The organism is Nonomuraea rubra (assembly GCF_014207985.1).
Lineage (GTDB): Bacteria > Actinomycetota > Actinomycetes > Streptosporangiales > Streptosporangiaceae > Nonomuraea > Nonomuraea rubra.
Genome location: NZ_JACHMI010000001.1, coordinates 7,337,458 through 7,394,452, shown reverse-complemented (window position 1 = coordinate 7,394,452; position 56,995 = coordinate 7,337,458). Strand labels below are relative to the sequence as shown.

At 72.5% G+C, this 56,995-nt stretch carries 53 protein-coding genes and 1 riboswitch (2 of these 54 running past the window's edge); of the genes, 35 read left to right on the top strand and 18 right to left on the bottom strand.

Going from position 1 to position 56,995, the window contains the following annotated elements; genetic code table 11:
- The 13 genes from HD593_RS62145 to HD593_RS62135 all read left to right on the top strand — a co-directional run.
- Positions 1-16 carry the 3' end of a hypothetical protein gene (locus HD593_RS62145; protein ID WP_246549838.1) on the top strand. Its footprint begins 302 nt before the window's first position, so 16 of the gene's 318 nt are visible here — the last part of the coding sequence; its start codon lies off the left edge, out of view; it ends in the stop codon at positions 14-16.
- Positions 13-1,011, top strand: coding sequence for an extracellular solute-binding protein (locus HD593_RS33695; protein WP_341850707.1), 999 nt, complete (start codon positions 13-15; stop codon positions 1,009-1,011). Before HD593_RS62145 ends, HD593_RS33695 begins: the two co-directional genes overlap by 4 nt.
- The gene (locus HD593_RS33690) at positions 1,008-1,922 is read left to right on the top strand and encodes a carbohydrate ABC transporter permease (protein WP_185105981.1); all 915 of its coding nucleotides are present in this window, start codon (positions 1,008-1,010) and stop codon (positions 1,920-1,922) included. The genes HD593_RS33695 and HD593_RS33690 overlap by 4 nt, the downstream gene beginning before the upstream one ends.
- A complete protein-coding gene (locus tag HD593_RS33685; RefSeq protein ID WP_185105980.1) occupies positions 1,919-2,770 on the top strand; it encodes a carbohydrate ABC transporter permease in 852 nt (283 codons plus the stop codon). The genes HD593_RS33690 and HD593_RS33685 overlap by 4 nt, the downstream gene beginning before the upstream one ends.
- A gap of 257 nt (positions 2,771-3,027) precedes the next feature.
- A complete protein-coding gene (locus tag HD593_RS33680; protein ID WP_185105979.1) occupies positions 3,028-4,176 on the top strand; it encodes an inositol-3-phosphate synthase in 1,149 nt (382 codons plus the stop codon).
- A gap of 244 nt (positions 4,177-4,420) precedes the next feature.
- Positions 4,421-5,374 carry an SCO3242 family prenyltransferase gene (locus HD593_RS33675; RefSeq protein WP_185105978.1) on the top strand — a complete coding sequence of 318 codons (954 nt, stop codon included), beginning with the start codon at positions 4,421-4,423 and terminating at the stop codon, positions 5,372-5,374.
- Positions 5,371-6,285, top strand: coding sequence for a sugar phosphate isomerase/epimerase family protein (locus tag HD593_RS33670; protein ID WP_185105977.1), 915 nt, complete (start codon positions 5,371-5,373; stop codon positions 6,283-6,285). The genes HD593_RS33675 and HD593_RS33670 overlap by 4 nt, the downstream gene beginning before the upstream one ends.
- Positions 6,285-6,899 carry an EboA domain-containing protein gene (locus HD593_RS33665; protein WP_185112286.1) on the top strand — a complete coding sequence of 205 codons (615 nt, stop codon included), beginning with the start codon at positions 6,285-6,287 and terminating at the stop codon, positions 6,897-6,899. The genes HD593_RS33670 and HD593_RS33665 overlap by 1 nt, the downstream gene beginning before the upstream one ends.
- Positions 6,899-7,753, top strand: coding sequence for a TatD family hydrolase (locus tag HD593_RS33660; RefSeq protein ID WP_185105976.1), 855 nt, complete (start codon positions 6,899-6,901; stop codon positions 7,751-7,753). The genes HD593_RS33665 and HD593_RS33660 overlap by 1 nt, the downstream gene beginning before the upstream one ends.
- A complete protein-coding gene (gene eboE / locus HD593_RS33655) occupies positions 7,753-8,880 on the top strand; it encodes a metabolite traffic protein EboE (protein WP_185105975.1) in 1,128 nt (375 codons plus the stop codon). Before HD593_RS33660 ends, eboE begins: the two co-directional genes overlap by 1 nt.
- Positions 8,877-10,259, top strand: coding sequence for an alkaline phosphatase family protein (locus tag HD593_RS33650; protein WP_185105974.1), 1,383 nt, complete (start codon positions 8,877-8,879; stop codon positions 10,257-10,259). The genes eboE and HD593_RS33650 overlap by 4 nt, the downstream gene beginning before the upstream one ends.
- A gap of 259 nt (positions 10,260-10,518) precedes the next feature.
- Positions 10,519-10,980: a hypothetical protein gene (locus tag HD593_RS62140; RefSeq protein ID WP_185105973.1), complete on the top strand. Its 462-nt coding sequence runs from the start codon at positions 10,519-10,521 to the stop codon at positions 10,978-10,980.
- On the top strand, positions 10,977-11,573 hold the full coding sequence (locus HD593_RS62135) for a TetR/AcrR family transcriptional regulator (protein ID WP_185105972.1): 597 nt from the start codon (positions 10,977-10,979) through the stop codon (positions 11,571-11,573). Before HD593_RS62140 ends, HD593_RS62135 begins: the two co-directional genes overlap by 4 nt.
- Before the next feature lie 20 nt (positions 11,574-11,593).
- On the opposite strand, the gene HD593_RS33635 is transcribed toward HD593_RS62135, so the two are convergent.
- The 3 genes from HD593_RS33635 to HD593_RS33625 form a co-directional block, all read right to left on the bottom strand.
- Positions 11,594-12,589, bottom strand: a complete 996-nt coding sequence (locus HD593_RS33635) for a phosphotransferase family protein (RefSeq protein WP_312903888.1) — start codon at positions 12,587-12,589, stop codon at positions 11,594-11,596.
- 72 nt (positions 12,590-12,661) lie between these two features.
- Positions 12,662-13,852 carry an acyl-CoA dehydrogenase family protein gene (locus tag HD593_RS33630; protein ID WP_185105971.1) on the bottom strand — a complete coding sequence of 397 codons (1,191 nt, stop codon included), beginning with the start codon at positions 13,850-13,852 and terminating at the stop codon, positions 12,662-12,664.
- A 40-nt stretch (positions 13,853-13,892) separates the two neighbouring features.
- On the bottom strand, positions 13,893-14,675 hold the full coding sequence (locus tag HD593_RS33625) for a CPBP family intramembrane glutamic endopeptidase (protein WP_185105970.1): 783 nt from the start codon (positions 14,673-14,675) through the stop codon (positions 13,893-13,895).
- 106 nt (positions 14,676-14,781) lie between these two features.
- Between HD593_RS33625 and HD593_RS33620 the strand changes: the two genes are divergently transcribed.
- The gene (locus tag HD593_RS33620) at positions 14,782-15,126 is read left to right on the top strand and encodes a DUF6285 domain-containing protein (protein WP_185105969.1); all 345 of its coding nucleotides are present in this window, start codon (positions 14,782-14,784) and stop codon (positions 15,124-15,126) included.
- Between the two features lie 51 nt (positions 15,127-15,177).
- Here HD593_RS33620 and mctP read toward each other — a convergent pair whose 3' ends face one another.
- The 4 genes from mctP to HD593_RS33600 all read right to left on the bottom strand — a co-directional run bounded on the left by mctP (position 15,178) and on the right by HD593_RS33600 (position 18,399).
- A complete protein-coding gene (gene mctP / locus HD593_RS33615) occupies positions 15,178-16,785 on the bottom strand; it encodes a monocarboxylate uptake permease MctP (protein WP_312903886.1) in 1,608 nt (535 codons plus the stop codon).
- The gene (locus HD593_RS33610) at positions 16,782-16,991 is read right to left on the bottom strand and encodes a DUF3311 domain-containing protein (RefSeq protein ID WP_185105968.1); all 210 of its coding nucleotides are present in this window, start codon (positions 16,989-16,991) and stop codon (positions 16,782-16,784) included. The genes mctP and HD593_RS33610 overlap by 4 nt, the downstream gene beginning before the upstream one ends.
- A gap of 230 nt (positions 16,992-17,221) precedes the next feature.
- On the bottom strand, positions 17,222-17,851 hold the full coding sequence (locus tag HD593_RS33605) for a carboxymuconolactone decarboxylase family protein (protein WP_185105967.1): 630 nt from the start codon (positions 17,849-17,851) through the stop codon (positions 17,222-17,224).
- On the bottom strand, positions 17,851-18,399 hold the full coding sequence (locus tag HD593_RS33600; protein ID WP_185105966.1) for a VOC family protein: 549 nt from the start codon (positions 18,397-18,399) through the stop codon (positions 17,851-17,853). Before HD593_RS33600 ends, HD593_RS33605 begins: the two co-directional genes overlap by 1 nt.
- A gap of 78 nt (positions 18,400-18,477) precedes the next feature.
- Between HD593_RS33600 and HD593_RS33595 the strand changes: the two genes are divergently transcribed.
- The gene (locus HD593_RS33595; RefSeq protein WP_185105965.1) at positions 18,478-19,368 is read left to right on the top strand and encodes an SDR family oxidoreductase; all 891 of its coding nucleotides are present in this window, start codon (positions 18,478-18,480) and stop codon (positions 19,366-19,368) included.
- A gap of 25 nt (positions 19,369-19,393) precedes the next feature.
- Here the strand turns inward: HD593_RS33595 and HD593_RS33590 are convergent, their stop codons facing one another.
- From HD593_RS33590 to HD593_RS33565, 6 genes are all read right to left on the bottom strand, one after another.
- Positions 19,394-20,335, bottom strand: coding sequence for a helix-turn-helix transcriptional regulator (locus HD593_RS33590; RefSeq protein ID WP_185105964.1), 942 nt, complete (start codon positions 20,333-20,335; stop codon positions 19,394-19,396).
- Positions 20,317-21,912: a CocE/NonD family hydrolase gene (locus HD593_RS33585; protein ID WP_185105963.1), complete on the bottom strand. Its 1,596-nt coding sequence runs from the start codon at positions 21,910-21,912 to the stop codon at positions 20,317-20,319. Before HD593_RS33585 ends, HD593_RS33590 begins: the two co-directional genes overlap by 19 nt.
- A gap of 60 nt (positions 21,913-21,972) precedes the next feature.
- Positions 21,973-22,836 (bottom strand): DUF4394 domain-containing protein, encoded by an 864-nt coding sequence (locus HD593_RS33580; RefSeq protein WP_185105962.1) that lies wholly within the window; start codon positions 22,834-22,836, stop codon positions 21,973-21,975.
- A gap of 181 nt (positions 22,837-23,017) precedes the next feature.
- Complete coding sequence (locus tag HD593_RS33575) at positions 23,018-26,536, bottom strand: S8 family serine peptidase (RefSeq protein WP_185105961.1); 3,519 nt, start codon at positions 26,534-26,536, stop codon at positions 23,018-23,020.
- Positions 26,537-26,672: 136 nt separating this feature from the next.
- On the bottom strand, positions 26,673-27,308 hold the full coding sequence (locus HD593_RS33570) for a TetR/AcrR family transcriptional regulator (RefSeq protein WP_221525124.1): 636 nt from the start codon (positions 27,306-27,308) through the stop codon (positions 26,673-26,675).
- 94 nt (positions 27,309-27,402) lie between these two features.
- On the bottom strand, positions 27,403-28,596 hold the full coding sequence (locus tag HD593_RS33565; RefSeq protein WP_185105960.1) for a cytochrome P450: 1,194 nt from the start codon (positions 28,594-28,596) through the stop codon (positions 27,403-27,405).
- A gap of 261 nt (positions 28,597-28,857) precedes the next feature.
- Between HD593_RS33565 and HD593_RS33560 the strand changes: the two genes are divergently transcribed.
- The 4 genes from HD593_RS33560 (at position 28,858) to thyX (ending at position 35,877) form a co-directional block, all read left to right on the top strand.
- Positions 28,858-30,987, top strand: coding sequence for an anthranilate synthase component I (locus tag HD593_RS33560; RefSeq protein WP_185105959.1), 2,130 nt, complete (start codon positions 28,858-28,860; stop codon positions 30,985-30,987).
- Positions 30,988-31,028: 41 nt separating this feature from the next.
- Positions 31,029-32,195, top strand: coding sequence for an amidohydrolase family protein (locus HD593_RS33555; protein WP_185105958.1), 1,167 nt, complete (start codon positions 31,029-31,031; stop codon positions 32,193-32,195).
- A 127-nt stretch (positions 32,196-32,322) separates the two neighbouring features.
- The gene (locus HD593_RS33550) at positions 32,323-34,956 is read left to right on the top strand and encodes a M4 family metallopeptidase (protein WP_185105957.1); all 2,634 of its coding nucleotides are present in this window, start codon (positions 32,323-32,325) and stop codon (positions 34,954-34,956) included.
- A gap of 138 nt (positions 34,957-35,094) precedes the next feature.
- Positions 35,095-35,877: an FAD-dependent thymidylate synthase gene (gene thyX, locus HD593_RS33545; protein WP_185105956.1), complete on the top strand. Its 783-nt coding sequence runs from the start codon at positions 35,095-35,097 to the stop codon at positions 35,875-35,877.
- A gap of 18 nt (positions 35,878-35,895) precedes the next feature.
- Here the strand turns inward: thyX and HD593_RS33540 are convergent, their stop codons facing one another.
- The gene (locus HD593_RS33540; protein WP_185105955.1) at positions 35,896-36,207 is read right to left on the bottom strand and encodes a ubiquitin family protein; all 312 of its coding nucleotides are present in this window, start codon (positions 36,205-36,207) and stop codon (positions 35,896-35,898) included.
- A 3-nt stretch (positions 36,208-36,210) separates the two neighbouring features.
- Positions 36,211-37,290, bottom strand: coding sequence for a WD40/YVTN/BNR-like repeat-containing protein (locus tag HD593_RS33535; RefSeq protein ID WP_185105954.1), 1,080 nt, complete (start codon positions 37,288-37,290; stop codon positions 36,211-36,213).
- 164 nt (positions 37,291-37,454) lie between these two features.
- Between HD593_RS33535 and HD593_RS33530 the strand changes: the two genes are divergently transcribed.
- A complete protein-coding gene (locus tag HD593_RS33530) occupies positions 37,455-38,261 on the top strand; it encodes a helix-turn-helix domain-containing protein (RefSeq protein WP_185105953.1) in 807 nt (268 codons plus the stop codon).
- Positions 38,262-38,326: 65 nt separating this feature from the next.
- Here HD593_RS33530 and HD593_RS33525 read toward each other — a convergent pair whose 3' ends face one another.
- On the bottom strand, positions 38,327-39,787 hold the full coding sequence (locus tag HD593_RS33525) for a sialidase family protein (RefSeq protein ID WP_185105952.1): 1,461 nt from the start codon (positions 39,785-39,787) through the stop codon (positions 38,327-38,329).
- Positions 39,788-39,863: 76 nt separating this feature from the next.
- A complete protein-coding gene (locus tag HD593_RS33520; protein ID WP_185105951.1) occupies positions 39,864-40,982 on the bottom strand; it encodes a globin domain-containing protein in 1,119 nt (372 codons plus the stop codon).
- Positions 40,983-41,474: 492 nt separating this feature from the next.
- Here HD593_RS33520 and HD593_RS33515 point away from each other — a divergent pair, with 492 nt between their 5' ends.
- The 3 genes from HD593_RS33515 to HD593_RS33505 are packed head-to-tail and all read left to right on the top strand — an operon-like array spanning position 41,475 to position 43,867.
- On the top strand, positions 41,475-42,161 hold the full coding sequence (locus HD593_RS33515) for a gamma-glutamyl-gamma-aminobutyrate hydrolase family protein (RefSeq protein ID WP_185105950.1): 687 nt from the start codon (positions 41,475-41,477) through the stop codon (positions 42,159-42,161).
- A gap of 9 nt (positions 42,162-42,170) precedes the next feature.
- Positions 42,171-43,085 (top strand): alpha/beta hydrolase, encoded by a 915-nt coding sequence (locus tag HD593_RS33510; RefSeq protein ID WP_185105949.1) that lies wholly within the window; start codon positions 42,171-42,173, stop codon positions 43,083-43,085.
- The gene (locus HD593_RS33505; protein WP_185105948.1) at positions 43,085-43,867 is read left to right on the top strand and encodes an enoyl-CoA hydratase/isomerase family protein; all 783 of its coding nucleotides are present in this window, start codon (positions 43,085-43,087) and stop codon (positions 43,865-43,867) included. Before HD593_RS33510 ends, HD593_RS33505 begins: the two co-directional genes overlap by 1 nt.
- Before the next feature lie 247 nt (positions 43,868-44,114).
- Here HD593_RS33505 and HD593_RS33500 read toward each other — a convergent pair whose 3' ends face one another.
- Positions 44,115-44,702, bottom strand: a complete 588-nt coding sequence (locus tag HD593_RS33500; RefSeq protein ID WP_185105947.1) for a class I SAM-dependent methyltransferase — start codon at positions 44,700-44,702, stop codon at positions 44,115-44,117.
- 128 nt (positions 44,703-44,830) lie between these two features.
- Between HD593_RS33500 and HD593_RS33495 the strand changes: the two genes are divergently transcribed.
- The 12 genes from HD593_RS33495 to gcvP all read left to right on the top strand — a co-directional run.
- Positions 44,831-46,441, top strand: a complete 1,611-nt coding sequence (locus tag HD593_RS33495; protein WP_246546838.1) for a sensor histidine kinase — start codon at positions 44,831-44,833, stop codon at positions 46,439-46,441.
- On the top strand, positions 46,438-47,115 hold the full coding sequence (locus HD593_RS33490; RefSeq protein WP_080040284.1) for a response regulator: 678 nt from the start codon (positions 46,438-46,440) through the stop codon (positions 47,113-47,115). The genes HD593_RS33495 and HD593_RS33490 overlap by 4 nt, the downstream gene beginning before the upstream one ends.
- 176 nt (positions 47,116-47,291) lie before the next feature.
- Complete coding sequence (locus tag HD593_RS33485; protein ID WP_246546836.1) at positions 47,292-47,705, top strand: hypothetical protein; 414 nt, start codon at positions 47,292-47,294, stop codon at positions 47,703-47,705.
- A gap of 10 nt (positions 47,706-47,715) precedes the next feature.
- Positions 47,716-48,303, top strand: coding sequence for a phosphoribosylanthranilate isomerase (locus HD593_RS33480; RefSeq protein WP_185105946.1), 588 nt, complete (start codon positions 47,716-47,718; stop codon positions 48,301-48,303).
- On the top strand, positions 48,296-49,198 hold the full coding sequence (locus HD593_RS64595) for a GNAT family N-acetyltransferase (RefSeq protein ID WP_185105945.1): 903 nt from the start codon (positions 48,296-48,298) through the stop codon (positions 49,196-49,198). The genes HD593_RS33480 and HD593_RS64595 overlap by 8 nt, the downstream gene beginning before the upstream one ends.
- A 192-nt stretch (positions 49,199-49,390) precedes the next feature.
- Positions 49,391-49,972, top strand: coding sequence for a cardiolipin synthase ClsA (gene clsA / locus HD593_RS33470; RefSeq protein WP_185105944.1), 582 nt, complete (start codon positions 49,391-49,393; stop codon positions 49,970-49,972).
- Positions 49,973-49,976: 4 nt separating this feature from the next.
- Positions 49,977-52,493, top strand: coding sequence for a mannose-1-phosphate guanyltransferase (locus HD593_RS33465; protein ID WP_185105943.1), 2,517 nt, complete (start codon positions 49,977-49,979; stop codon positions 52,491-52,493).
- A 268-nt stretch (positions 52,494-52,761) separates the two neighbouring features.
- Positions 52,762-53,274: an FHA domain-containing protein gene (locus tag HD593_RS33460; RefSeq protein WP_185105942.1), complete on the top strand. Its 513-nt coding sequence runs from the start codon at positions 52,762-52,764 to the stop codon at positions 53,272-53,274.
- A 52-nt stretch (positions 53,275-53,326) separates the two neighbouring features.
- Complete coding sequence (gene ftsR, locus HD593_RS33455) at positions 53,327-53,980, top strand: transcriptional regulator FtsR (protein WP_221525123.1); 654 nt, start codon at positions 53,327-53,329, stop codon at positions 53,978-53,980.
- Between the two features lie 132 nt (positions 53,981-54,112).
- Entirely contained in the window at positions 54,113-54,583 is a 471-nt protein-coding gene (locus HD593_RS33450) for a bifunctional nuclease family protein (RefSeq protein ID WP_185105941.1), read from the top strand.
- 147 nt (positions 54,584-54,730) lie between these two features.
- On the top strand, positions 54,731-55,351 hold the full coding sequence (locus HD593_RS33445) for a MerR family transcriptional regulator (RefSeq protein ID WP_148432158.1): 621 nt from the start codon (positions 54,731-54,733) through the stop codon (positions 55,349-55,351).
- 80 nt (positions 55,352-55,431) lie between these two features.
- A riboswitch (glycine riboswitch) is annotated at positions 55,432-55,529 on the top strand.
- Between the two features lie 182 nt (positions 55,530-55,711).
- Positions 55,712-56,995: the start of an aminomethyl-transferring glycine dehydrogenase gene (gene gcvP, locus HD593_RS33440; protein WP_185105940.1), read on the top strand. The gene runs 1,545 nt beyond the window's last position; 1,284 of the gene's 2,829 nt are visible here — the first part of the coding sequence; the start codon lies at positions 55,712-55,714; its stop codon lies beyond the right edge, outside the window.

Below are 56,995 nucleotides of genomic sequence, written 5' to 3'. Positions count from 1 at the left end.
ACCATCCCCGCCATGATCGTCGCTGGGGCGCTGGCCGACATCTCCGCCCACACCGCCGACATCAAGGACGCCTTCACGCCCGAGGTGTGGTCGCTGACCAGCTTCGACGGCGCCGTCTACGGCGTGCCGCAGGACGTCGGGCCGATGGTCATGGTCTACAACAGGAAACGCTTCGACGAGCTGAAGATCCCCGTGCCGAAGACCTGGCAGGAGTTCGCCACGGTGGCGGCCGACGTCCGCAAGAAGGACCCCGACGCGTACCTGGCCACGTTCGCCCCCGAGGAGTTCGGCAACTTCGCCGGGCTCGCCCAGCAGGCCGGCGCCACCTGGTGGAAGGTCCAGGACCAGACCTGGACCGTGGGCATCGCCGACCCCGCCTCCACCGAGGTGGCCGCCTACTGGCAGGGCCTCGTCGACAAGGACCTGGTCAAGGCCGAGCCGCTGCTCACCCCCGAATGGAACAACCAGCTCAACAAGGGCGACATCCTGAGCTGGCCGAGCGCCCTGTGGGCCCCCGGCGTGCTGTACGGCATCGCCGAGAAGCAGGCCGGCGACTGGGCCATCGCGCCGCTGCCGCAGTGGACCGAGGGCGACGACCGGGTGGCCTTCCAGGGCGGCAGCGCCATCGCCGTCACCAAGAACTCCAAGCACGCCCAGGCCGCGGCCACGTTCGCCAAGTGGATGAACACCGACAAGACCGCCTACGACATCCAGATCGCCGCCGGCGAGTACCCGGCGTCGCTGGCCGGGCAGCAGGCCACCGCCTCCAGCGACCCGCCCAAGCTGGTGGCGAACCAGAAGGACTACTGGGAGGTCGCCACCAAGGCCGCGCAGCGCACGATCCCGCACATCAGCTGGGGCCCGAACGTCGGCACCGCGCAGAGCGCCTTCCAGGACGCCATGGCCGCCGCCATCCGCGACAGGACGCCCCTCGTCCAGGCGCTGCAGAAGACCCAGCAGGTCGTGGTGGACGACATGAAGGCCACCGGCTTCAAGGTCGCCGGCCCGTGACCGACGGCAACGGCGCCCGCCGCGGGACGCGGGCGCCGTACGTGTTCATCGCCCCCGCGGTGCTGCTGTTCGTGGCCTTCCTGGCGGTTCCCATCGGGTACGCCGTCTACCTCAGCGCCCGCGGCCTGCGGCTGACCGGCAAGGGCATCTTCGGCACCCGCCAGGAGGTCTTCGTCGGGCTCGACAACTACGCCAGGATCCTCACCGACCCCGAGTTCTGGGCCGGCTTCGGCAGGCTCGCGCTCTACGGGCTGATCAGCGTGCCGCTCACGCTCGGCCTGGCGCTGCTGTTCGCGCTGCTGCTCGACTACGCGGGCGCGCGCGGCCGCCGGTTCGCGCGCACGGCGATCTTCCTGCCGTACGCCATCCCCGGCGTGACGGCCTCGCTCCTGTGGGGCTTCATGTACCTGCCCTCCACCAGCCCCTTCAGCTACCTCACCAGGGAACTGGGGCTGGGCGGGATCCCGTTCCTCAGCGGCGACGGCATCTACCCGTCGCTGGCCAACATCGCGGTGTGGGGCGGCGTCGGCTTCAACATGATCATCATCTTCACGTCGCTGCGCGGCATCCCGGCCGAGCTGTCGGACGCCGCCCGCATCGACGGCGCCTCCGAGTGGCGCATCGCCTGGCACGTCAAGATCCCGCTGGTGGCGCCCGCGCTCGTGCTCACCGGCCTGTTCGCGCTCATCGGCACCCTCCAGGTGTACGGCGAGCCGACCACGCTCGCCCCGATGACCACCGAGATCTCCCAGACCTGGGTCCCGCTGATGCACATCTACCGCGACGCCTTCATCCGCGACGACCTCCCCCTCGCCTCGGCCGCCTCCGTCATCCTGGCCGCCGGCACCCTCGTCGTCTCGGTCGTGCTCCTGAAGCTCACCCAGAAGCGCGCCTCCGGAGGCCTGTCATGACCACGCGCCCGCTCCCGCACCAGCGCGCCAGGCTCCTGCCCACCCTTGTCCTCCTCGTCGGGGCCCTCTACTGCCTGGTGCCGGTCGCCTGGGTGGCCGTCGCCGCCACCAAGGCGAGCGGCGAGCTCTTCTCCACCTTCACCTTCGCCCCCGGCACCGGCCTCCTGGACAACCTGCGCGACCTGTTCTCCTACGGCGACGGCCGCTACCTCCTCTGGGCGGCCAACAGCGCCCTGTACGCGGTCGTCGGCTCCGCCGCCTCGACCCTCATCTCCACCCTGGCCGGCTACGCCATGGCCAAGTACGACTTCCGCGGCCGCACCGTGCTGTTCTACGCCATCCTGGCCGGCGTGCTCGTGCCCGGCATGACGCTGGCCATCCCGCAGTACCTCATCATGTCCGAGACGAACCTCGTCGGCAGCTACTGGTCCGTCCTGCTGCCCGGCCTCATCTCGCCGTTCGGCATCTACCTGGCCCGCGTGTACGCCCTGTCCTCCGTCCCGGACGCCACGCTGGAGGCGGCCAGGATCGACGGGGCGAGCGAGTACCGCATCCTCGGCGCCATCGGGCTGCCCATGATGCTCCCCGGCATGGTGACGATCTTCATGCTGCAGTTCGTGGGGACGTGGAACAACTTCCTGCTGCCGTACATCATGCTGTCGGACGAGTCGAGGTTCCCCATCACCGTCGGCCTCTACACCCTGCTGGCCAAGGGCTCCTCGGAGCCGGCGCTCTACGGCATCGCCATCGTGGGCGCGGCCGTGTCGGTGATCCCGCTCATCGCGCTGCTGCTGTTCCTGCAGCGCTTCTGGCGCCTGGACCTGCTCAGCGGCGGCCTCAAGGGCTGACCCCGGCACCGGGTTTCGACCCCCAGCACCAGAACGCGCCCTGATCCGGCTTGAACGGCGGGGCTTTCGAGCGGATCCTGGTCACAATGTCCGATCATGACGTGTGCGGCTCCCGGCAGCCGCCCGACCACCATGGAGGACGCGTGACACAGGCCGATCACGCGGTTCACCGGCCGGCGGGCCATCCCGCCCTCCTCGGCCTTCGACGCTGAACACCCCCCGGGGCGGGGACCCGTCCCGGCCGCGAAGGAGACCACATGAGAACGGGAACCTGGCTGATCGGCGCACGCGGATCCGTCGCCGTCACGAGCGTGATCGGCGCCCTCGCCATCCGCGCGGGCCTGACCGCCCCGACCGGCTGCGTCCTGGAAACACCCGCCCTGCGCGAACGCATCCGCCCCGGCATCGGCGACCTCGTCTTCGGCGGGCACGACCTCACCTCGGTCCCGCTGGAGAAGAAGGCCGCCGAGCTGGCGGGCTCGGGGGTGGTGCCGGCCGCGCTCGCCCAGGCCGTCAAGGACGACCTGGCCGCCGTCGAGCAGCAGGTGCGCCCGCTGCCCGCCGCCGCCACCCAGGCCGGGACGGCCAGCGCCATCGCCGCCGACCTCGACCGCTTCCGCCGCCACCACGACCTGGACCGCGTCGTCGTCATCAACGTCTCGACCACCGAACCCGTCCCGCCCCCGCACCCCGCCCACGCCTCGCTCGCCGAGCTCCGCACCGCCCTGTCCGACGCCGAACCGGTGCTGCCGCCCAGCTCGCTGGCCGCCTACGCCGCCCTGTCCGCCGGCTGCCCGTACGTGGACTTCACCCCCTCGACGGGCGCCCGCCTGCCCGCGCTCGACGAGCTCGCCCGTGAGCAGGGCCTGCCGTACGGCGGGCACGACGGCAAGACGGGGGAGACGCTGGTCAAGTCCGTGCTCGCGCCCATGTTCGCCCAGCGCAACCTCAAGGTGCGCACCTGGTCGGGCATCAACCTGCTGGGCGGCGGCGACGGCGCCAACCTCGCCCAGCCGGGCGCGAACGCCGCCAAGTCCGCCAGCAAGCAGCGCGTGCTGCCCGAGACGCTCGGCTACCTGCCGCAGGGCGAGACCCGCATCGACTACCTGGAGGACCTGGGGGACTTCAAGACCGCGTGGGACCTGGTCACGTTCGAGGGGTTCCTGGGGACCGGCATGCGGATGGAGTTCACCTGGCACGGCTGCGACTCCGCGCTCGCGGCGCCCCTCGTCCTGGACCTCGCCCGGCTCACGGCCGCCGCCCACCGCGCCGGGCGTGCGGGGCCGCTGCCGGAGCTGGCGTTCTTCTTCAAGGATCCGCTGGGCGAGGTGCCGCACGGGCTGGCCGGCCAGTGGCGCACGCTCTGCGACCTCGTCACCGCCCTCGCCCCGGAGCCCACCCCGTGACCCCGCCCCCCGCCTTACCCCCTCGGCCCGCCCCGCGCCCGGGTCGCGCCACCGCCTCGCTCCCTCCGGCGAGGAGCGCGACAGGGCGGCGCGTCTCACGGCCTTCCGCCGTGCCGCGCTCAAGGGCCCTGGGATGGGCTCCCACCTGGGATCGCGCGGGCGCGACACGGCTGCGTGCGAGGGACGTCGTGAACGGTGCGCGGTATAGTGCCGCTTGCCGATCCGGGGTGAGAGAGGCACGCCGATGACCGCGCTGCGGGACCTGCTGGAGCTCGTCCGGGCGCCGGCCGCACTGTCCGTCCCCGGCGACGTGGCCGCGGGCGCCGCCGCCGGGCGCGCGCTGGGCCCCCGGACGCTCGGCCTGGCCTGCTCCTCCGTCTGCCTGTACTGGGCCGGCATGGCCGCCAACGACTGGGCCGACCGCCACCTCGACGCCACCGAACGCCCCGAACGCCCGATCCCCTCCGGCCGGGTGAGCCCGGGCACGGCCCTGGCCGTGACGGCCGGCCTCACCGCCGCGGGCCTCACCACCGCCGCCCTCACCGGCGGCCGCCGGGCCCTGGCGGTCGCGGTGCCGCTGGCGGGGGCGATCTGGGCGTACGACCTGGTCGCCAAGAACACGCGCGCCGGCCCCCTGGTGATGGCGGCCTGCCGCGGCCTCGACGTACTGCTCGGCGCGACCCCGGCCACTCCGCCCAGCGTCCCCGGCACGCTGCTGGGGACCACCTCGGGACCTCCGCCCAGGGGTGCCGGGCCCGGGCTGGCGGGTCTCGGCAGGTCGCTGGCCGCCGCGCTGCCCGCCGCCCTCACCGTCGCCGCCCACACCTACCTCCTGACCGACCTCTCCCGGGGCGAGACCACCGGCACCACCCGCCACCGCCCCGCCGCCACCCTGGCGGGCACCGTCGCCCTGGCCGCCACCACCGCCTGCCAGCCCTCCGGCAGAGACCCCGAGGCGGCCGCCGCGCGGGCCGTGCTCGCGAGCTGGTACGCCTCCCAGTTCGGCACCCCCCAGGCCCGAGCCGTCACGGACCCGTCACCGCAGCGGGTGCGGGACGCCGTCACGGCCGGCATCGTCAGCCTGCCCGCCCTCCAGGGCGCCCTGGTCGCGCGGGCGGGCGCGCCCCGCGTCGGCCTGGCGCTGGCCGCGGTGGTCCCGCTGGCCCGGCGACTGGCCAGAAAGTTGTCCCCGACATGATCAGATTCGGTTACGGCACCAACGGCTTCGCGAACCACCGCCTCCCCGACGCCCTCGACCTCATCGCCGGCCTCGGCTACACCGGCGTGGCGCTCACCCTCGACCACCACCACCTCGACCCGTACGCCGACGGGCTCGCGCTGCGCGTGGCCAAGGTCGCCGACCGCCTGCGGACGCTCGGCCTCGGGGTGGTCGTCGAGACGGGCGCCCGCTACCTGCTGGACCCGCGCCGCAAGCACGCCCCCACGCTGCTGGACGACGACCGCGACAAGCGCGTGGACTTCCTGCGCAGGGCCGTGGCCATCGGCGCCGACCTGGGGGCGGAGGCGGTGTCGTTCTGGTCGGGGGTCCGGCCGGCGCACGTGCCGCCGGACCTGGCCTGGGACCGGCTGGTGGACGGGTGCGCGCGGGTGCTGGAGCAGGCCGGCGGGGTGCCGCTGGGGTTCGAGCCGGAGCCGGGGATGCTCGTCGACACGATCGCCGGCTGGCACGCGCTGCGGCGGGCCCTCGGCGCGCCTGACGGCTTCGGCCTCACCCTGGACATCGGCCACTGCCGCTGCAACGAGCCCGGCCCGGTGCCCGACTGCGTGACGGCGGCAGGCCCGTACCTGGTCAACGTCCAGATCGACGACATGCGCCGGGGCACGCACGAGCACCTGGAGTTCGGCGAGGGGGAGATCGACTTCCCGCCGGTGCTGCGCGCGCTCGCCGCCTCCGGCTACCGCGGCCTGGTCGCCGTCGAGCTGCCCCGCCACTCGCACGCCGCCCCCGACGTCGCCGCCCGCTCCCTCACCTTCCTCCGCCAGGCCGAACAAGCGTCCGCACGCCCGCACGGGCAATCGTCCGCACGCCCGCACGATCAAGCGTCCGCACGCCCGCACGGGCAGGAACCCGAAGGAGGCAGAACGTGATGCCACCCGAGCGGCTGCACGCCGCACTCCGCGACACCCCGGGCGCCGCCTGGCTGGACGAGGCCCTGGCCAGCCCCGGCACGTTCCCCCGCTCGTTCGCCGCCGCGGGAAGGCGCACCGGCCGGGCCCCGCTGCCGGGCGCGCCGGGCTGGACGGCAGACGAGGCCGCCAGGGCCCTGCTGCTGGCGGCGCTGCCACCCGCCCGCGTCGCCGCCGAGGCCGCCGACCTCTACCACCACGGCGACGCCGACGAGAAACGCGCCGTGCTCAAGGCCCTCCCCCTGCTCCCCGTCGGCACCGGCGCGGTCCCCCTCCTGCGCGACGCCATCCGCACGAACGACGCCCGCCTGCTGGCCGCCGCCCTCGGCCCGTACGCCGCCCACCTCGACCAGGCCGCCTGGCGGCAGGCGGTGCTCAAGTGCGTGTTCATGGGAGTCCCGCTGGCCGAGGTGGACCGGCTGGACGAGCGGGCCGACGCCGAGCTGGCCGCCATGCTGGCCGCGTTCGCCGAGGAGCGGGAGGCGGCCGGCCGCCCCATGCCCGGCGACGCCGCCGCCCTGCTCGGCCGCCTCACCAGTCGTCTCACCGGCCGTCTCACCATCGAGGAGACCTGATGCGCATCTTCGACCCGCACATCCACATGACCTCGCGCACCACCGACGACTACGCGCGCATGGCGGCCGCCGGGGTCGTAGCCGTCGTGGAGCCGTCCTTCTGGCTGGGCCAGCCGCGCACCGGCCCCGGCTCGTTCGCCGACTACTTCGACTCGCTCCTCGGCTGGGAGCCGTACCGGGCGGCCCAGTTCGGCGTCGTCCACCACGCCACGATCGCGCTCAACCCCAAGGAGGCGAACGACCCGCGCTGCCGCCCCGTCCTCGACCTGCTGCCCCGCTACCTGGACAAGGATCGCGTGGTCGCCGTCGGCGAGATCGGCTACGACTCCATGACCCCCGAGGAGGACGACGCCTTCGAACGCCAGCTCGCCCTGGCCGTCGAGCACGAGCTGCCCGCCCTGGTGCACACCCCGCACCGCGACAAGGCCGCCGGCACCCGCCGCACGCTCGACCTGGTCAAGGCCTCAGGCATCGAGCCCGGCCGCGTCGCCGTCGACCACCTCAACGAGGTCACCATCGAGCTCGTGCACGGCACCGGCTGCTGGATGGGCTTCTCCATCTACCCCGAGACCAAGATGTCGCCGCCGCGCATGGTCGAGCTGCTGCGCAAGTACGGCACCGAGCGCGTGCTGGTCAACTCGGCCGCCGACTGGGGCGTCTCCGACCCGCTGCTCACCCTGGCGACCGCCGAGGCGATGCTGGCCGCCGGGTTCGGCGAGGACGATGTGGACCGGGTCATGTGGCGCAACCCCGTCGAGTTCTACAGCCAGTCGGGCCGCCTCGACCTGACCGGCGTCACCGGAGCGGCCGAGCCCACGTTCGCCGGCAGCTCCATCAAGCGCGGCGGCGAGTGATGCGGCTGCGGCATCGCTCGGGCACGACGCTGCACCTCGGCTACTGCACGAACGTGCACCCGGCCGAGGACCTCGACGGCATCATCGCCCAGTTCGACACGTACGCCGTCCCGATCAGGGAGCGGCTCGGCAGCGACGTGCTGGGGCTGGGGCTGTGGCTGGCCGCGCCCGTCGCCGAGGTCCTGGCCGCCGACCCCGGCCTGCGCGCCAAGCTGCGCAGGGAGCTGACCGCGCGGGGGCTGGAGGTCGTGACGCTGAACGGGTTCCCGTACCGGTCCTTCCACGACCCGGTGGTCAAGCACGCCGTCTACCGTCCCGACTGGACGACGAGGGAGCGGCTGTCCTACACGTTCGACCTGGCCCGCATCCTGGCCGACCTGCTCCCCGACGACGCCGCCAGGGGGTCGGTGTCCACCCTGCCGCTCGGCTGGCGCCAGCCCTGGAACGCCGCCATGGCGGACCAGGCGGCCCGCCGCCTCGACCAGCTCGCCGCCGGGCTGGCCGCCGTCCAGTCGGCGACCGGACGGGTGGTGCGGGTGGCGTTCGAACCCGAGCCCGGCTGCATCGTGGAGACGACCGGGCAGGCGATCGACCACCTGGCCCGCGCCGACACCGGGCGGCTCGGCATCTGCCTGGACCTGGCCCACCTGGCCTGCGCGTGGGAGCAGCCGGCCGCCGCGCTGAAGGCGCTGCGGGCGCGCGGCCTGCCGATCGTCAAGGTCCAGGTCTCGGCCGCGCTGGAGAGCACCGACCCGGAGGCGCTGCGCGAGTACGCCGAGCCGCGCTTCCTGCACCAGACCCGCAACCCGCACGGCGGCGCGGCCGACGACCTGGACGAGGCGTTCGCCCGCGGCCTGCCGGGGCCGTGGCGGGTGCACTACCACGTGCCGCTGCACGCCGACCCCGCCCCGCCCCTGGCCACCACCACGCCGGTGCTGCGCGAGGCGCTCAAGGAGCTGACCGGCGGGCCCGAGCCATTGTGCGACCACTACGACGTGGAGACCTACACCTGGGGCGTGCTGCCACCCGCGCTGCGCCCGGAAACCCCGCGGCAGCTCGCCGACGGCATCGCCGACGAGCTCGACTTCGCCCGCACCCAACTGCGCGACCTCGGAGTGACGGCATGAGCAAGCTGCTGGTCCTGGACGTGGTGGGGCTGACCCCGAGACTGCTGGCCCACATGCCGCGCCTGCGCGCGCTCGCCGCGGACGGCTTCCAGGCCGGGCTCGGCACCGTGCTGCCGGCGGTCACCTGCTCGGCGCAGTCCACGTTCCTGACGGGCCTGCCGCCGTCCGGGCACGGGATCGTGGGCAACGGCTGGTACTTCCGCGACCTCGGCGAGGTGCTGCTCTGGCGGCAGCACAACGCGCTGGTCGGCGGCGAGAAGCTGTGGCAGGCCGCACGCCGCGACCGGCCCGGCTACACGGTGGCGAACGTCTGCTGGTGGTACGCCATGGGCGCCGACGTCGACTGGACCGTCACCCCCCGCCCGATCTACCGCGCCGACGGCCGCAAGGACCCCGACTGCTACACCGACCCGCCGTCACTGCACGACGAGCTGACCGCGAAGCTCGGCCCGTTCCCGCTGTTCAGCTACTGGGGGCCGGGCGCGGGCATCGCGTCGTCGGCCTGGATCTGCAGGGCCGCCGAGCACGTCCTGGCCGCCCACGACCCCGACCTGACGCTCGTCTACGTGCCGCACCTCGACTACGACCTGCAGCGTCACGGCCCCTCCGACCCGCGCGCAGCCGCCGCCGCGGCCGAGCTCGACACCGTGCTGGCCCCGCTGCTGGACGCCGCGGCGGGCCGGACCACGGTGGTGCTGTCGGAGTACGGCATCACCGACGTCTCCCGGCCGGTGGACGTCAACCGCGCCCTGCGCGCCGAGGGGCTGCTGCGCGTGCACACCCAGGACGGCATGGAGTACCTGGATCCGTGGACGTCCCGCGCGTTCGCCGTCGCCGACCACCAGATCGCGCACGTCTACGTCCGCGACCCCGCCGAGGTGCCGGCCGTGGCCAAGCTGTGCGCCTCGATCGAGGGCGTCGCCACCGTGCTCGACCAGGACGGCAAGGCCGCGCACGGCCTGGACCACCCGCGCTCCGGCGAGCTGGTCCTGCTCGCCGAGCCCGACTCCTGGTTCACCTACTACTACTGGCTCGACGACGCCCGCGCCCCCGACTTCGCCCGCGTCGTCGAGATCCACCGCAAGCCCGGCTACGACCCGGCCGAGCTCTTCTTCGACCCGGCCGCCCCCGGCGCGGCCAAGCGCCGGGCCGCGCTGGCGCTGCTGCGCAAGAAGGCGGGCCTGCGGTACGTCATGAGCGTCGTCGGCCTCGACGCGGGCGCCCGCGCCGTGCGGGGCTCCCACGGCCTGCTGCCCGCCGACCCGGCCGACGCGCCCGTCCTGCTCTGCTCCGCCCCGGCCCCGGCGGGCGCGCCGCCCCGGTCGCGGTACGAGGCCACGGAGGTGAAGGACCTGCTGCTGCGCCTGGCTCAGCCGTAGAGGTGGCAGCCGACCTCGCTGCCGCCGCAGCGGGGGGTGACCGTGTGACACACCTCCATGACGCTGGAGCACCGGCCTCTGAACGGGCAGCCCGTCCCGCCCGGCGGGACGGGCTTCCCGTCTCGTCGCGGGCGGGAGCAGGCCGAGGCCGGCGCGGGTCCGGCGCCGGGCGCGCACCGGGCACGCCGGACGTCACCCCGTTGGAAGATCGGATATCGGCCCGGACCAGGCCGCCCCCGGCGTAAGGTGTGCCGATGTGATGCGCGACCGCCGCCCCAGCTCCCTCCTGGCAGCCACGGCGGGCCTGGCCGCCTGCGCCCCCGTCTACTACCTCACCGAGGCCGCCGCCCGCGGCCTGCGCACCGGCCACACCGCCTTCTCCCCGGCCCCCACCGGCCTGGCCTACCTGGCGGCGGTGGCCGTCATCGTCACGCTGCTCACCGCCTGGCCCGCCGCCGCGCTCGGCTGCGGGGTGCCGCTGGTGGCGGCCGGCGTGCTGTTCGCCCTCGACCTGGACGCCGCGATGGGCCTGGCCGCCACGCTGCCCTGGGCGCGTACGGGCGGGCTGCCGTGGTCCCCGCCGGACGGCGCGCCGTGGGCGGAGCTGGCCGAGCCGCCCGGCACCCTGGCCGGCATCAGCGGCCTGTACGCGCTCATCGGCGCCCTCCTGGTGCTCTCGGCGCTGCCCAGGGCCCGCGGGCGATCTATCCTGGACCTGTGAGCGGGCGGGATCCGGATCGGCGCAGGGCGCTGCTCGACGCGGCCGACCGGGTCATCATGAAGGAGGGCCCCGGCGTGTCCATGGCGGCCATCGCCGCCGAGGCGGGCATCACCAAGCCCATCCTCTACCGCCACTTCGGCGACAAGCACGGTCTCTACCAGGCCCTGGCCGACCGCCACGTGCGCACCGTCATCGCCCAGCTCCGCCCGGAGTTCGCCGCGACGGGGGCCGACCTGCGCGGCAGGGCCAGAGCGGCCATCGGCGTCTACCTCGACCTGATCTCCGCCAACCTCAACCTCTACCTGTTCCTGTTCCACCGGGCGGGCGCCGAGGACAGCAGGATCCGCTCCCACATGACCTCGCTGGTGCGCAGCCTGGGGGAGGAGCTCGGCGGCGTGCTGGCCGCCGAGCGGGTGGTGCCCGACCCGACGCGCGCCCAGGTCCTCGGCCACGCGTTCGTCGGCATGGTGCAGACGACCGGCGACTGGTGGCTCGACCACCCGGAGGTGGACCGCGACCAGGTGGTGGAGGGCCTGGTGGACGTGATCGCCGGCGCGCTCAGCGCCCGGAGGGCCGGAGCCACCCGCCGCTGAGCGCGTTCACCGGTGCGCGTTCACCAGTGCGCGCCGGGCACCGCGTTCCGCGGCCGCTCGCGCAGCAGCCGCAGCAGATCCCACTCGTTCTCGCACACCCGCCGCCCGATCGCGGCCAGCTCCACGGAGCGGGCACCGCCACGCAGGTGCCGCATGGTCTGCATGACGCAGATGACACCCCACTTCAGCACGCCGAACGTCTCCCACCAGCGCAGCGCGTCACGATCGACGGCCTGCCCGCCGGCCTCCTCGTAGGCGTGCACGAGGTCGCTGTAGTCGCCGAACCCGCCCACCGGCAGCGGCGAGCCGAACCGCCACGCCTTCACGCACAGCCACCCGAGATCCTCCAGGGGGTCGCCGGCGTGCGCGAGCTCCCAGTCGAGCACCGCCCTGATGCCCTCAGGCCCGACGATGAGGTTGCCGTTGCGGAAGTCGCCGTGCACGACCGTGTGCCGCCGGCCGCGCGGCCGCGTGGTCGCCAGCCGCCGCAGCGCCAGCTCGAACACCGGGTGCGGCTCGCCGAGCTGGTCGAGCACCTCCCGCCAGCGCAGCAGCGGGTCCTCCGGCTCGGCCGGCCGTTCCTCCGGCTGCCCAGGTGATCGCAGGGCCGACAGCGGCATGCGGTGGATGGCGGCCAGCGCCTGGCCGCACTGCCGTGCCAGCCGCGGCCTGGCGGCCGCGTAGGCGTCGTCGCGCAGGATCTTGCGCGGGATCGTCTCGCCGGGAACGCGGGTCATGAGGATGTACGACTCCCCGCAGGCGATGATCCGCGGCACCGGCACCCCGGCCCCGGCCGCGGCCCGCATCAGCCGCGCCTCCGCGGCCAGGCCCGCCCCGGCCTCCGGCGCGGCGCCGGGGGAGTCGAGCCGCAGGATCAGCTCGTGCCTGCCGCCGCCGGGCGTGGCCACGTCCAGCGCCCACGTCTCCCGCGAGGCGCCGCCGGGCAGCCGGGCGCCGGCCTCGATCGTCGCCCCGTCCCCGAACGCCTCGCGGACGATCGCGTGCCGATCGTTCACCGAGCCGCCTCGCCGTCGATCTGGTACCGGACGGTCATCGGGCCGCCTCGCGGAAGGTCACGTGCAGGGAGGTCATCGCAGGCCGAACTCCCAGGAGCCGCCCGCCGCGTACTCGCCCAGGATCCGCCGCCCCACGGAGTCGATGTGCACCTCGTCGGGCCCGTCGTAGATGCGCCCGGCCCGCGCGTGCCGGTACATGCGGTCCAGCGGGGTGTCGGGGGTCAGCCCCGCGGCGCCGTACACCTGGATGGCCCGGTCGATCACGTTGTGCAGCATGCGCGCGCCGGCCACCTTGATCGCCCCGATCTCCACCCGGGCCTCCGAGCCCCGGTCGATCGCCTCGGCGGCGTGCAGCGTGAGCAGCCGCGCGGACTGGATCTCGGTGTAGGAGTCGAACACGTGCTGCCGCATGAGCTGCTTGGCCGCCAGCGGCTGCCCGAACGCCGTGCGCTCGTGCAGCCGCAGGCACATCAGGTCGAAGGCCCGCTGCGCCTGCCCCAGCCAGCGCATGCAGTGGAAGATGCGCCCGGGGCCGAGCCGCCGCTGCGCGATGACGAAGCCCTGCCCGCGCTCCCCGAGCAGGCTCGACGCCGGGACGCGGACGTTGTCGTAGCGCACCTCGCAGTGCGCCCCCTCCAGCCCCAGCACCGGCGTCTCCCTGACGATCGTGTACCCCGGCGTGTCGGTCGGCACCACGATCATGGAGAAGGCCCGGTGCGGCGGGGCGTCCTGCTCGGTCCTGCACATCACGGTCGTGTACGCCGCCCGCGACGCCCCGGTCGTGAACCACTTGTGCCCGTTGATCACCCATTCGCCGCCGTCGAGCACGGCGTGCGTGCTGATCTGCGTGGGGTCGCTGCTGGAGACGCCCGGCTCGGTCATCGCGAAGCTGGGCGAGATGTCGCCGCGCACCAGCGGCTCCAGGAACCGCTCGCGCTGCTCGGGCGAGGCGTGCTCGTGCAGCATCAGCGAGTCCTGCAGCGTGTACGTGCCCAGCGCGAGCTGCCCGTACTCGCTGCGCCCCTGCACCTCGTTGACGTAGACGTAGTCGAGGAACGGCAGGCCGCCGCCGCCCAGCTCGCGCGGATGCCCGAGGGCCCACAGGCCCTCCTTCTTGGCCTGCGCGCGCAGCTCGTCCAGCGCCGCCGCGGCCGCGGGCCCGCCCGCGTGCAGCACGGGTTCGGCGGGCTCCACCCGCCCGGTCATGAACGCGTGCACGGCGTCGCGTACCGGCCGGACGCTGTCAGGGACCGCGAAGCTCATGATTCGAACCCAACCCGAAACCCGGGCGCCGGTCAACGGGTCAGGGCAGCCAGCTCACCCGGCCGCGCAGGAAGGCGTATCCGACGAAGGCCACGGCGTCGATGAGCGTGTGCGCCATGATCAGCGGCATGGACCGCCCCCACTTCTGGTACGCCCGCCCGAACACCAGCCCCATCACCACGTTCCCGGCGAACCCGCCGAACCCCTGATACAGGTGGTACGACCCGCGCAGCAGCGACGACACCACCACCGCCTTCCACGGCGTCCACCCGGCCTGCCCGAGCCGGTGCAGCAGGTACCCGGCGACGATGACCTCCTCCAGCACCCCGTTCTGCGCGGCGGCGAGCAGCAGCACCGGCACCTGCCACCACTCCCCGGGCAGCGCGCCCGGCACGACGGTCAGGTTCACGCCCGCCGCCCACACCGCGAGGTAGAACGCCAGCCCCGAGCCGCCGATCGCGGCGGCGAGCAGCGCGCCGCGCGCCAGGTCTCCGCCCGGGCGGCGGAAGTCCGCGCCGATCGTCCGCAACGACTCGCCCGAGCGCACCATCAGGTACGCCACCAGCCCCACGGGCGCCACCGCGATCGCGATCTGCGCCAGCTGCAACGCCAGGTCCAGCCAGGGCCGGCCGGGCGCCATGGACCCGACGAGCACCGCCTGCTGGCCCTTCAGCTCGCGCGGCGCCGTCAGCGACCCGATCAGCCGGATGAGCGCCACCAGGGCACTGGCGCCGAGCGAGACCGACATCACGACGAAGATCTCGGCCTTGATGAGCCGGGGTCCGAGCACGTGAGCCGGTTCGAGGGGGGACTGAGTGTGCATGTGCGCAGACTAGCCGGTACATGATCGGACGCTGATAAAGGCGACATATGGCGCTCTAACGGCGTCCCGCCTTGGGAGCGGGCTCCCGCTCTGCTAAGGAGGAGCTGTGAACGCTCCGCACGACGTCCCCAGCGCGGCCGAGCTGGTCGCCGCCGTCCGCGACTTCCTCGAGACCGACGTGCTCCCGGCCGTCGAGGGCCGGGTCCGCTACCACACCCGCGTGGCCATCAACGTGCTCGGCATGGTCGAGCGGGAGATCGAGCTCGGCCCCGCCCAGGCCGCCCGGCACGCCGAGAGCCTGGCCGCGCTGGGCGTGGCGGACGACGCCGAGCTGGCCGCCGCCGTCCGCGAGGGCCGGCTGGCCGACGGCGAGACCCTCATGGCGGTCCTGGAGCAGGCGGTACGCGCGAAGCTGGAGGTGGCCAACCCCGGCTATCTCGCCCGGGAATGACCGCGCGGCCCGCCCCCGGGAAGGGACGGGCCGCGCGGCGGGGAGCGGGGGTCAGTGGGATCCGGTGAGGTCCAGGTCCTTGACCTTCGGGTCGCCCTCGTCGACGAAGTAGTCGTCCCGCGCGGTGGCGTCCTCGCCGTCGGCCACCTTCACGGCCTTGAAGATCACCGTGCCGAGAACGGCCACCACCAGGTTGACGGCCAGCGCCAGGAACCCGGCGTAGACCGTCATCTTGGTGTCGAAGCCGAGGTTCGCCAGCGGGAACGCCGAGCCGCCGAAGTGCGCCTTGCCGTTGGCCGGATTCGGGATGAGGTACAGCATCCACATGCCCGCCCCCAGGCCGGCCGCCCAGCCCGCGATCAGGCCGCCCTTGTGGAACCAGCGCGTGTACAGGCCCAGCGCCACCGACGGCAGCGTCTGCAGGATGATCACGCCGCCGATGAGCTGCAGGTCGATCGAGAACTGCGGGTCGAGCAGCAGGATGCACAGCACCGCGCCCACCTTGACGACCAGCGACACCAGCTTGGAGACGTTGGCCTCCTGGGCGTCGGTGGCGTTCTTGTTGAGGTACTCGCGGTAGATGTTGCGGGTGAACAGGTTCGCCGCCGCGATCGACATGATCGCCGCCGGGACGAGCGCGCCGATGCCCACGGCCGCGTACGCCACCCCGGTGAACCAGTCGGGGAACATCTGGTCGAACAGCACCGGCACGATCGTGTTGGTGTCGGCCTTGCCGTTGGCCGTGACCGGCTTGGTGCCGGCCGCGATGGCCATGAAGCCGAGCAGCGCGATCAGGCCCAGCACGAGGCTGTAGGCGGGCAGCGCCGACATGTTCCGCTTGATGACGTTGCGGTTCTTGGAGGCGAGCACGCCGGTGAGGCTGTGCGGGTACAGGAACAGCGCCAGCGCCGAGCCGAACGCCAGCGTGATGTACTGGAGCTGGTTGTTGGCGTTGAGGATGTACCCGTCGTTCTGCGCCGGGGAGGCGTCGAACTTGGCCTTGGCCGCGTCGAAGATCGAGTCCCAGCCGCCCAGCCTGGACGGGATGTAGATCACCGCGGCCAGGATCACGATGTAGATCAGCGCGTCCTTCACGAACGCGATCAGCGCGGGCGCGCGCAGGCCGGACTGGTAGGTGTAGGCCGCCAGGATCGCGAACGCGATGATGATCGGCAGGTGCCCGGTGATGCCCATCGCCTTGAGCACGGCCTCGATGCCGACGAGCTGCAGCGCGATGTACGGCATCGTCGCGACGAGCCCGGTGATCGCGATGACCAGCGCCAGCGTCGGCGACCCGAACCGGGCCCTGACGAAGTCGGCCGGCGTGACGAACCCGTGCACGTGCGAGACCGACCACATCCGCGCCAGCACCAGGAACACCAGCGGGTACACCACGACGGTGTACGGCAGCGCGTAGAACCCGAGCGCCCCGGAGCTGAACACCAGCGCGGGCACCGCCACGAAGGTGTAGGCGGTGTACAGGTCGCCGCCGATCAGGAACCAGGTGATCCAGGAGCCGAAGCTGCGCCCGCCCAGGCCCCACTCGTTCAGGCTGGCCAGGTCGTCCGGCCGCCGCCAGCGCGAGGCCACGAAGCCCATGCCGCTGACGATCAGGAACAGCACGATGAAGACGACCAGCTCGGTCGTGTGCCCGCTCACTTGGTCATCCTGTAGACGATGGTCGTGGTCACGACGCCCACCACGATGAACGCCATCTGGAGCCAGTAGAAGAGCGGGAAGCCGAGCAGGCGCGGCTCGTCGGCGTTGAACAGGAACGTCAGCAACGGCAGCACGATCGGCACGACGAGCAGCCAGTTCCATGGGCTGCGGTCGGTGCGTGGCTGCCCGGGTTCCCCGGTAGTCATCGTCCCTCCGATGAACGGATCAGGACCCGGCTGTTGACCGGGTCCTGACGTGTATGTCAATGGAGGGAGAGTAGCTTTTCGGGGATATTAAACCCAATGTCCGTGATGTTACGGTTTGGCCTAAATGTCGAGATGAAATCTCGCCATGTGAGACAAGCGCATCGCGCGGACCAGCCGAAACCTTAACGAGAGGCGCCGGTGAACGGCATCGGCGATCGACGAGCGGTCGGTTACTCGCGACGAGTGGTCAGGTCCTCGGCGATGTCCCGGGCGCCGTACCCGTCGGGCGCCGGCACCTCCACGATCGGGTCGGGCCGGTCGTCGAACTCCAGCCGCAGCGCCCGCACCATCGTGGCGTGCATCTCGTACAGGCACGTCACGTACGTCAGCTCCAGGATCTGCTCGTCGGGCAGGTGCCGCTTGAGCACGCCGAACACCTCGTCGTGCACCCGCCCGCCGTCCAGCACCAGCGCGTCGGTGTAGGCCAGCACCGCCCGCTCCAGCTCGTCGAACAGGTCGCTGACCGCCCAGTGCGCGACCGCCCGCACCTTCTCCTCCGGCACGCCGAGCGCCCGAAGCTGCTTGCAGTGCTGGGAGTAGACGAACTGGCTCTGCCGCGCCCACCCGGCCCTGACCTGCCCCAGCTCGCGCAGCACCGGGTCCAGCGCGGTGTCCCGGTACAGCTCGAAGCCCTTGACGCAGTGCCGGAAGATCTTCGGGTCGAGCGCGAACACCTCCCACCAGTCGCCCGGCGAGCCGGTGGCCGTGCCGGCGCCGCCGGGCAGGATCAGCCGGTCGTGGAAGAACGCGACGACCGGGTCGGTCATCTCCTCGCGCGGCACCCGGCGCAGGCGCGCCATCACACGGTCCGGTCCGCCGCGGTCCTGGGCTCGTGCCGTACGTCGCCGGGCCGCCCCACCGGACGGGTCCAGGCGGCGAACTCGACCAGGATCCCGTCGGGGTCCTTGAAGTAGATCGACCGGACGAACACGCCATCGTGCGGCTCGGGCGCCACGCCGAACTCGCTGTCGTCGTGGTTGAGCAGCACGCCCACGTCGACGCCCTTGGCGATGAGCCGGTCGCGGTACTCCTCGATCTTCTCCGGCGGCACGTCGAAGGCGAGGTGGTTCATCGAGCCGACGGCCGACAGCAGCTCGCCGCGGTCGGGCAGGTTCTTCGGCGCCGACACCCCGGGCACGCCGTCGGGCGCGTCGGGGAACCAGAAGAAGGCCAGCGCGTTGCCGCCCCCGCAGTCGAAGAAGAAGTGCTGGCCCCAGCCCATCGGCAGCTCGATGGTCTTGATCAGCGGCATGCCCAGCACGCCGGAGTAGAAGCCGACGGTCTGCTTCATGTCCGAGCAGACCAGAGCGACGTGGTTGACTCCGCGAAGCTCGAATTCGCTGTTCATAGTAATTACCTACTTATCACAGGGGTTCACCGAAAAACATGACATGAGGTGTCGGCTTTCCGGGACACGATGGGCCGCATGATCGCATTGGTGGCGGGCGCGACCCGCGGAACGGGACGGGGCATCGCGGTGGCGCTGGGCGCGGCGGGCGCGACCGTCTACTGCACCGGCCGCAGCACCCGGGAAGGGCGCTCGGAGATGAACCGGCCGGAGACCATCGAGGAGACGGCCGAGCTGGTCACCGCGGCCGGCGGCACCGGCATCCCGGCACGCACGGACTTCCTGGAGCCGGGCCAGGTGGCGGCCCTGGCCGAGCGCGTACGCGGCGAGCAGGGCCGGCTCGACGTGCTGGTCAACGACGTGTGGGGCGGCGACCATCTCTGGTCGTGGAACACGCCGGTCTGGCAGCACGACCAGGACAAGGGCCTGCGGCTGCTGCGGCTGGCCATCGACACCCACCTCATCAGCGCCCGCCACCTGCTGCCGCTGCTCATCGAGCGGGAGGGCGGCCTGGTGGTCGAGGTCACCGACGGCACCTGGGAGTTCAACCGGACCCGCTACCGGGAGAACGTCTACTACGACCTGGCCAAGCTGTCGGTCAACCGGCTGGGCTTCGCCTGGTCGAACGAGCTGCGCCCGTACGGCTGCACCGGCCTGGCCGTGACGCCCGGCTTCCTGCGCTCGGAGGCCATGCTGGACAACTTCGGCGTCACCGAGGACAACTGGCGCGAAGCCAAGGCGGACCCGAGCTGGATGGTCTCCGAGACCCCCGCCTACCTGGGCAGGGGCGTGGCGGCCCTGGCCCTCGACCCGGACAGGCAGCGCTGGTCGGGCAGGTCGGTCACCAGCGAGGAGCTGGCGCTGGCCTACGACGTCACGGACGTGGACGGCAGCCGCCCGCGCGTGTGGAGCTACATCACCGAGGTACGCGAGCACGACGGCGAGACCGGCTGGGAGGAATACCGCTGACCGCGACAGGGCCAGGCCAGGCGGCCTACCGGTAGAGCCGGGCCATGCGGGCGGCGGCGTCGGCGACCATCGCCCGCAGCTCCGGCGGGTCCAGCACCTCCGCCTCCGGCCCGAACCGCAGCACCTGTGAGAACGCCACCGGCACCGACTCCACCGCCAGCCGCACGGTCCCGTCCGGCTGCAGCGAGGCCAGCGCGTCCTCCAGCGCGGCCGGGTCGGCGATGTGCCGCAACATCCGCCGCCCCCGCTCGCTGAGCCGCAGCGTGACCACCTCCCGCAGCAGCGACCGGGTGAACTGCTCCGCCTGCCCGGCCCAGAAGGCCGCCAGGTCGAAGCCCGGATCCCGGTCGAACTGCTCCTCCAGCACCGAGATCTCGCCGAACCGGTGCACCCGGAAGATCAGGAAGCGGGTCCTGTGCCGCGCCGCCAGGTACCAGACCCCCGCCTTGAGCACCAGCCCGTACGGCTCCAGCACCCGCGGGCTGTCCTTGTAGACGGCCGAGACGCGCCGGTCCCGCCACACGGCCCTGGCCAGCGGCGCCAGCGCGACCGGCGGCGGGTCGCCGCCCGCGAACCAGCCGGGCGCGTCCAGGTGGAAGCGCTGCGCGGCGGTCGCCGGCGCGTCACGCAGCGCGGGCGACAGCGCGGCGGCCGCCTTCAGCCTGGCCGCGGCCGCCACGTCCTGTAGCCCCATCTCGCGCAGCGCCGCCGGCACCCCCGACAGGAACAGCGCCTCCGCCTCGGCCCTGTCCAGCCCGGTCAGGCGGGTGCGGTACCCGTCGAGCAGCCGGTAGCCGCCGCCCCGCCCCCGGTCGGCGTAGACCGGCACGCCCGCCTCCGACAGCGCCAGCACGTCGCGGTGCACCGTGCGCTCGGAGACCTCCAGCTCCCTGGCCAGCTCGGCCGCCGTCATCCCGCCCCGGCCCTGCAGCAGCAGGACCAGCGACATCAAGCGTGAGGCGCGCACAGCGGCAGCACCACGGCCGAGGGGTGGTCGGGGGAGTGGAAGACCTCGACGTCGGCCGGCGCCATCGTGCCGCCCGCGCCGAGCAGGTCGCCGGTGCCGTGGTTGCGGGCGATCGTCGGGTACGCCCCCGCCGCCACGTGCACCCTGATCCGGTGGCCGCGCCCGAACCGGTGCGCCATCGGCCACAGGTCCACCTCGACCCGGCGCACCCCGTCCCGGCCGCCGTCAGCGCGCGCGCCGTGGAGGCGGCGCACGCCCTCGCACACGTTCATGGAGCGCCCGTCCGGGTGCACGTCGCACACCCGCACCACCACGTCCGTGGACGGGGCGCTGGAGCGCACGAACAGCTCCGCGCGTACCGGGCCGATCAGCTCCACGTCCGACTCCAGCGCCGCCGAGCTGTAGACCAGCACGTCCCGGCGCTGCTCCAGCCGCCGCTGGTCGCGCGGCCGGGAGTCGCCCAGCAGGACGGGGCCGCCGATCGACGGCGTCGGATGGGACGGGTGGTAGCGGAAGCGGTCGGGCTCCGCCTCCAGCGGCCCCTCGACGCCGAGCCCGGCCCCGTGCTGCAGGTGCCAGCGCTGCTCCCGCATGCCGGGCACCGGCCAGTCGGGATGGTCGCGCCACTCCCCGGCCCCCGTCACGTAGATCCGCACCGGGTCGGGACGCAGCAGCGAGCGGTCGCCGAGCAGGTGCGCGCGGAACCACGCCGACGCCTCGGTCATCGTCGGCCGGCCGTGCCGGGTGTCGATGTGGTACCAGGGCCCGATCGTCAGGTACGGCCGCTTGCCCGCCGCCCGCAGCGCCGCGTAGTCCTTGAGCTGCCACGGCAGGAACACGTCGTACCAGCCGGCCAGCATGGTGACCGCGGCCTCCACCTCGCCCACCCTGGCGGAGAAGTCGCGCTTGTCCCAGTAGGGCACGGCCGGGTCGGCGTGATGCGAGAGCAGGTCCCGGTAGAACGGCAGCGGCCGCCCCGCCGAGACCAGGTCGAGCTCCGCCACGGGACGGCCCGACAGGACCGCCCTGCGGGTGAGCCGGGGCGCGGTCAGCACCGAGGTGCTGCCGCCGAAGCGGCGCGACATGCCGTCGGTGAGCGTGGTCCAGCTCAGCGCCGACTCCAGCGCGAACGCGCCGCCCACGTACGCCGCGTCCCTGAACTGGGAGGCGGTGATCTGCAGGGCCATGGCCTTGAGCTCCGATCCGGCGTAGGGCGCGACGGCCCACTGCGTGTAGCCGAGATAGGAGGGGCCGAACATCGCGAACGAGCCACCGTACCAGGGCTGCCCGCGCAGCCACGCCACGGTGGCCAGGCCGTCCTCGTGCTCGTCGCCGAGCGGGTCCAGCAGGCCGCCGGAGCCGAAACCGCCCCGGCAGCTCTGGATGACCACGTGGAAGCCCTGCCGGGCGAACCCGCGGCCGTAGAACCAGCCGAACAGGCCGCGCCGGCCGTACGGGGAGCGCATCAGGACGACGGGGGCCCGCTCCCCGCCCGCGGGGGCGTAGTGGTCGGCCAGCAGCGTCACGCCGTCGGGCATCGGCACCGGTAGATCACGCTGGAGCCGTACGCGTCTCATATACCAACCAGTAACATAAGCCGCCCGGAGTGCGGTAGCCCGGGGAGGGCCACTGCGCCGTCAGCCGAGCTGGACCGCGATGTCGCTCACCTGACGGCCGGACGGGAACGTTCCAACCATCGTCGCGGCGCCGGTCAGCACGTTCACCGTGTAGAAGCGGTACGCGCCGTCCGCCTTCAGGGTGGCGTAGCCGGTGTTCGCCACCGTCACGCCCTTCTTGAGCTGGCTGTGGACGTCGAAGCCCGCGTCGGTGGCGGCGTCCACGCCGAGCTTGCCGGTCGGCGCCAGGTTGCCCGCGTTGGCCGGCGACTGCGCCGAGACCTGGTCGCCCGTCGTGTCCACGTCGAACAGCGTGGTCGCGGTGGACGCGTCGAGGTCGTTGTTGGTGTAGCCGGCGCCGGTCACGCCGAGCGCGGTCGCCCCGGCGGTCGCGGGCGGCACGGGCGGGTTGGTGAGCGGGCCGTCGGTGGCGGTCTGGCCGGCGGCGGGCGCGCCGTTCGGGTCGTCCAGGTTGTGCCGCAGGTTCTGCCCGGTGTCGCTGATCACGCGCAGCCGGTTGGCGGCCGGGTTGAAGTCGACGCCGAAGGTCCTGCCGCTCAGTGCCACGGTGAGCTGGGACACCTTGCTCGCCCTGGCCCTGCCGTCCACCGTGTAGACGCCGCCCTTGTCGCCCACCGCGTACAGCTTGCCGTTCTGCACCCGGTAGTCGATGCCGACGACCTTCATGTCACCCTTGAGCCCGCTGATCTTTCCGGCCCGGTTCACGCTCTTCGGGTTGCCGGCGTCGAAGGTCACCAGCTCGCCCGCGGTGGTCAGGCCGGTGACGCGGGGCCCGTCGGCGCGGTTGCCGGCCAGCGCGGGCGAGGCCGCCATCATCGCGCCCGCGCCGAGCACCGCTACGGCGAGCGCCAGTTGCTTACGCATCAGATCTCTCCTTTGAAGGGTGTTGCCTTGCCCCTTTCTTCGCTCGCGCGGCGCGTCCGGATGTCGCGGGCCCGCGACGGCGTCCGGATGTCGCGGGCCCGCGACGGCGTCCGGATGTCGCGGGCCCGCGACGGCGTCCGGATGTCGCGGGCCCGCGACGGAGGCGGGCCCGCGACCGGTGCTACGGAGTCGCCTTGTCAGGGCGCTCCGAGATGCGCAGCCCGTTCACGATGGTCGCGCCCTGCCGGGTCGCGAACCGCATGTTGAGCTGCCCGTCGGTCACCTTCACCGTGTACTGCCTGGTCACCGCCGTGTACGTGCCCGACTCCAGCGCCAGGTCGAGCGCCGGGATCGCGAGCTGCCCCTCGACCAGGACGTCGAACACGCGCTGGCCCATCCGCATGTTCCTGATCTCGGCGAAGTTCAGCTCGACCGTGTACGTCCCGGCCGGCACGTTGTCGAACCGGTACTCCAGCATCGACTCCCTGGCCGTCCTGAACAGAGCCTGGTCCGCCGTGCCGGCGATGGTCCTGGACGTGCTCTGCGTGCGGTTCTGGCTGGTCAGGTAGCCGTGGCCGCCCTGGGCGTACCGCTTGTCCGGAGTCCAGGTGTCACCGGCGGCGTCCACGAAGTTCCGCGTGGCGGCGGTGTCGATGGCCACCTGGTGCCGGGGCACCACGACCGTCACCTTCACCTCGATCGTGGGCTGCCTGCCGCTGGCCGACTTGATCGTCAGCTTGCCCTCGCGGAACGTGCCCGGCGCCACCCCGGCGCTGGACAGCTCCACCTTCAGGCTCACCGCCTGCCCCTTGGCCAGTTCCCCGGCCGCCGGCGTCACCGTGAACCACGGCTCGCCGGTCACCGTGTACGGCGTCGGCGAGCCCAGGTTCGTCAGCTCCACCGTCCGCGCCCGGCTCGACCCGGTGGGCATCACCACGGTCAGCTCGGCCGTGGACGCGCTCACCCGGCCGGTGACCAGCGCCGTGTCGAGCCGCGTCACCGCCGCCGCGGCCACCGTGACCTGCTGGGTGAACGTGCCGTAGTGCTCCTTGGACACCACGGCCTCGTAGTCGCCCGCCAGCACCTGCCCGTAGAACGTGCCGTCCGCGGCGGTCGTGAGCGTGGCCACGTCGCCCACCTCGACCGTCGCCCCGCCGATCGGGTCGCCGTCGTTGGCGTCGGTGACCTTGCCGGTGACCAGGCCGTGCCTGCTCGCCGTGAACGTCAGGCCCTGCCCGGTCGCCAGGGCCGGCTCCTCGTAGGAGTACAGCAGCGCGTCGTTGCCCGCCGGGTTCTCGATGCCGATCGTGGCGCTGCTGCCCCGGTCGCGCTCGCTCTCGACGTCCTTGTACCGGAAGGCGACCGAGCCGTCCTCGCCCAGCAGCGCCGAGAACGACACCCGCTGCGCGCCCTCGTTGTAGAAGGTGACGTTGCGCCACTCCACCACGAACGCCCGGTGCGGCGCCGTGCCCGTCACCGCCGTGTAGACGCCCGCCTGGGCGTCCACGACGAGGTCGTCCCAGTAGGGGTAGACGGCGTTGTTGGGCGTGCCCGACGTCGGCAGCCTGCCGTTGCTGCCGGTCGTGACCCGGTCGGCGGCGAACGTGACGAAGCCGTTCGTGCCGATCCACGCCCTGGTGTGGCCCGTGCCGTAGAACGGGACCGGGAACGGCAGGGTCACCTGCTGGGCCTCGTCGTCGCCGGTCAGCGCCAGTTTCTCGGTGCCCGCCGCGTACTCCTGGGCGCCGCTCCTGCACGTGTAGCCGAAGTTGTCGCCGCGCAGCGGCAGCTCGACGTCCCTGGTCGCGTCACCGGCCACCGTCACCGCCGCCGTCGCGGCGCTGGAGCAGCGGGAGGACGGCGTGACCGCCAGCTCGTACGAGCCGTGCGGCAGCGTCATCGAGTACCGTCCCGACGCGTCGGTCACCGCGCTCACCGGCGTGCCGGTGGCCTGCACCGTCGCGTCCGGCTCCGGAGTGCCGGCCGTCGTGACCGTGCCCGACACGACGCCCGTGGGCAGCACCGTCATCGGCACATCGGCCGTCGCGGCCTGCTCGGCGGTGATCGTGACGGCGGCGGTGGCGCGGGCGAAGCCGAACTTCTCCGCGGTGAGCTCGTACTCGCCGGCCAGCAGGCGCGGGATGGCGTACCGGCCGTCGGCGCCGGTGACCAGGGTGCGGGTCATCGGGCCGGAGACCGTGACCGTCACGCCGGACACCGGCTCGCCGCCCGCCGTCACCGTTCCCGACAGGTCGCCCAGCCCCTCGTCCGGCGCCGCCAGCACGGCGGCGTAGGCGTCCAGCCTGCCCTCGCCCCAGATGTTGTTGTCGGCCGCGGTGCCGCCGCAACTGGTGTCGTCGACGTCCACGGCGGTGCCGTCCAGCAGCGGGCGGGTGGCAGCCACGTCGCCCTGCAGGCCAGGCGAGCCCGACCAGATCAGCGCCACCGTGGCCGCCACGTGCGGGGAGGCCATCGACGTGCCGGTGAAGCTGTCGTAGCCGCCGGGGATCGACGAGCGCACGTTGACGCCGGGAGCGGCGATGTTCGGCTTGGTCTCGCCGTTCTCGCCCTCACCCTTGCTGGAACGCGCGTAGAGCGCGTTGTTGACGTCGAAGGCGCCCGCGCTGTACGCGGTCTGGTACTGGCCGGGCGAGCCGCTGGTGTCGCAGGCGGGACCCTCGTTGCCGTTGGAGAAGGCGGGGAAGATGCCGGCCGCGAGCCACGACTCCACGACCTCCTTGTAGAACGGGTCGAACCCGTCGCCGCCCCAGGAGTTGTTGACGATGTCCGGCGCCAGGTCCGGCCGCGGGTTCCGGCCGTTGAGGTCGGTCGGCCGCACCACCCACTCGCCGGCCGCCAGCAGCGACGCGTCGGTGCAGGTGTTGACCTCGCAGCCCTTGACCGCGATCCACTTGGCGCCGGGCGCCACGCCGAGGCCGTTCGCGCCGACCATGGTGCCCATGACGTGCGTGCCGTGGTCGTTGTTGTCGCACGGCGCCGCCGACGGGCAGATGCCTGCCGGGTCGAACCAGTTGTAGTCGTGGGAGTAGGTGCCGTCGGGGTTCCTGCCCCGGTAGCTCGCCGCCAGGTCCGGATGGTCGAACTGGACGCCCGAGTCGATGTTGGCGACCACGATCCCCTCGCCGCGGTTGCCCAGCTCGTCCCAGACGCGCGGGGCGCCGACCCGGTCGATGTTCCACTCGACCGCGCCGTCCGATGTCGCCGGGTCCGCGACCTTCACTCTCGCCTGGGCGGTGCCCGCGACCGGCTTGGGCAGGCTGAGCGTGCGTACCGGGTCGATGCGCTCGACCTCGGGCAGGCTCGCGATCTCGGCCGCCAGCTTCTCGCCGGCGGTCACCCTGACCGCGTTGACGATCCAGAACGGGGTGTAGTCGGCGTGGTGGGAGTCGAGCAGCTTGCGCAGGTCCCGCTGGGAGGTCTGCGCCTGCTCGGACTTGGCCTCGTAGACCTGCTCGGCCTTCGCCTCCTTCGTCAGGGCCCGGCGGGCGCCGCTCAGGTCGGCGTCCCCCTTCAGCCGCACCCAGAAGGTGGCCTTGTCGTCCTGGGCCAGGCCGGCCAGGACCGTTGCGTCGATCTTGCCGGGATCCGGCGCCGCCTGCGCCGCGGCCTGCGGGACCAGCAGGCCGGCGACGGTCACGATCCCGGTGAGGATCGCGCGTAAGCGGAGGGTGTGGGGCACTGTCTCTCCTTCACGACAAGGGGAGAGGTGATCTTTACGCCTCTGTCGAGAAGGGTGAAGAGATCTTGTTCGGAAAGCAAGAGGTGTCGTGAAAAGTTACTTTGCAGAGAGAAATGTAATCTGGTCAGCTGAAATATCAGCTTTCAGTGGTCGCCGGCGCCGGCCGGTACCCGACCTGCTTCATGATCTCCAGGAACTGCGCCGCGATCGCCGCGGCGTCCTCCCGGTCGGGCACGACGCCGACCTCGTGGAGCACCGCGCCGGTCAGCATCCGCTGCACCACGTCCACGTCCACGTCCCGGGGAAGCTGCCCGCGGTCGCGCGCCCGGCAGAGCGTCTCGCGCACCACGGCCGCCCGCCGCCCGCCGTTGACCATCCGGTACGTGCTCACCAGCTCCGGGTAGTCGTCGACGCTGCCGTACAGGCGGCGCAGCAGGCGGCGGTGGCGCGGCACCGCCAGGTACGCCGCCCAGTCGCCGAACATGTGCTCCAGGTCGGGCCAGCCGGTGAAGCCCGGGTCGTGGTCGTGGTTGGCCCACTCCAGCGCCCGCACCAGCAGCGCGGTCTTGTCGGCGAAGCGGCGGTAGACCGTCGCCCGCGTCACCCCGGCTCGCCTGGCCACCTGCTCGATGCTGGTCAGCGCCGCGCCCTGCTCGATCAGCAGGTCGAGCGCGGCCGACAGGATGGCCAGATCGGCCTCCTGGCTGCGCGGCCGGCCCGGCGGGCGCGCGGATCCCGCGCCGCCGGTCATCTCGTCCTGTCGCTCGGTCATGCTCCTCGCGTCACCATCTCATCGTGCGGGCTCATCGTGCGGGCTCGTCATGCGGGCTCGTCATGCGGGCTCGTGCGGGTGGTCGGGCAGGAGTCTATTGACCCGCGTCCCAGGTGACGGGCAGGCGGTGCACGCCGTAGATGAGCATGTCGGTACGGAGCGGCACCTCCCCGGGCTCGACGGCCAGCCGCAGCGACGGGAACCGTTCGAACAGGGCGGGGAAGCCCGCCAGCATCTCCACCCGCGCGAGCTGCTGGCCCAGGCACTGGTGCACGCCGTGGCCGAAGGCCACGTGCCCGCCGCTCGCCCTGAGCAGGTCCAGCCGGTCGGGGTCGGCGAAGCGGCCGGGGTCGCGGTTGGCCGCCGCGATCGAGATCGTGACCGTCTCCCCGGCACTGACCCGCTCGCCGCCCAGCTCGACGTCCTCCAGCGCGGTACGCACCAGGAAGGGCACCACGCTGAGGTAGCGCAGCAGCTCCTCCACGACCTGGTCCGCCCTGTCCGGCTCCGACCGCAGCACGTCTAGCTGCGCGGGGTTGCGCAGCAGCGCGAACGTGCCCAGGGCGAGCATGTTGGCCGTGGTGTCCAGGCCCGCGCCGAGCAGCATGAAGCCGATGTTGGCCAGCTCCTCGTCGGTCAGGTCGCTGCCGGTCAGCCCGCTCAGCATGTCGTCGGTGGGCGCGGCCCGCTTGGCCAGCACCAGTTCCTTCATGTGCGCCTGCATCGCCAGGTAGGCCGCGATCTTCTCCTCCTGCGGGACGTCCGTGCGCATGAGCGTGGTGCCCTGCGCCATGAACCTCTCGCGGTCCTGCTCGGGCACGCCGAGCAGCTCGCAGATCACCACGGCGGGGATCGGCGCCGTGAACGCCGCCACCAGGTCGGCGGGCGGCCCCTGCCGCTCCATCGCGTCGAGGTGGACGCGGGTGATCTCCTCGATCCGCTCGGTGAGCCGCCGCATCCTGCGCACGGTGAACTCGCCGGTGAGCAGGTGCCGGTAGCGAGTGTGCACGGGCGGGTCGGTCGAGATGAACATGCCGGGCGGAGCGGGCCGGCCGGCCTGCCCGCCCGAGTCCACGGGCAGGTGGCGCAGCTCGGACCGGGCGCTGAAACGCGGGTCCGCCAGCACCTCGCGGACGAGCGCGTGGCTGGTGACCAGCCAGCCCCGGTGCCCGTCGGGGTAGGCCAGCCGGGTGATCGGCCGGCTCTCGCGCAGCTCGCCCAGCTCGGCGGGCGGATCGAACGGGGTGGGCCGCCCGGTGGGCAGCACGACCGCCTCGGTAGGCGTCATGGGAGGGCTCCTTTCAGCCACATGCAAATACAGTACAGCTCTGTATTGAAACTCTCGCAACCGGGTGGGCGGGTCGCGTTGCGCGATCATGGTCGGCCGGTTACTCTGGACGTCATGCGAAATCACGCTCAGCTCCAGTGGTGGCGCCGCTCCTAGGCGGCGCGTGTTTCGCATTCCTTCAACGGACGGCCGCCCCGGATAGGCGGCCTTTCTCGTGTCCGCCCCGGGGCTCGATCATTTGATGTGGTAAAGGGGCAGCAAGTGGAGACGAGCGGATATACCACCGCCGGGGGCATCGGTGTCGAGCGTGAGACACGCGAGGTGGGCGAGGCCGCCCTCGAAGAGATCGTGACGGCCCTGTCGGAGCGGCGCGGCGGCGCCTTCTCCTCCGGCATGGACTACCCGGGCCGCTACAGCCGATGGGCGTTCGGCTACGTCGATCCGTGCCTGGAGCTGGTCGCCAAGGGCCGCACCATCTCGGCGACCGCGCTCAACGAGCGGGGCCGGGTCGTGCTGCCCGCCGTCACCTCCTGCCTGCTGGCCGCGGGCAAGCCGGTCACCGAGCCCACGGCCGACCGCGTCGAGGTGTACGTGGCGGAGTCGGAGGACCTGCTGCCGGAGGAGATGCGCAGCCGCAGGCCCACCGTGTTCACCGCGATCCGCGAGGTCATCGCCGCCTTCGCCGGCGACGACCCGCACCTCGGCCTCTACGGCGCCTTCGGCTACGACCTGGCCTTCCAGTTCGAGCCCATCAGGCAGGAGCTCGCCCGCCCCGACGACCAGCGCGACCTCGTGCTGCACCTGCCCGACCGGCTGGTCGTGATCGACCGGCAGCGGGAGACCAGCTTCGAGTACCGCTACGAGTTCACCGTCGACGGCGCCACCACCCGCGGCCTGGAGCGCACCGGCACCTCCGCCCCGCCGGTCACCCCCGCCGCGCTGCCGGAGAACCCGGTGAAGGGCGAGTACGCCAAGGTCGTGGCGGCCGCGAAGGAGAAGTTCAAGCGCGGCGACCTGTTCGAGGTCGTGCCCGGCCAGGTCTTCCACGCCACCTGCGCCGATCCGTCCGCCTTCTACCGCGGCCTGCGCCACAGCAACCCCGCCCCGTACGAGTTCATCATCAGCCTCGGCGAGGGCGAGCACCTCGTCGGCGCCTCGCCCGAGATGTACGTCCGCGTCTCCGGCGACCGGGTCGAGACCTGCCCCATCTCGGGCACGATCGCCCGCGGCAGCAACCCGGTCGAGGACGCCGAGGCCATCCGCACCCTCCTGTCCAGCGTGAAGGAGGAGTCGGAGCTGACCATGTGCACCGACGTCGACCGCAACGACAAGTCGCGCATCTGCGTCCCCGGCACCGTCAAGGTCATCGGCCGCCGCCAGATCGAGCTGTACTCCCGCCTCATCCACACCGTCGACCACATCGAGGGCCGGCTGCGCCCCGAGTTCGACGCGCTCGACGCCTTCCTCACCCACATGTGGGCCGTCACGGTCACCGGCGCGCCCAAGACCTGGGCCATGCAGTTCATCGAGGACCACGAGGCCACCACCCGCCGCTGGTACGGCGGCGCCATCGGCTTCATCGGCTTCGACGGCTCCATGAACACCGGCCTGACCCTGCGTACCGCGCAGATCAAGAACGGCGTCGCGACCGTCAGGGCCGGCGCCACGCTGCTGTTCGACAGCGACCCCGAGTCCGAGGAGCGCGAGACCGAGCTGAAGGCCAGCGCCCTGCTCGGCGCGCTGGCGGCGGTCAACCAGCCCGAGGTCGTCAAGGGCCCCGAGCCCAGGGAGCAGCCGGGCCTGGGCATGAAGGTGCTGCTCGTCGACCACGAGGACTCCTTCGTCAACACGCTGGCCGACTACTTCCGCCAGGAGGGCGCCGACGTCGTCACGCTGCGCCACGGCTTCCCGGTCGCCATGCTCGACGAGATCGCGCCCGACCTGGTCGTGCTCTCGCCCGGCCCGGGCTGGCCGACCGACTTCGGCATCTCCGCCCTGCTCGACCAGGTCTACGCCCGCGACCTGCCGGTCTTCGGCGTCTGCCTGGGCCTGCAGGCCATGGTCGAGCACGCCGGCGGCACGCTGGAGCTGCTCGACTACCCCGAGCACGGCAAGCGCGGCCAGGTCGGCAGGCTCGGCGACAGCGCGCTGCTGGAGGGGCTGCCGGAGGAGTTCACCGCGGCCCGCTACCACTCGCTGCACGCCAAGCGGCCCGGCGTGGTCGGCTTCACGCCCACCGCGCTGACGCCCGACGGCAACGTCATGGCGATCGAGGACCCGGCGCGGCGCCGCTTCGCCGTGCAGTTCCACCCCGAGTCGATCCTGACCCAGGAGGGCGGCGCCGGCGCGAAGATCATCGCGAACGTGCTGCGTCTGTCCCGCAGTAGGTAAAACCCGGGCGGGGGCGTGCGGGGCTCCCCTAGAGTTCCCGCATGCTCCCCGTAGACCTGCCCGGCACGGTGCGTGACGCGCTGCTCGCCCCGCTCGTCGACCATCACTGTCACGGGGTGCGGCGCGACGACCTGAGCAGAGCGCAGTTCGAGCTGCTCAGCGGCGAGGGCGGCAGCCCCGCGCCGCCCGGCACCACCCACTTCGACACGCCGTTCGGCGCGGCCGTGCGCCGCTGGTGCGCGCCGCTGCTCGACCTGGAGCCGCACGCCCCGCCGGCCGTCTACCTGGCCCGCCGCACCGAGCTGGGGGCGGCCGAGGTGAACCGGCGGCTGCTGGCCGGGGCCGGCGTGGTGGCGTTCCTGGTGGACGCCTCCCCGGACTCGCACGAGCCTGGCGACAGCGACCTCGAGGTGCTGACCGCCGCCGAGATGGGCCGCCACGGCGGCGCCGCCGCCGACGAGCTCGTACGCATCGAGCGCATCGAGCGCGACGTCGCCGCCACCGCGGAGCTCGCCGTCGACTACCTGGACAACCTGGGCGAGGAGCTGACCGCCAGGGCCGCAAGGGCGGTCGGGCTCAAGACCGTCATCGGCGCCCTGTGCGGCCTCGACTTCGACCCCGCCCGCCCGGCCAGGGGAGCGGTGATCGCGGCGGCCAACCGGCGCCTGGCCGACCCCAAGGCGCCGCTGACCGACCACGTCCTGCTGCGGTACCTGCTCTGGAGCGCGGTGGACGTGGCCAGGGAGCGGGGCCTGCCGGTCCAGTTCCACACCGGGTTCGGCGGGCAGGCGGGCGAGCCGCACCGCGCCGACCCGGCCAGGCTGAGCGGCTTCGCCGGGGCGCTGCAACCGCTCGGCGTGCCGGTGATCCTGCTGCACTGCTACCCGTTCCACCGCCAGGCCGCCCACCTGGCCGGGGTCTTCCCGCACGTGTACGTGGACGTCGGCCTGGCCCTGCCGCACGGCGCCGCCGCCGCGGCCCGCGTCATGGACGAGCTGCTGGAGCTGGCGCCCTTCCACAAGCAGCTGTTCAGCTCGGGCTGCCGCGGCCTGGCCGAGACCGGCTACCTGGGCGCGCTGACGTACCGGCGGGCGCTGGCGGGGGCGCTGGGGTCGAGGATCGCGGCGGGGGAGTGGAGCACGGCCGACGCGGCGCGCATCGCCCACATGATCGGCTCGGGCAACGCCCGGCGGATCTACCGCTTGTGAAGCGCCGCGAAATCACATGGAAAATCCATCATTTCCATTTGGATTGATCGAATTGTGATTTGTCTCCTTGTCAATGTGCCGGTGATGATCGGGGGCGCCAGAAAACCATCGCACACCTGGAGGTGTCGTGTCCTGGCGTCCCATCACCCTTATTGCCGCGTTATGCGTGACATTGTCCGTACCGGGAGTGGCGGCGGCGGCTGATCCGCCGCCCGAGGTGGAGTCCCGGGCCGGCACGCGGGCGCCCGCGGAGGTGTCCGGCCTGTCCGAGCCCGCCCAGGCGGGCGACCCCGTCGCGGCGGCCAGAGCGCACCTGGCCGACCCCCGCTACCACCTCGACCCCGCCGATCTCGCCCCGCTCCAGACCGTCGTGGACGGCCGGGACGAGACGGTCAGGTTCGCCCAGCGCCACCGCGGCCTGCCCGTCTTCGGCGCGCACTACCTCGTGCGCTTCCGCACCGACGGCGGCCGGCGCGAGGTGGTCGGCGCCGGCGGCCGCTTCCTCACCGAGCTGAACGTCGACCCGGCCCCGGCCGTGAACGCGGAGACCGCCGCCGGGATCGCCCGCGGCCTGATGACGCGCGACCACAAGGCCGCCCGCGCCGGGATCGCGGCGAAGGCCGGCGAGCTGGTCGTGGTGCCGCGCGGCCAGGGCGTGCTGGCCTGGCACGTCGTGCTCAGCGGGCGCGAGGCCGGGCGGCCGCTGCTGCTCGACGCGTACGTGGACGCCCACTCGGGCCGCCCGCTGTTCACCGTGGACCGGCTGCGCAGGGAGGGCCCGGTGGAGGGCAGCGGCCGCACCGCGCACGGCCGGGACGTCGTCCTCCAGGCCTACCAGCGCGCCGACGGCGCCTACGAGCTGCGCGACCGCTCCCGCCCGATGTGGAACGGCACCACCGGCGAGATCCTCACCTACGACGCCAGGGGCGCGGACTTCTCGGACTACCTGGGGTCCGGCATCCCGCCCGGCACCGACCTCGTCCGCTCGGCGGCGCCCGCCTTCGGCCCCGAGCACACCGAGTCCGGCGCCGTGGACGCCCACTGGGGCGCCGGCCAGGTGTACGAGTACTACCGGCGGCTCGGCCGCGAGGGCCTCGACGGGCGGGGCGGCACCATGTACTCCGTCGTCAACGTCACCGCGCAGGGCGAGCCGTTCGCCAACGCCTTCTGGGACGGCACCAAGATGGTCTACGGCGGCGGCGGCCCCGACTTCCACTCCTTCGCCGCGAGCCTCGACGTGGTCGGCCACGAGATGACCCACGGCGTCATCGAGCACAGCGCGAACCTGGTCTACCTAGGCCAGTCAGGCGCCATCAACGAGGGCCTGGCCGACTACTTCGGCAACGCCATCCAGGTGGACACGCTGGGCATCCCGATGACCGACCCCGACGCGAGCCTGCTGGGCGAGGGCCTGTGCAAGACCCTGCCGCCCGCCGAGTGCGCCGGCCGCGACCTCGACGACGCCCGGGTGGCCGCCGAGGACTACCTCGGCCTGACCGTCGGCTTCGACAACGGCGGCGTGCACTACAACTCCACGATCTTCTCCGGCGCCCTGTGGGACGTCAGGGAGCAGCTCGGCGGCCCGAAGGCCGACAGGCTCGCCTACAAGGCGCTCACCGAGTACATGACGCCGCTCGACGACTTCACGGACGGCCGCCGCGCCGTCGAGTCGGCCGCCCGCACCCTCGGCTGGCCCGCCCGCGACCGGCTGGCGGTCGCGCGGGCGTTCGAGCGGCACGGCATCAGGCCGGGCTGGGAGCGGGCCATCCGCACCGACAGCCGCGTGCTGATCGACGGCATCACCGACTTCAACGCCATCCCCGACGTGGCCGGAGACCGCTACGTGATCTCCAACTCCTCGCCCGACGGCGCCGCCCCGTCCTCGATCCTCGCCGGGCGGGTGCGCGGCGGGAAGCCCGTGAGGCTGTCGGAGGGCGACCGGTGGAACTACTACCCGGCGACCGACGGCCGGCAGGCCGTCTGGGCGTCGTACGACACCGCGTTCACCAGCTTCCGGATCCACGCCCGCCCGCTCGACGCGAGCAGCCCGCCGCGCCTCGTCCACCAGGCGCCCGACCTGGTCACCGAGCTGGACGTGGGCGGCGACGTCATCGCCTGGGAGAGCTTCGATCCGGCGAGCGGCGAGGTGGAGATCTGGATCAAGCGGGGCGACGCCGCGCCGGTCAAGGTCACCGCGGCCGCCGGCGTCAGCGGGTACACGCCGTCGATCAACGGCGGCAGGCTGTCCTACCTCCGCGTCCACGAGGAGGGCGGCGCCTTCCACAGCACGCCCGCGATCTACGACCTGGCGACCGGCACCGAGGTCGTCGTCCCCGAGGTGCCCGGCACCGGAGGGCTGCCCTCGGACAGCGTCCTGCCGGTCATGCTCGACCGGCACGTCGTCTGGACCGTCGACACCGACGCCGACGGCCGCTACGCCATCATGCGCGCCGCCGCCGACGGTACCGGCACCACCGCCATCGTGCCCGACGGCCCCGCCGCGCCGTCACCCGTGTGGTTCCACGCCGCCGGCACGAGGGTCGCCATCGGGGCGTGGCCCGACGGTGACACGCTGGAGAACGCCACCCTGCCCAAGATCCTCCAGGTGCCGCTCACCGGCGGATCGTTGCGGCGCCACTCCTGCAACCGAGGGCTGCAGGACTACTTCGCCGTGGGGGAGGGCGGCACGATCGTCTGGCTCGACGGGACGGCGGGCGACACCGATCTGGTGACCCGCGACAGGCCCGCCGTACGCTGCTGACGCGAGAGCTGCCAGGTCGCTGACCTGGGGAGGCGCCCGCCGTACCAGGGTGAGGGGGCGGCGGGCGCCGACTCGCGCGCGGGGCCGTGACCTGGTTTGCTTGGGCCGTCACACTGCCGATCCGAGCGGGGGCTCCCCATGCGCACAGTCGAACCCGAGGTCTTCATCGTCGCCCGTCCGACCCTGGACTACGACGAGCTGGCCCGCTACCTGCGCGAGGTCGGTGGCGAGAGCTGGCTGGAGCGGCTCGACCGCGGCGACCTCGACGCCCAGAACCTCGCCGAGTTCGCCGGCCGGCTCTGCTACCGCTCCTTCGAGCCCGGCCTCAACCCCAACGTGGTCAGGATCAGGGAGAACCAGGACGACTACCTCCGCAACATCCTGGCCAGCGCGCACGGGTCGGTCCTGGAGCACGTCAGCTTCAGCTTCGTGCTGCACAACGTCAGCCGGGTCCTGACGCACGAGCTGGTCCGGCACCGCCCGGGCGTGGCCATCTCGCAGGAGTCGCTGCGCTTCGTCCGGCTCGACGAGCTGCCGTTCTGGTTCCCCGAGTGGGCGCAGGCCGACGAGGAGCTGATGAAGCGGGCCACGGCCGTGCTGGAGCAGCTCGAGCAGTTCCAGCTCTGGATGGCCGGGCACTTCGGGCTCGACGAGGAGGGCGTGCCGTTCTCCGAGAAGAAGCACCGTACCTCGTTCATGCGCAGGTTCGCCCCCGAGGGCCTGGCGACCGGGCTGGTGTGGACCGCGAACGTGCGCACGCTGCGGCACACGATCGAGGCCCGCACCGCCGCCGGCGCGGAGGAGGAGATCCGCATGCTGTTCCAGCGCATCGGCGAGCTGATGCGCCAGGAGGCCCCCGCCCTCTTCGGCGACTACACCGTCGAGGACGGGGCCTGGATCCCGGGCTGGCGCAAGGTGTGAGCGGCTGGGTCTGAGCGGTTAGGCGAGTGCGGGGAGCACGTACACCTCGGCGCCCGGCGGCAGCGCGCAGTCGAGCCCGCCGATGCCCTGGGCGTTCTCCCCGCACACGATCATGCTGATGTGCCTGCGGATGCGCCCGTACTCGTCGCGCAGCCGCTCCTCCAGCATCGGATGCGAACGCCGCAGCCTATCCAGCGCCGAGCCCAGGGTGGGCGGCGAGTCGCGGTCGGCGCCGACGGCGAAGACCTTGACCTCCGTGCGCCCGCTCACCCACCTGCGCAGCGAGGCGGGCAGCACGAACACCACCATCGTCACCGGTGTGGACACCATGTGCTAGAGCACCGCCGCGCGGACGGTCAGCACGTCGGGCAGATGGGAGGCGACCAGCGACCAGGTCTCGCCGTCGTCGCGCGAGCCGTAGACCTCGCCGTCGCGGGTGCCGAAGAACACCCCCGCCTCCGACGCGGTCATCGCGTCACGCAGCACGGTCGCGTGCACCGGCCCCTCGGGCAGCCCCTTCGAGAACGCCTGCCAGGTCCTGCCCGCGTCGTCGCTGCGGTGGGGCTGGTAGCGGTGGCCGACCGGCGTGCGGTCGACGTCGGCCGTCAGCGGCAGCACGTAGATCGTGTCGGGCCGCGACGGATGCACCACGATCGGGAACCCGAAGTCCGACGGCAGCGGCGAGCCGATGTCGTGCCAGCTCCCGCCGAAGTCGTCGCTGCGGTAGACGCCGAAGTGGTGCTGCAGGTAGAGCCGCTCCGGCCGGGACGGGTGCATGGACACCTTGTGCACGCACTGCCCGAACTCCGGGTACTGCTGCCCCTCCGGCATGAACGGGGCCCGGATGTTCTTGTTGGCGGCCTCCCACGACAGCCCGCCGTCGGTGCTGCGGTAGAAGCCGGCGGCCGACACCGCGACCGCCATCCGCTCGGGGTCGGTGGGGTGGTTGACGATCGTGTGCAGGCACAGGCCGCCGCCGCCCGGCTGCCACTGCTCGCGGTGCGGGTGCTCCCAGAGCCCCTCGACGAGCTCGTAGGTGACTCCGCGATCCTCGGAACGGAACAGCGCGGCCGGCTCGACGCCCGCCCACACCACGCCGGGCTCCGACGGCGACGGCGTGAGCTGCCAGACCCTGGTCAGCGTCGCCCCGGTCTTCTCGGGGAACGCGATCGGCGGCCGCTCGGCCTCCTGCCAGGTCGCGCCGAGGTCGTCGGAGTACATGACGGACGGCCCGAAGTGGCCGTACTCGATGCCGGCCAGCAGCCGGGGTGTCGTGCCGCGCGTGTCGATCGCGACCGAGGGGATCGCGACCGTGGAGAACTGGATCGGCTCGACCTGGAAGGGGCCGCCGTCCGCCGAACGGGCGAGGAACAGGCCCTTGCGGGTGCCGATCGCGACCACTGCGTCACTCATAGCATCGCTCCCATGTTGGCTTGCGGCCATCGTGCCACGCGGGACCGACAGTTACCGAGGACTGGGAGATTCCCCGCGCAAGCAGGGCGGGTGCTCCGGAGGGCAGGGCGCATTACCTGGCAGGTAATCGAGGCCCTTCCCTGCTCCCCGATACCGTGTCCGGCATGGGAGCCGTTGCCGTACATGAGGATTCTTTCGGTGAGTTGCTGCGGTCGTGGCGCCAGCGCAGGCGGGTGAGCCAGCTCGACCTGGCCATCGAGGCCGACGTGTCGGCGCGGCACATCAGTTTCCTGGAGACGGGCCGCGCCCGCCCGAGCCGCGAGATGGTGATGAAGCTGGCCGAGGAGCTGGAGGTGCCGTTGCGGCACCGCAACAGGTTGCTGGTGGCGGCCGGGTTCGCGCCCGTCTACCCCGAGCGGGAGGTGCGCGCCCCGGAGATGGAGGTGGTCCGGCAGGCGCTGGACAAGATCCTGGCCGGGCACGAGCCGTACCCGGCGGTCGTGGTGGACGCGACGTGGAACCTGGTGGCGGCGAACGCGGCGGCGGCGATGTTCATGGAGGGGGTGCCCGAGGAGCTGCTGCGGGAGCCGGTCAACGTGATGCGGCTGTCGCTGCACCCGCAGGCGATGGGCGGGCGGCTGCTGAACCTGGCCGAGGTGCGGGCCCACCTGCTGCACCAGCTCCGCAGGCAGGCGGAGATGTCCGGCAACGGGCTGCTCGCCGAGCTGCACGACGAGCTGGCCTCCTACACCTATCCGGGGGTGGACCTGAACGTGGCGCACGTGCCCGGGCCCGCCGACATCCTGGTGCCGCTGCGGATCGCGGCCGGGGACCGGGTGCTGTCGATGTTCACCACGATCGCGACGTTCGGCACGCCGGTGGACGTGACGGTGTCCGAGCTGGCCATCGAGACGTTCTGGCCGAGCGACGAGGAGACCGCCGCCGCGTTCCGCAACCCCGGCCAGACCTGACGTCGCCGGCAGGCCGTCAGCGGGCGGTCGCGAGGCGGTCAGCAAGCGGGCGGTCGTGAGGTCGCTCAGCGGGCGGTCGCGAGGGCTCCCGCCGGGGGTTCGCCGCTGGCGACGGCCGCCTCGATGGCGATCGTGGGCGGCTCCCCGCCCGTGATCGGTAAGCCGCCCGTGACCGTGTGCGTCCGTACGTTGAACGCCCCGCCCGCCGGCGCCCCCGCCACCGCGAACGCCGGGAACGCGCCGCCGCCCGGCACGACCGAGGTGGAGATGTAGTCGCCCACCGTGCGGCCCTGCGTGCTGCCGGCCAGCCAGTCCAGCGGCATGCCCGCGTGCAGCTCCATCGGCGGCGACCAGCTCGCGCCGCCGTTCGTGGAGGAGGTGTAGGCGACCGTGAGCCGGCAGGCGGCGGGCGCGCAGGCGGCGTCGGGGTAGCGGTAGTAGGCCAGCGCGAGCCGCGCTCCCTTGCCCGAGTCGCCGCCCGAGCTCTCGCGGTCCACGCCGAGCCCCGGGATGAAGTGGTCGCCGCCGTCCTCGGTGACCCTGAGCACCTCGCCCCACGTGGTGCCGTTGGCCGACGAGGTCAGCACGATGTCGTTGCCCGCGCACCGCACCTGGAAGCGGCAGTCCTGCCAGACGACGTACACGGTGCCGGCCGCGTCCACCTCCGCCGACGGGAGCGGCGCGGCCCGCAGCCCGCCCGCGACCGTGTGCCGCTGCACCTGGGAGACCAGCGTGCTCTCGCCCCAGCTCGCGCCGCCGTCGCGGGAGCGGAAGGAGCGGATCTCGCCGTCGTCGCTCAGGTACGGCACCACCACGGCGCCGTCCGGCCGCACCACCGGCTGCCCGCCCAGGCCGTGGGCGGAGGTCGCGGTCACGGCCCAGGTCAGGCCGCCGTCCGCCGACCGGGCGACCTTGATCGTGTTGCTCGCGGCGTGGTCGTCGAACACGGCGTAGCAGGTGCCGCGGAACGCGCTCTCCGCGCCGTTGTCGCAGACGGCCCAGCTCTTGTCCAGGTCGCCGCCGGTGGCGGTGGTGACCGGCGTGCTCCAGGTCAGGCCGCCGTCGGTGGAGCGGCTGGTCAGCACCGCCGCCCCGGTCACCCCGCCCGCGTCGGTGAGCGCGAGCGAGGTGATCAGCCAGGCGCCGTGCGCGGCGTCGAAGGCCACCGACGGGTCGCTGACCCGCGCGTACGGGCCGCCGCCGAACACCGTGATCGCGGGCAGCGTGCCCTTCGTCCAGGTGGCGCCGTTGTCGGCGGACGTCGCGAACGTGATGCCGGACGCGCCTCCGTCATGGAAGCGGCCCGCCTGCTGGGCGGTCACGATCGTCGAGCCCCACTGGTAGGTGTCGGGCCCGGCCGAGGTGCCGTACTGGCCGGTGCTGTTGGCGTACGCGTCGGAGGCCAGCTCGGTCAGCGGGACGGCCTCCTCCGAGGCCGTGTCCGCCGCTACGGCGAGGGACGGGGATAACAGCAGGGTCGCGGTGACGAGTCCGCCGATCACTCGGCGCCGGGCGGGCGATGGCACGGTTCACCTCACATGGCGTGTCAACATCCACTTGGCACCGTCCAGCGCCCGCTGTCAACACCTCCCGATCGGCTCGTCAGTGTTCGCCGTGCAGGACGTCCCGGTGGATCCGCGCCAGCGGCACGCCGTCGATCTGCAGGCGGCGTACGGTCTCGTTGACCATGGAGGCCGGGCCGCACACGTACACGTCGTGCTCGGCCCACGAGTGGAAGCGCCGCGTCACCTCGGGCAGGCTGCCGCGCATGCCGTCGTAGGAGGGCTGGTCCGACACCACCGGCAGCACCCTCAGCCAGGGGAACGACGACTCCATCCTGATCAGGTCCGGCAGGTCGTACAGCTCGTCGGCCGTGCGGGCGCCGTACAGGAGGTGGATGTTGGGGCGGCGGCCGGAGGCGATGACGGACTCGATGATCGCCTTCAGCGGCGCCAGGCCGGTGCCGCCGGCCACGCACAGCATGTCGCGCACGCTGTGCTCGCGCGGCGCCATCGTGCCCATCGGCGGGCCCAGCATGAGCGTGTCGCCGACGCGCGTGTGGGCGGTCAGCGTGGTCGAGACCCAGCCGCCGGGCACCGAGCGCACGTGCAGCCTGATCGTGTTGTCCGGGCGCGGCGCGTTCGCGATGGAGAACGTGCGCCACACGCGCGGCCAGCGCGCCGTCTGCACGTTGACGTACTGGCCCGGCGTGAACGGCAGGCGCTGCGTCGGCCGCAGGGTGAGCACCGCGATGTCCCGGTGGCGCAGCTCGTGGTCGATGACCTCGGCCAGCCACCAGGCGGGGGAGACCCCCGAGTCCGACTCGGCCGACTCGATCATGAGGTTGGCCGCCGCCGTGTACGCCGACACCCACGCCGCCTCGATCTCGTGGTTCCAGATGTCGGCCGCGAACCGGCGGATCGTGGCGAGCAGGGCGTTGCCCACGGCCGTGTAGTGCTCCGCGATCACGCCGTACTTGCGGTGGTCCCGGCCGAGCTGCCCGAGGAAGGCCGCCAGGCTGTCGGGGCTGTCCAGGCTCCATACGATCCGGGTCAGCGCCCCGAACAACCGGTCCCGCTGGACGTCCATGGCGGGCGGGAACATGCCTCGTAACTGTGGATTCTCGGCGAACAAGCGGCCGTAGAAGTAGGCCGTGGCCTTGTCGGCCATGGGCTCGACGACGGAGAAACTCTCCTTGACCAGACGCGGATTCAGCGACATTTATCCAGCCCCACCTTTGGCCGGAAACACCTTCCGGCCTCGACCTGCACCTCCCTGACAGTCCGGGTCGTGAGCGCGGGGCCCTCCCCGGCCATTCCCGTGCGCTCGAAATTGAGTCTTACACCACTGATGACGCGTCACAACCGATTCCCACCAATTTCGCGCGGTTTCGGTCGGCGAATGAGAAGATAAATAAAATTCGTATTTTTCGGCCGCCCCAGCTCCAGCTCCGGGAGACGCGGCTGCGGCTGCTCCTCCTGCCTCCCCTGACCCCGCACCCCGCACTCCCGGGGACGGGAACCGCTGATCCCGCGGCTCTCACCCCCGGGGACGGAACGGGACGAAACCCGGAAAGCCCGTGCCCAAGGAGGCAAGGGATCTTTGGGAGGGGTGACATATCGGAAAGGGAGTGCGCCATGATGGGGCATGGGGTCGTCACCGAGGGTCCGAAGCCGACGGCCGCCCGACTCCACCATGCCCCCGGGAGATCGCATGTCCCGACCGCTGATCGGTATCACCGCCTACTTCGAAGCAGCCCGCTGGGGCGACTGGGTGCGGGAGGCCGTGCTCTCCCCGCCCTCCTACGCCAAGGCGGTCGGCCGGGCGGGGGGCGCGCCCGTGGTGCTGCCGCCCCTGGCCCCCAGCGCCGTGGACGACTACGTACGCGGGCTGAAGGGCGTCGTCCTGGCGGGCGGCGTCGAGCTGGGGGCCGAGACCTACAGCGGCGAGCAGGACGGCCGGGTCCACGAGCCGCAGGCGCACCGCGACCGGTTCGAGCTGGCCCTGGCCAGGGCGGCCGTGCGCGCCGACGTGCCCATCCTGGCCATCGCCAGGGGCATGCACGTGCTCAACGTCGCCCAGGGCGGCACGCTGATCCCCTGGCTGCCCGACGTGCTCGACAGCGACCGGCACGCCGAGCCCGACGGCGGCCACACGATCCAGGTCAGCGTCTCCAGCAAGCTCGGCAAGGCGGTCGGCGACCGCGTCGAGACCAGCGCCCCGCACCACCAGTCCGTACGCCGCCTCGGCTCCGGCCTGCTGGCCGTGGCCTGGGCCGAGGACCAGATCGTCGAGGGCATCGAGCTGCAGGGACACCGGTTCGGCGTCGGCGTCCAGTGGCACCCGGAAAGGAGCGGCGACAACCGGCTCTTCGATGCGTTCATCGAGGCGGCCCGCTAGGCTGCGATCATGCCGCTGCACCCCCAGGCGCGGGAGTACCTCGCCCGGTACCCGTCGGATCTGAACGCCGACCTGGCCGCCCTCGACCTGGACGCGATCAGGGAGATGCGCGCCCAGGACGTCTTCGCGGCCCATCGCGGGCCGCTGACGAAGCTGCCGTTCGTGCGCGACGAGGAGGCCGAGGGCGTCCCCATCCGCATCTACCGCGCCGACCCCGGCGACGGCCCGCTGCCGGTCGTGGTCTACTTCCACGGCGGCGGCTGGGTGCTCGGCAGCGTCAAGCGCAACGACGCGGCCGCCCGCGACCTGGCCATCCGCACGGGCGCGGTCGTCGTCTCGGTCGACTACCGGCTGGCGCCCGAGCACCCGTTCCCCGCCGCCGCCGACGACGCCTGGACGGTCGTCCGCGACATCTTCGCCAGGCCCGCCTTCTACCAGAGCAACGGCAGCGTCGCCGTGAGCGGCGACAGCGCGGGCGGCAACCTCGCCGCCGTGGCCGCCTGGCAGGCCCGCGACGCCGGCCTGCGCCTGGCCCACCAGGTGCTCGTCTACCCGGTGCTCGACGTGGCCATGGACACGCCCAGCTACGCCGAGTTCGCCAAGGGCTACGGCCTGGACGCCGCGGAGATGGCCTGGTTCGCCCGCCAGTACGCGCCCGGCGCCGACCCGGCCGACCCGAGGCTGTCCCCGCTGCGCCTGCCCGACGTGTCCGGCCTGGCCTCCGCCACCGTCGTAACGGCGGGCTGCGACGTGCTCCGGGACGAGGGCGAGCGCTATGCCGCCCGCCTGGCCGAGGCGGGCGTGCCGGTCGGCCTGCGCAGGTTCGAGGGCGCCGTGCACACCTTCTACGTCCTGCCCGGCCTGTTCGACCAGGCGATCGAGGCCCGCGAGTACGTCGCGGAGCGGCTGCGGGAGCACCTGTGATGGACGCCTACACCAAGCTCAAGCTCGACACCCCGGCCGAGGGCGTGCTGCGGATCACGATCAGCGAGCCGGCCAGGCTCAACGCCGTGGACGCCACCGCCCACCGCGAGCTGGGCGAGGTCTGGCGCGACGCCGACCGCGACGAGAGCGTGCGCGCGATCGTGGTCAGGGGAGAGGGCCGGGCGTTCTCGGCGGGCGGCGACCTGTCCATGATCGAGGACATGATGCGCGACCACGCCACCAGGCTGCGCGTGTTCGCCGAGGCCCGCGACATCGTCTACAACGTACTCAACTGCTCCAAGCCGGTCGTCTCCGCCATCCAGGGCCCGGCCGTCGGCGCGGGGCTGGCGGTCGCGCTGCTGGCCGACATCTCCGTGGCGGGCCGTACCGCGCGGATCATCGACGGCCACACCAGGCTCGGCGTCGCGGCCGGCGACCACGCCGCGATCGTCTGGCCGCTGCTGTGCGGCCTGGCCAAGGCCAAGTACCACCTGCTGCTGTGCGAGCCCGTCACCGGCGCGGAGGCCGAGCGGATGGGGCTGGTCAGCCTGTGCGTGGACGACGACCAGGTGCACGACAAGGCCATGGAGATCGCCGTCAGGCTCGCCGCCGGCGCCCAGGAGGCGATCAGGCTCACCAAGTACTCGCTCAACAACTGGCTACGCCTGGCCGGCCCTGCCTTCGACGCCTCCCTCGCCATGGAGTTCCTCGGCTTCACCGGCCCCGACGTGGCCGAGGGCGTACGCGCGCTGCGCGAGAAGCGGCCCCCGGCCTTCGGCTGACCCGGCTCCGCGGCACCGGGATCCGGGCGCGACGAATGCTTCCCCGGGGCTCGGGTAGCTGGCCTTCACGGAGGACGACGACCGGGGGAGGAGGTCATTCAGCGCGGCTAGCGTCGCGGGAAAGCCGCGGGGCGGTCCGAGTGCCCGCGCCGCGAGGGGTTGAGCAACCAGCTCCCCGCTTACATGGCGTGGCCCGCCCGATTTCGGCGCCAATCGGGCGGCCGGGCTCCCCGCCCCTCTCCGGGATTCACCGGGGACGGCGGGCGTGGAACACGAAGGCAGGCGGAGTGTTCCGCCACACCGTACGCCCCGGCACCACTTCCTCGAACCGCTCGGCCAGCAGCGCGCGGAAACGCCGCGCCGAGCTGAGCGGGATGGCGTGGATGTAGGAGAACGTGGTGAACGCCGCTCCCGGGTTCATCGCCCCTGTCACCGCATCGAGCAGCTCGCGCTGCAACTGGTCGGGGAACGCCGCCCACGGCAGCCCGCTGACGACCACGTCCGCCATTCTCAGCCCGCGATCGGCCAGCAGCTTGCCCAGGCGCGTGGCGTCCTCGTGCGCCACGTCCACCGACGGGAACCGCTCGGCCAGCAGCCGGGCCATCCGCTCGTTGAGCTCCACGGCCAGATGGTGGCCGCGCCCGCTCAGCCGCTGCTGGATCTCCGCGGTGAACGGGCCGGTGCCCGGCCCGAGCTCGACGACGATCGGCTCGCCCCTCTCCGGGACCGGCGCGCAGACGGCCGCGGCCAGGCGCCGCGAGCTCGGCGCGAGCGCGCCGATCGCCGCGGGGTTGCGCAGGAACTGTCCGAGGAACAGCGCGGTGTCGTTGGGCATGCACTGAACCTAGGCGCTGATGGGGGCTGATCGATCCGCCGTCCGGGCGGATCTCCGGCCACTTGGAGGAGGCGCGCTCCTCCACCAGGAGGACCGGGCCTGTCCCGCGAGGCGGATACGGTGTGTGCATGCGTTGGCGTGGCGTGCCGCTGGATGTCCTGCTCGCGGCCTCGGGAGTGGGTCTCGACCTGCTGACCACCGCCCACGCGGGCGACACCGAGTACCTGCCCGCCGAGCTGAACATCCCCATGGCCCTCCTGGTCGGCCTGCCCATGGGGCTCGTGCGCCGGTGGCCGGTGATCGTCAGCCTCTACCTCGCGGCCGCCCTGTTCGCCACCGACCAGCTCGGCTCGTTCACCTCCAACACCGCCCAGATCCTGCTCTGCGTGTCGCTGGGCGTGGCCGGCTACCGCTCCACGGTGCGCGCCACCGCCGCCGCCGTGGCCGCGGCGATCTTCGCGACCGCGTTCAACATCGCCGATCCGGGGATCGCGCTCACCGGCAACATGTGGATGTACTCCGTCCTGCTGCCCGTCTTCCCCGCCGTGCTGGGCTCGTACCTGCGCAGCTCGGCCGAGCGCCTGGAGGAACGCGAGGTCACCCCCGACGCGCTGCTCGCGGCGGGCGGCGTGGCGATCACCGTGCTCAGCACGTGGACCACCTGGCACTCCGGCACCCAGCCCGTCTGGGTGGTCGGCCTGCTCGCCGTGGTCGGCGGCCTGTCGCTGGGCATCGCCAGGCGGCTGCCCGGCCTGGTCTTCCTGCTGCAGGGCGTGCTGCTCGTCTCGGCCGACACCTACCTGAACTCCGCCGTCAACACGTGCGTGATCCTCACCCTCATCGCCATCGGCGTGTTCGCCATGCGGGTGGTGTCCTGGGCATGGACGGTCGCCGCGTACGTGACCGGCTGCCTGCTCACCGCGATCGCCGTCGTCGGCGACGGCACCGAGGTCACGCCGTTCCGGGTGGGGGTGCTCATGACGCTGGTCGCCACGCCCATCGCGATCGGCCGCTACCTGGGCGTGCGCAGGGAGGCCGCCGCCACCGAGAAGCTGGTCGCCGAGGAGGCCGCCCGCGCAGCCGTCGCCCAGGTGCGCGCCGACCAGCTCGCCGAACGCGAGCGCATCGCCCGCGACGTGCACGACATCGTCGCCCACCACGTCGGCGCCATGGTGCTGCGGGCCAGCGCCGCCCGCTACGCCGCCCCCGACGGGCCCGTCGCCGACGCGCTCAACGACATCCGCGAGACCGGCCACCAGGTGCTGCAGGACCTGCGCGACCTGCTCGACCTGCTGCGCGACCCCGACCGCCAGCCCGACCTGCTGGCCAACCCCGCCGACGTCGTACGCGAGTCCGCCGAACGCATGGCCGCCGCCGGCCTCGTCGTCGACCTCGACCTCGACCCGGCCACCGACCAGGCGCCCCTCATCGCCCGCACCTCAGCGGCCCGCATCGTCCAGGAAGGATTGACGAACGTGCTCAAGCACGCAGGCCCCGGCACCCGGGTCCGCGTAACCGTGACGCCCGCCGAGGAGGGACTGGACGTCGAGATCCGCAACGGCCGCCCGCCCACCGCCATCGAGCGGCTGCCCTCCTCCGGGCGCGGCCTGGCCGGCATGCGCGAGCGCGTGCGCACCCTCGGCGGCACCCTCAGCGCCGGCCCCGACGGCGAGGGCGGCTGGCTGCTGGCCGCCCACCTGCCCACCCACACCCGCGTGTCCCCGGGGAGCGCCGCGTGATCCGCGTGCTGGTGGCCGACGACCAGGCGCTCGTCCGCGCGGGCGTCCGCATGCTGCTGCAGGCCACGGGCGACATGGAGGTCGTGGGCGAGGCGGAGGACGGCGCCGAGGCCGTACGCCTGGCCGAGCGCCACCTGCCCGACGTGATCCTCATGGACCTGCGCATGCCCAGGGTCGACGGCCTGGAGGCGATCAAGCGCGTGCTGGCCGCCCGGCCCGGCACCAGGATCGTGGTGCTGACCACGTTCGCCGAGGACGGCAACGTCTACGCCGCCCTGCGCGCCGGCGCCGTCGGGTTCCTGGTCAAGGACGACGAGCCGGAGCGCATGGTCGACGCCGTGCGCAGGGCCGCGGCCGGCGAGCAGCTCCTCGCGCCCTCCGTGCTGCGCCGGGTCGTCGAGCGGTTCCTGGCCGCCGAGGAACAGGCCGCCCCCGCCGCCCCGCCCGGGCTGACCGAGCGCGAGCTGGAGGTGCTGGCCCTGGTCGGCACCGGCCTGTCCAACGCCGAGATCGCCGAGGAGCTGCACGTCGGCGTCACGACGGTCAAGACGCACATCGCCGCCGCGATGGAGAAGCTGGGCCTGCGCAACCGCATCCAGGCCGCCGTCGTCGCCCACCGCACCGGCCTCGTCGACGCCTCCTTCCGGCCCGTACGCCAGCCTCGCGGCGGCTGAGACCCGCCTCCTGCCCGTGCGCCGGCCTGAGGTCCGCGTCCTTCCCTGTACGCCGGCCCTCGCGGCGGCTGGGGTCCGCCGCCGGGCGTACCGGTGAGTCATCCGGCAGGCTGACGACCCCCGGCGGCGCCCGACGCGACCATGTGGTCCTTCACCTCCGTCGAAAGGACCCTTCCATGGCCACGCGCGACACCGTCACCATGCCCCGCCCGGCGGGCCGGGTCTCCTCCGGCCTCCTCTACAGCCTGCGCCTGGCCGTCACCGCCCAGGCGGCGGCGCTGCTCGTGGCCGCCTCGTTCGCCGGCCAGGCGGTGGAGTCGGAGCCGATGATCGAGGCGCACCTGCTGGCCGGCATGGCCGTGCACCTCGTCGCCCTCGTCCAGATCGTGCTGGCCGTCCTCGTCTGGCGGCCGGGACGCGGCGCCGGCTGGCCCGCCCTGGCCAGCGTCGCGCTGTTCCTGGTCGGCGGGCTCCAGCACGTCACCTGGCTGTGGCTCGGGGCGCACCTGCCGGCCGGGGTGACCCTGTTCGGGCTGATCACCGCCGTGCTGGTGTGGGCGTGGTCCCCGGCAGCCGCCCGCCGCCGCTAAGGTCGGAGGCGTGTATGTGAAGATCTGCGGGCTGAGCGAGCCCGAGCACGTGGCCACCGCCGTCGAGGCCGGGGCCGACGCGATCGGGTTCGTCATGACCAGGAGCCCGCGCCGGATCACGCCCGAGCGGGCCGCCTCGCTGGCCGCGCAGGTGCCCGCGCACGTGCTCACCGTCGGCGTCTTCCGCGGCGAGGACCCGGAGACGGTCCGCGCGGCGGCGCTGGCGTCCGGCGTGCGCGCCGTCCAGCTCCACGGCACGCACCCGCACGGCGACTTCACCGCGCTCAAGGACCTCGGCGTCACCCTCATCAGGGCCGTCGACGCCCAGGCCGACCTGCGGTGCGGCGCCTTCGACGAGGACCTGCTCCTGGTGGACGCGCCCCACGCGGGCTCGGGCCGGCAGTGGGACTGGGGCGCGGTGCGCGGCCGGGCGTCCGGGCGGTGGATGCTGGCGGGCGGCCTGGCCCCCGGCAACGTACGCGAGGCGATCGAGGCCGCCGGGCCGTGGGGGGTCGACGTGTCCAGCGGCGTGGAGAGCGCGCCCGGCGTGAAGGACTCGCGCCTGATCGAGGAGTTCCTGCGGAGCGTCCGTGGATGAGCTCGCCCGCGGGCCGGCTCTGGAACGCGGCGGTGCGGCGGCGGACCTGGCCCGGGCCCTCGCCTTCCTCCAGGGTTTCGCCCGGCGCAGGGCGCCCGTGGTGGTGCCGGTGGAGGGCGGGTTCGGGGTGCTGGACGAGCGGTTTCCCGGCTCGTACGACGACAACAAGCTGATCGTCACGGCAGCCGATCCGGCGGCGGGGCGGCGGACGGCGGCTGCCGATCCTGGGGCGGTGAGGCGGCTGGCGGAGGCTGGGGATCCCGAACCGCCAGGTCGGCTGACGGCGGCCGGTGCTGAGGGGCTGGCCGGGCGGTTGATGGCGGCGGCCGATGAGGTGCTGGCGGGGCGCGATCACCGGCTCGTGTGCGTGGACGACGACCGGCTCGGAGAGGCGTGCGCGCCCGCGTTCGACGCCGCCGGCTACGAGCACGAGACGAACCTCGTCATGGCCTTCCGCGGGGAGATCCCGCCCGATCCGCCGCCGGCCGAGCGGCTCACGCTCGCGGAGCTGGAGCCGGTGCTGCGGCGCGACTGGCGCCGTACGCTGCCGCAGGCTCCCGCCGAGGTGATCGACGGGCTCGCCAGGCGGGTCGAGTCCCGGCTGCGCGGCGCCGACACTGTCGGCTTCCGCGGCGTACGCACCCCGTCCGGCGAGATCGCCGCCCGCGCCGACCTGTACGCGCACGGCGGGGTCGCCCAGATCGAGAGCGTCTTCACCGGCGAGGAGCACCGGGGCAAGGGGTACGCGCGCGCCCTGATGAACGCGCTCCTGGCCGAGGCGGCCGGCGCCGAGCTGGTCTTCCTGGTGGCCGACGCGGGCGACTGGCCGCGCCACTTCTACGGACGGCTCGGCTTCGAGGAGGTGGGCCGCACCCACTCCTTCCTTCGCACCTGACCACACCTCCGCGCGACCGCGTTCCCGTGCCCACGACCCCCGCCCCGCGATTCCGGCCCTGCCCCGTGGGTTCCGGTCGGGGCTTGGTCCGGCGCGTCCGCGAGCGGGCCCCGGCCCGAGGGTGTGTGGCCTGGGGAAGCCGGGGCGGGAGGGCGAGCGCTGCGTCGCAGTTCACGCAGTAGGGTCTGCTGCGTGAGCGAAACTTCCGCCGAGGACCGGATCTGGACGGTTCCTAACCTGCTGAGCTTCCTGCGCCTCCTGGGCGTCCCCGTGTTCCTCTGGCTGGTTCTCGTGCCCCAGGCGGACGGCTGGGCCATCGGCGTTCTCGCGGTGGCCGGTTTCACGGACTGGCTCGACGGAAAGATCGCCCGGGCGTTCAATCAGACCAGCAGGCTCGGCCGGCTCATCGACCCGGCGGCGGACAAGCTCTACGTCTTCGCCACCATCTTCGCCCTCCTGCTGCGCGAGGTCATCCCGTGGTGGCTGGTCGTGGTCATCCTCGGGCGTGAACTCTTGGTCGCGAGTTTCTTCCCCGTACTTCGCAAATACGGTTATAAGGCACTTCAAGTGCATTTCCTGGGCAAGGCCGCCATGTTCAACCTCATGTACGCCTTCCCTCTCCTCTTCCTTGCCTCCCACTCTGGGTGGTATGCCGAAATAGCCCGGATTGCCGGGTGGGCCTTCGCGCTCTGGGGAACGGGCCTGTACTGGTGGGCGGGGGTGCTGTATGTGGTACAGGTGCGCCAACTCGTAACCGCGGCCAAGAAGGGGTGATCGGGTGAAGGCGGTCGTCATGGCGGGCGGTGAGGGCACTCGGCTGCGTCCCATGACCGCCAACCAGCCCAAACCCCTGCTTCCCGTGGCCAACCGCCCGATCATGGAGCACGTCCTGCGCCTGCTCAAGCGGCACGGCGTCACCGAGACGGTGGTGACGCTGCAGTTCCTGGCCGCGCTCGTGCGCAACTACTTCGGCGACGGCGACGAGCTGGGCATGAGCCTCCAGTACGCCACCGAGGACATCCCCCTCGGCACCGCCGGCAGCGTCAAGAACGCCGCCGACCGCCTCCGCGACGATCGATTTCTGGTGATCTCCGGAGATGCCCTGACGGATATCGATTTATCCGACATGATCCGTTTTCACCGCGAAAATGGCGCCCTTGTCACGATCGGCCTCAAACGCGTCCCGAACCCGCTCGAATTCGGGATCATCATCGTGGACGACGAGGGCCGCGTACAGCGCTTCCTGGAGAAACCCACCTGGGGCCAGGTCTTCTCCGACACCGTCAACACCGGCATCTACGTCATGGAACCCGAGGTCCTCGACGCCGTCGCGCCCGGCGAGCCCGTCGACTGGTCCTCCGACGTGTTCCCCGCCCTCCTGGAGCGCGGCGCCGCCATCTACGGCTACGTCGCCGACGGCTACTGGGAGGACGTCGGCACCCACGACAGCTACCTCAAGGCCCAGGCCGACGCCCTGTCCGGCAAGGTCGAGCTGGACCTCGGCGGCTTCGAGCTCTCCCCGGGCGTCTGGGTGGCGGACTCGGCCTCGGTGGACCCCGACGCCGTGCTCAAGGGCCCGCTGCTCATCGGCGAATACGCCAAGGTGGAGGCGGGCGCCGAGCTGCGCGAGTACACCGTGCTCGGCAACAACGCGGTCGTCCGCGAGGGCGCGTTCCTGCACCGCGCGGTCGTCCACGACAACGTCTACCTCGGCCCCGGCGCCCACCTGCGCGGCTGCGTGATCGGCAAGAGCACCGACGTGATGGCCGGCGCCCGCATCGAGGAGAACGCCGTCATCGGCGACGAATGCGTCATCGAGGCCGAGGCGTACGTCTCCAGCGGCGTCAGGGTCTACCCGTTCAAGACCATCGAGGCCGGCGCGGTCGTCAACACCAGCGTCATCTGGGAGTCGCGCGGGCAGCGCAACCTGTTCGGCCCGCGCGGCGTCAGCGGCCTGGTCAACGTCGAGATCACCGCCGAGCTGTGCGTGCGTCTGGCCAGCGCGTACGCCACCACCCTCAGGAAGGGCGAGTACGTCGTCGCCTCCCGCGACTGCTCCCTGGCCGCCAGGGCGCTCAAGCGGGCCGTCATCGGCGCGCTCACCGCCGGCGCCATCAACGTGCTCGACCTCGAGGCCGCCCCGCTGCCCGTCACCCGCTTCCACACCGCCCGCGAGTCGGCCGCCGGCGGCATCGCGCTGCGCACCACCCCCGGCGACCCGCAGAGCGTGGACATCGTCATCATGGACGACCGCGGCGCCGACCTGCCGCCGGCCGCGCAGCGCAAGCTGGAGCGGGTCTTCTCCCGCCAGGAGTTCCGCCGCGCGTTCCCCGGCGAGATCGCCGAGCTCGCCTACCCGGCCAGGGCCTTCGAGGACTACACCCACGAGCTGCTGCGCAACGTCGGGGTCAGCGGCGTACGGGACATGAAGGTCGTCGTGGACTGCGCGGGCGGCACCTCCTCGCTGGTGCTGCCCACCCTGCTCGGCCGGGTCGGCGTCGAGGTGCTCACCGTCAACGCCCGACTCGACGACGTCTCGCCCACCGAGACGCTCGCCGAGCGCCGCCGCGACCTGCAACGCCTGTCGGAGCTGGTCAGCAGCTCGCGGGCGGCGTTCGGCGTGCGGTTCGACCCGGTCGGCGAGCGCATCGCCCTGGTGGACGAGAAGGGCCAGCTCATCAGCGAGGAACGGGCGCTGCTCGTCGTGCTCGACCTGGTCGCCGCCGAGCGCAGGGGCGGGCAGGTGGCGCTGCCGGTCACCACGACCCGGGTCGCCGAGCAGGTGTGCCGCTTCCACGGCGTGCAGGTGCAGTGGACCTCCACCGCGCAGGACGCCCTCACCTCGGCCGCCGCCGGGCCCGACATGATCTTCGCGGCCGACGGGCGCGGCGGCTTCGTCGTGCCGGAGTTCAGCCCCGCGATCGACGGGCTGGCCGCGTTCATCCGCCTGCTCGGCCTGGTCGCCCGCACCCGGCTGTCGCTCAGCCAGATCGACGCCAGGATCCCCGAGGTCAAGCTGCTCAAGCGCACCGTGCCCACGCCCTGGGCGGCCAAGGGCGCCGTGATGCGCTCGGTCATCGAGGCGGCCGAGGCCGAGGCCCAGCCCGGGGACCAGGGGCTGCGCGTCGACACCACGGACGGCGTGCGCGTGACCCGCGGCGACGGGAGCTGGGTGCTGGTGCTGCCCGCCGCCGCCGAGCCCGTCACCGACCTGTGGGCCGAGGCGGGGGACGTGGACGGCGCCCAGGCCCTCATCGAACGCTGGGCCCGGATCGTGGAACAGGCCGCGGGGTGATAGCGTCACACGCTGTGATCGAAAAGGCTTTGCCGAAGATGTGCCCAGGGAGTGCCGCAAGATCGTGATGTAGAAACGCGCGGCGGCATGGACCACGGGGCGGGGGCGGCGGTACCTTTGTCTGCGTCCAAACCCAACGTGCAGCGCCCCGCCTTGACCTTTGCCGCTGATCAGCGTAAGTTGCGGCATTCGCAAACTTGAAAAAGCGAAGCGAGGCGCGCCCTGAGCACCGTCGCCGCGTCTTCGCGGTAGGAGGCCGAGCCGATCGATGCCGAGCGTCTACTGCACGCAGTGCGGGCACGCCAACCCCGAGGATGCCCGTTTCTGTTCCCGCTGTGGGTCACCGCTGACCAGACCCGAGGTCTCCGGGGATACCACATCGACGATCTCCGTCGCGGGAATCGAGGCGTACGAGGCTGAGACAGGCGACATGCTCCTGGCCGAGCGGGCGCTGGTCGAGCAGCTGCCGCCAGGCGCGGCGTTGCTCACCGTGACCAGGGGGCCCAACCAGGGCAGTCGTTTCCGGCTCGACAAGGACCTGACCACCACCGGGCGCCACCCGGAGAGCGACATCTTCCTCGACGACATCACCGTCTCCCGCCGCCACGTCGAGTTCTACCGCCACCGCGGCGGCCAGTTCTCCGTGCGCGACGTGGGCAGCCTCAACGGCACCTACGTCAACCGGGAGCGGATCGAGGAGGTTCCTTTGCACTCCGGAGACGAGGTGCAGATCGGCAAGTTCCGCCTTCTCTTCCTGATGCGGGGCAACTCCGGCGCATGAGCGGGCGCAGTGGGCGACTCAAGATGACGGGCGGCCGTTCGCGGGAGGCCGGATGAGCTCTCAGGCGGCACGCTCCCACATGAGCATCGGGGAGGTGCTCGCGCTCCTGCAGGGCGAGTTCCCCGACGTGACGATCTCCAAGATCAGGTTCTTGGAGGGCGAGGGGCTGATCGAGCCCGAGCGCAGCCCGTCCGGCTACCGTAAGTTCACCCACCTGCACGTGGAGCAGCTGCGCTTCATCCTCACCGAGCAGCGTGACCACTACCTGCCGCTGCGGGTGATCAAGGACAGGATGGCCGAGAGCTTCGGCCGGCCGCGCGCCCTGCAGCAGGCCCAGGAGACCAGGCTCAGCCGGGCCGAGCTGCTCGAGGCCGCCGGCATCGACGAGGAGACCCTCACCGAGCTCGAGGACTACGGCCTGCTGGCCGCCGTGGCCAGGCGCTACGACGAGGAGGCGCTCAAGGTGGCCCGCACCGTGGGCGCGCTGGCCCGGTTCGGGCTGCACGCCCGGCACCTGCGGGCGGTCAAGGCGGCGGCCGAGCGGGAGGCCGGTCTGGTCGAGCAGACGGTCGCCCCCATACTCAAGCGGCGCCGCCCGGGAGCCATCGGTGAGGCCGACGAGGTCGCCAGGGAGCTTTCCGCGCTGCTGCTCGACCTGCACGCATCCCTTGTGCGCACGGGCGTGCGATCGGTCCTGGGCCGCTGAGGCCGTAGCGAGCTGGGAGGCGAGGGCACATTCCAGGCCCGCTGGGTGTTACGTTGAATTGCGAAGCCAAGTCAGCAGAAGCGATGATCGAAGAGCTGTGCCGGGTGACCGGTCAGGAATACGGAGCAGCCCGTGTTGCAGATGGAGGTCGTGGGCGTTCGAGTTGAAATGCCCACTAATCAGCCGATCGTCTTGCTCAAGGAGGCACACGGGGAGCGGTTCCTTCCTATATGGATTGGCATGCCCGAAGCCACGGCCATCGCGCTGGCCCAGGCGGAGGAGCCTCCGCCGCGGCCGCTCACCCATGACCTCTTCCGCGACGTGCTGAGCGCCCTGGGTGTCGGCCTGCGTGCGGTCAACATCGTCGCGCTGCGCGACGGCATCTTCTTCGCCGATCTGGTGTTCTCCAACGGTGTGGAGGTGAGCGCGCGGCCGTCCGACTCGATCGCGCTCGCCCTGCGCACCGGGGCCCGCATCTTCGCCAGCGAGGAGGTCGTCCAGGAGGCCGGGGTGATCATCCCGGACGACCAGGAGGACGAGGTGGAGAAGTTCAGGGAGTTCCTTGACACGATCACTCCCGAGGACTTCGGCAGGGCGGGGTAGGTATTTCAGTGCATTTACGCTTCACGACGCGCCGAGCCGGATCGTTGACTGAGCATGGTCACGGTCCTACGGTGCAAGTGAAACCCGTGGTCGCCCTTTACGAACCCCCAGATCAGGCCACGGGATGAGAGAAAGCCGGAGGTCCGCGTGGCGGTCAGCAGCGGCGAGGGAAAGACGGCCGGCCAGGAAGATCCGGTGCGGCGCGAGAGCGCGCGGCAGCGTGCCGGGGAGCAGGGTCTGCTCTTCGACGAGCAGCCGACGGCGCTGCCGGGCGACATCGGATACCGCGGGCCGACGGCCTGCGCCGCGGCCGGCATCACCTACAGGCAGCTGGACTACTGGGCGCGCACGGGCCTGGTCGAGCCGACGATAAGGGCCGCGCACGGCTCGGGCTCCCAGCGGCTCTACAGCTTCCGCGACATCCTGGTGCTCAAGGTCGTCAAGCGGCTCCTCGACACCGGGGTGTCGCTGCAGCAGATCCGCACGGCGGTGCAGCACCTGCGTGACCGCGGGGTCGCCGACCTCGCGCAGATCACGCTCATGAGCGACGGTGTCAGCGTCTACGAGTGCACCTCGGCCGACGAGGTGATCGACCTGCTCCAGGGCGGCCAGGGCGTGTTCGGCATCGCGCTCGGGCGGGTCTGGCGAGAGGTCGAGGGCTCCCTCGCGGAGCTGCCGGGGGAACGCGCGGCGGTCGAGGACACCGTCCCGGCCGACCATCCCGCTGACGAACTGGCCCGCAGGCGCCGCGCCCGCCGTACCGGCTGAGATCCGGCCAGGAGAGGGCACGCGTGGTCCGGTGAGCGGTTATCGGGGCCTACCGTAGTAATCTAGGACAGTAAGGCTGACGACCCCGTGCGGGAGAGTCCCCGGGCACCTGGTCCCGGGGCGCCGAAGGAGCAACCCTCCCCGGAATCTCTCAGGCATCCAGTACCGCTCGGGTGAGGCAACTCTGGAAAGCAGGCGCGCCCGCCAGGCGCGCCTCACCGACGGTGCAAGCCCCACCGGGGGTGAAGCTCTCAGGTCGTGGCGCCGCCGCACATCGCGGGGCCGCGCTGACAGAGGGGGAGACCCGGCACTCGTCCGCGCCCTGGCGCCGGTCTCCATACGCCTCGGGAGGCACACCCCATGACCGATCTGTCAGCTCCGCCGTTCTCGTCCAGGCATATCGGCCCCTCGGAGCCCGAGCAGCTGCGCATGCTCGAGGCCGTGGGCTTCGAATCCGTCGCGGACCTGGTCGCGGTGGCCGTTCCCGAGGCGATCAGAGCCAAGGACAGGCTCAAGCTGCCCGCCGCGATCGGCGAGGCCGAGGCCATCGCCGAGCTGCGCGCGCTGGCCGGGCGTAACCGGGTGCTCACCTCCATGATCGGCCTGGGCTACTACGACACCGTCACGCCCGGCGTCATCCGCCGCAACCTGCTGGAGAACCCGGGCTGGTACACCGCCTACACCCCGTACCAGCCGGAGATCTCGCAGGGCCGCCTGGAGGCGCTGCTGAACTTCCAGACGGTCGTCTCCGACCTCACCGGCCTGCCCGTCGCGGGCGCGTCGCTGCTGGACGAGGGCACCGCCGCGGCCGAGGCCATGACGCTGGCCCGCAGGGCGGGCAAGTCGAAGAGCGACGTGTTCGTGGTGGACGCCGACGCGCTGCCCCAGACCAAGGCCGTGCTGGCCACCAGGGCGGAGCCGCTCGGCATCACGCTGGTCGAGCACGACCTGGACGGCGAGCTGCCCGAGTGCTTCGGGCTGCTCGTGCAGTATCCGGGCGCGTCCGGGCGGCTGCGTGACTTCCGCGCCGTGGCCGCCGCCGCGCACGAGGCGGGCGCGCTCGTCGTGGCCGCCGCCGACCTGCTGGCGCTGACGCTGGTCGCCGCGCCCGGAGAGCTGGGCGCCGACATCGCGATCGGGTCCTCGCAGCGGTTCGGGGTGCCGTTCGGGTTCGGCGGGCCGCACGCCGCGTACATGTCCGTACGCGAGGGCCTGCAGCGGCAGCTTCCCGGACGGCTCGTCGGCGTGTCCGTGGACGCCGACGGCGACCCCGCCTACCGCCTGGCCCTGCAGACCCGCGAGCAGCACATCCGCCGCGAGAAGGCCACCAGCAACATCTGCACCGCCCAGGTGCTGCTCGCCGTCATCGCCGGCATGTACGCCGTCTACCACGGCCCCGAGGGCCTGCGCGGCATCGGCCACCGCGTGCACCGCCACGCCACCGCCCTGGCCGAGGGGCTGCGCGGCGGCGGCGTGGAGATCGTGCACGGCGAGTTCTTCGACACGGTGCTGGCCCGCGTGCCCGGCAGGGCCGCCGCCGTCGTGGCCGCCGCGGCCGAGCGGGGCGTCAACCTCTGGCAGGTGGACGCCGACCACGTCTCCGTGGCCTGCGACGAGAAGACCGGCGCCGCCGAGCTGGCCCAG

Excerpts from the sequence above, each read along its gene's own strand:
- HD593_RS33695 (WP_341850707.1), top strand. The coding sequence starts at position 13 with ATGATCGTCGCTGGGGCGCTGGCCGACATCTCCGCCCACACCGCCGAC.
- HD593_RS33685 (WP_185105980.1), top strand. The coding sequence starts at position 1,919 with ATGACCACGCGCCCGCTCCCGCACCAGCGCGCCAGGCTCCTGCCCACC.
- HD593_RS33680 (WP_185105979.1), top strand. The coding sequence starts at position 3,028 with ATGAGAACGGGAACCTGGCTGATCGGCGCACGCGGATCCGTCGCCGTC.
- HD593_RS33675 (WP_185105978.1), top strand. The coding sequence starts at position 4,421 with ATGACCGCGCTGCGGGACCTGCTGGAGCTCGTCCGGGCGCCGGCCGCA.
- HD593_RS33670 (WP_185105977.1), top strand. The coding sequence starts at position 5,371 with ATGATCAGATTCGGTTACGGCACCAACGGCTTCGCGAACCACCGCCTC.
- HD593_RS33665 (WP_185112286.1), top strand. The coding sequence starts at position 6,285 with ATGCCACCCGAGCGGCTGCACGCCGCACTCCGCGACACCCCGGGCGCC.
- HD593_RS33660 (WP_185105976.1), top strand. The coding sequence starts at position 6,899 with ATGCGCATCTTCGACCCGCACATCCACATGACCTCGCGCACCACCGAC.
- eboE (WP_185105975.1), top strand. The coding sequence starts at position 7,753 with ATGCGGCTGCGGCATCGCTCGGGCACGACGCTGCACCTCGGCTACTGC.
- HD593_RS33650 (WP_185105974.1), top strand. The coding sequence starts at position 8,877 with ATGAGCAAGCTGCTGGTCCTGGACGTGGTGGGGCTGACCCCGAGACTG.
- HD593_RS62140 (WP_185105973.1), top strand. The coding sequence starts at position 10,519 with ATGCGCGACCGCCGCCCCAGCTCCCTCCTGGCAGCCACGGCGGGCCTG.
- HD593_RS33630 (WP_185105971.1), bottom strand. The coding sequence starts at position 13,852 with ATGAGCTTCGCGGTCCCTGACAGCGTCCGGCCGGTACGCGACGCCGTG.
- HD593_RS33625 (WP_185105970.1), bottom strand. The coding sequence starts at position 14,675 with ATGCACACTCAGTCCCCCCTCGAACCGGCTCACGTGCTCGGACCCCGG.
- HD593_RS33610 (WP_185105968.1), bottom strand. The coding sequence starts at position 16,991 with ATGACTACCGGGGAACCCGGGCAGCCACGCACCGACCGCAGCCCATGG.
- HD593_RS33605 (WP_185105967.1), bottom strand. The coding sequence starts at position 17,851 with ATGGCGCGCCTGCGCCGGGTGCCGCGCGAGGAGATGACCGACCCGGTC.
- HD593_RS33600 (WP_185105966.1), bottom strand. The coding sequence starts at position 18,399 with ATGAACAGCGAATTCGAGCTTCGCGGAGTCAACCACGTCGCTCTGGTC.
- HD593_RS33595 (WP_185105965.1), top strand. The coding sequence starts at position 18,478 with ATGATCGCATTGGTGGCGGGCGCGACCCGCGGAACGGGACGGGGCATC.
- HD593_RS33585 (WP_185105963.1), bottom strand. The coding sequence starts at position 21,912 with ATGAGACGCGTACGGCTCCAGCGTGATCTACCGGTGCCGATGCCCGAC.
- HD593_RS33580 (WP_185105962.1), bottom strand. The coding sequence starts at position 22,836 with ATGCGTAAGCAACTGGCGCTCGCCGTAGCGGTGCTCGGCGCGGGCGCG.
- HD593_RS33570 (WP_221525124.1), bottom strand. The coding sequence starts at position 27,308 with ATGACCGAGCGACAGGACGAGATGACCGGCGGCGCGGGATCCGCGCGC.
- HD593_RS33565 (WP_185105960.1), bottom strand. The coding sequence starts at position 28,596 with ATGACGCCTACCGAGGCGGTCGTGCTGCCCACCGGGCGGCCCACCCCG.
- HD593_RS33555 (WP_185105958.1), top strand. The coding sequence starts at position 31,029 with ATGCTCCCCGTAGACCTGCCCGGCACGGTGCGTGACGCGCTGCTCGCC.
- thyX (WP_185105956.1), top strand. The coding sequence starts at position 35,095 with ATGCGCACAGTCGAACCCGAGGTCTTCATCGTCGCCCGTCCGACCCTG.
- HD593_RS33540 (WP_185105955.1), bottom strand. The coding sequence starts at position 36,207 with ATGGTGTCCACACCGGTGACGATGGTGGTGTTCGTGCTGCCCGCCTCG.
- HD593_RS33535 (WP_185105954.1), bottom strand. The coding sequence starts at position 37,290 with ATGAGTGACGCAGTGGTCGCGATCGGCACCCGCAAGGGCCTGTTCCTC.
- HD593_RS33530 (WP_185105953.1), top strand. The coding sequence starts at position 37,455 with ATGGGAGCCGTTGCCGTACATGAGGATTCTTTCGGTGAGTTGCTGCGG.
- HD593_RS33520 (WP_185105951.1), bottom strand. The coding sequence starts at position 40,982 with ATGTCGCTGAATCCGCGTCTGGTCAAGGAGAGTTTCTCCGTCGTCGAG.
- HD593_RS33515 (WP_185105950.1), top strand. The coding sequence starts at position 41,475 with ATGTCCCGACCGCTGATCGGTATCACCGCCTACTTCGAAGCAGCCCGC.
- HD593_RS33510 (WP_185105949.1), top strand. The coding sequence starts at position 42,171 with ATGCCGCTGCACCCCCAGGCGCGGGAGTACCTCGCCCGGTACCCGTCG.
- HD593_RS33505 (WP_185105948.1), top strand. The coding sequence starts at position 43,085 with ATGGACGCCTACACCAAGCTCAAGCTCGACACCCCGGCCGAGGGCGTG.
- HD593_RS33500 (WP_185105947.1), bottom strand. The coding sequence starts at position 44,702 with ATGCCCAACGACACCGCGCTGTTCCTCGGACAGTTCCTGCGCAACCCC.
- HD593_RS33495 (WP_246546838.1), top strand. The coding sequence starts at position 44,831 with ATGCGTTGGCGTGGCGTGCCGCTGGATGTCCTGCTCGCGGCCTCGGGA.
- HD593_RS33485 (WP_246546836.1), top strand. The coding sequence starts at position 47,292 with ATGGCCACGCGCGACACCGTCACCATGCCCCGCCCGGCGGGCCGGGTC.
- HD593_RS33460 (WP_185105942.1), top strand. The coding sequence starts at position 52,762 with ATGCCGAGCGTCTACTGCACGCAGTGCGGGCACGCCAACCCCGAGGAT.
- ftsR (WP_221525123.1), top strand. The coding sequence starts at position 53,327 with ATGAGCTCTCAGGCGGCACGCTCCCACATGAGCATCGGGGAGGTGCTC.